This is a genomic window from Cryobacterium arcticum (assembly GCF_001679725.1).
Taxonomy (GTDB): Bacteria; Actinomycetota; Actinomycetes; order Actinomycetales; family Microbacteriaceae; genus Cryobacterium; species Cryobacterium arcticum_A.
This window is the reverse complement of record NZ_CP016283.1, coordinates 57672-113810: the sequence shown is the minus strand read 5'-3', so window position 1 is coordinate 113810 and position 56139 is coordinate 57672. Positions and strand designations below refer to the sequence as shown.

Below are 56139 nucleotides of genomic sequence, written 5' to 3'. Positions count from 1 at the left end.
CGTGCTGGTTGAGGACCGCGCGGCCACTGAATCCGACTTCGAACGCGGACAGGCGGCGGCCGCAGCGGCTGCAGCCGCGGCGGCTGCCGCTGCCGCTGCTGCAGCCTCCGTTGCCGCAGGTTCGGCCGGGCCGAGTCTGGATTCCGGTCAGCTCAGCGGCCAGGGCTGGGCGCGCCCTGTCCCCGGGCGGATTACCGACAACTTTGGGCCGCGACCGTCACAACCCGTGGCCGGGGTTAACCCGTATCACTATGCGGTAGATCTCAGTGCAGGATGCTCAACCCCGATCTACGCGGCGAGCAGCGGCCGGGTCTCCTACGCCGGTTGGATGGGCAGCTACGGTAACTGGCTCCAAATCGATCATGGTTCAGGCGTCCAGACCGGTTACGCGCACACCAGCCAGATTTTGGTCAACAATGGCGACAATGTTCAAGCCGGCCAGGTCGTTGCGTTGGCAGGAACAACGGGGGCATCCACCGGCTGTCATCTCCACTATGAGGTGCGCGTCAATGGCGCTCGTATCGACCCGGAACCGTTTATGGGGGCGCGAGGCGCCCCACTCGGTTGACGACGTGTGCATTTACGACGCGCCAGTTAGACGCGCGACAGAATCGACCCTGAGCATCAGAACGGGAGGTGCCTTGTGATGGTGCGAACTGCAACGCGCGTCACGCGTCGACAGCCGATCGCCTGGATCTTTGCCCCGGCGCTGCTCCTCGTGTTTGCGCTGATCACTGTCGTTGGCGCGACACTGCTCACGCTGCCTACGCAGCCGGAATTACTCATCGCCGAAGGCCCGGTAGTCAGCTACGGGATACCCCTTGCGAAGGTCCTGATGAACCTGTCGAGCGCCGGAACGCTGGGCGCACTCGTGCTGGCATGCTTCGCTCTGACCCCGGTGTCCAGCTTGTACGGCAGAACGCTCGACATCGCGGCCGGGTGCGCTGGCGCGTGGGCCGTGACGTCCGCCGCCGGCGCTGTGTTCACTTTTATGAGTCTCGCGGGGCCGGTGTCCTCGCCCGGAATCTTCATTCAAGCGTTCATGTTATTCCTCACCGATATCGGGCTCGGTCAGGCCTGGCTGGCTACAATGCTGCTGAGCGCCGGGATCACCGTCCTGTGTTTCGCTGTGCGGGGCGTGACAGCGATCGGCGCAGTCACAGCACTGGCAGGCGCAGCATTCGTCCCGCTGGCGCTTCAGGGCCACGCGGCTGGAGCAGGCGGTCACACCGGTGCCACAACGGCAATCTGGCTGCACACCATTGGCGCCGCGACCTGGATCGGTGGGCTGGTGCTCATCGCCGTCCTCCATCGCAAAACGGACCGGAAGACTCTCGTCATCACGCTCCGACGCTACTCGAGCATCGCCCTGATCTGCTTCGTCATCGTCGCCGTGTCCGGCGTGGTGAGCGCTGCGCTCCGTGTCGAACAGCTCAGCCAACTCGTCTCGACCACCTATGGGTTACTCCTCGTGGTCAAGATGCTGGCGCTCATCGCGCTCGGCGCAGTGGGCGCCGGCCACCGCAGGCTCCTGCTCAAACGCCTCGCCGACATCAGCCGGGTGCGTTGGGAGACTCTGTTCTGGCGGCTGGTCGGGGCGGAGGTCCTCCTGATGGGGCTGGCATCCGGTGTCGCGGTGGTCCTGGCCCGCACGCCTCCGCCTATCCTGGACAAAATCGCCGTAACCGCGGCGGAGCGCCTCACCGGCCAATCTTTGCCCGCCCCGTTGAGCTGGCAGACCGTGGTCAGTAGCTGGACAGTGGATCCCGTCTGGCTCCTCGCGGCCGGATTCGGGATATTCCTTTACATCGCCGGCATCCATCGCCTTCGCGCTCGCGGCGAATCTTGGCCAGCCCTGCGCACACTCAGCTGGGTCACCGGACTGGGCGTGCTCCTTTACGCGACCAATGGGGCCCCGAACACGTATGGCAGTTACCTGGTCAGCGCCCACGTTTTCGGCGACCTCAGCCTCGCGTTGGTTGTGCCGGTGTTGCTGGTTCTGGGTGCACCTCTCGCCCTGGGGCTGCGTGCAATCGTGGCCCGAGGCGACGGGAGCCGCGGCGGACGAGAGTGGATTGTCCTCTTCCAACGTTCTTCAGTTTTGCGGGTTTTACTGAACCCCATCGTGGCGGGGGCACTCCTTGGCGGGTCGTTCTTCGCCTTCTACTACACGCCGCTGTTCGCCTGGGCGATCGAAAACCCGGTCGGCCATCAATGGATGATTGCGCATTTCCTCATCGTCGGAACTCTATTCATCCGCGCCCTCGCCGGGGTGGACCCGAATTCTCCCCGCGCCGCTCTCCGCCTCGTGCTTGCGTTGGCGGGTGTGACGAGTGCAGTCGCTCTTCTCGGGCTGAGCTTCATCGGCGCCGCCCAGCCACTTCTTCCCGATTGGTATGGGGTCATCAGTGTTGAGTGGGGTACCGATCCACTCGCCGAACAACACCTTGCAGGTCGGGTGGTGCTGGCCATGGGCATTCCGGCCGTACTCATTGCCGGCCTGGCCTCGATCCGACTTGTGCGCAGCAATGTTCGCTAGTGCGGGTGTTGAGGGGCCCGTGTGGACTCCCAGCCTGCCGCCCAGTATCGACCAATTCCTCGCACCCAACCTGCAACCGATTCCCGTTTTGCCGATCATCGGCCTGATCCTGGCCGGCCTGTATCTTGCAGGTGCCATCCGGCTGTGGGCCCTCGGCCGTCGCTGGTCGGTCATCCGCACCGTCTCCTTCCTCACCGGGTGCGCGCTCCTGCTTGTGGTGACCGGTGCCGGCCTGGAAGGCTACGGCCTCAGGATGTTCTCTGTTTTCGTGTTTCAACAGCTGAGCCTGATGATGATCATTCCGCCGTTACTTGTTCTCGGCTCACCCGGCACGCTCCTCCTGAGGGCGACACCGCACCAGGGTCCAGGCCGTACCGTTCTCCGAGTGGCGCACGCCGGACTCCGGTCACGAGCGGCGCGCGTCGCACTTCACCCGGCATTCGTCGTGCCGCTCGTTCTCTTCAGCTTCGTGGGCCTCTATCTCAGCGGTGCGGCCAGCGCGCTGCTAGCGACCTGGACCGGCCACATCGGTCTCGAAATTGCGTTCCTGGCCGTCGGGATCCTCTCCGCCACGCCCCTGATGTCCGCCGATCCGCTTCCGCGACCGACGTCGTACATAGGGCGCCTCTTTGAGGTCTTTCTGGAGATGCAGATCCATGCTGCTTTCGGCTTGGTCATGATCTTGACCCTGAGCCCAGTTGTTTCGTTCTTCGCAGATGCGCCGACTGCGTGGGAGATTGATCCGGTGCAAGACCAGGCGCTGGCCGGCGCACTGGCGTGGACCTACGGCGAGCTCCCGCTGCTTATCGTTCTGATTGTCACCCTTGCACGCTGGCAGCGCCGGGATACCGTCCGAGCAGCCAGAACCCAGGCGCGCGACGATGCCGACCTTGACGCGTACAACGAGTACCTGAATCGGCTCGGGGAGCGGAGCTGAACCCGCACGATTTAGAGCTCGGCTAAGGAGCGGGGTGCCTCTCGCACGCATTCTGGCCGTCGGATGTGGGCGTTGCCGGGTGCAGCAGGATTGTATGGCCGACGTGCTCCAGTCCGAGCTCGAGCAGAACTCGCACATGGGAATCGGCGATCTCGTAGTAAGCGATACGCCCAATCCGATGGACCTCGACAACTCGATGGGCGCGCAAGAGACGCAGCGCATGAGACACCGCTGATTCGCTCAGATCGATTGCCGCGGCGAGATCGCGCACGCACATGCGGCCATTGAGCAGAGCGATGAGGATTCGCACTCGGCTCGGTTCACCCAGCAGACCAAACACATCCGCCAGATCGGCAACGTCGCTTTCGGCGGGCATGTTCGAACGGGCAGCCAATACCTGCTCCACGTCGACCATGCGCGCCACGGGCGTCACCGTCGACGTTTCAAAGGGAACGGCGCTTCGGCCTTCATTTCGTGCGCTCATGTCTTCAACAGCGTACTCTTTCACCGGTTCCTCCAGCAGTGACTTAGATGGCGTTGGTCGCTTCGGTGTGCTCGGCCGGTTCACACTGGATGGTTGCATGGGAAATCTGGTACTTGTCCTGGAGCAAGTTGAGCACGGAATCAAGGACGTCCTGATACCTGCTGTCGGGGTCGATCGCGACGTGGCCGCTGGCGCTTTCCATCCCGGAAGTGATAGTCCACACGTGTAGATCGTGGACGCCGACCACGCCAGGGATCGCCAGAATCTGCCGATTGATCTCGGCAAGGTCTAGGTGCGGCGGGGCGACTTCCATCAGGATGCGGAGGGCCTGTCGGGTGAGTTTCCAGGTGCGCGGGAGGATGAACAGCCCGATACCCACGCCAATAATCGGATCTGCATACTGCCAACCCGTTGTGTACAAGATCAGCGCAGCCACGATGACGCCGATTGAACCGAGGAGATCTCCCCACACTTCCAGGTAGGCGCCCTTGAGGTTGATGCTCTCTTTGGACCCGGCCAGGAGGAGTCGAAAACTGATCAGGTTGACCACAAGCCCGATACTTGCCACGACGAGGAGTGGCAGGCCGGGCACGTCTGGGGGGTTCCCGAAACGCTGGACGGCTTCAAAGAGGACGTAGCCGGCCACGGCGAAGAGGAGAAGTCCGTTCGCCAGGGCCGCCAGTACTTCAAGGCGGTAGAAACCGTAGGTGCGCTGCGAAGTCGTCGGCCTGGAGGCCAAGGTGATGGCCGTCAGTGCCATGCCGAGTCCCAGGACGTCTGTTCCCATGTGCGCTGCATCCGAAATCAGGGCCAGCGAGTTCACCGAGAAACCGACGACCAATTCGACGACCATGTAGATCGCTGTCAGTGCAAAGGCGATGACGAGCGGTTTACGATGCCGGCCGGCAGCGCTGGCTGCCGAGGCGTGTGTGTGATCAGAACCCATCAAAAAACCTCTCGTGTAGGTAGTCTGGGGGCTCGACGCCGCGACAGCAGGAACGAACGTGCGCACCGCCGGTATTCCCTTAGACTCATGTATGAGCAGTCTTGCATACTTTGGATTGCGTGCAAGACCACGCGTCGTCATCAGCGAGACGGAGATTGAGTGAGTATGAAGAAGTGGTCCTTCACGACCGTTGCCGTTATCGCGTTCGCGCTGAGCGCATCCAGCATCTCCGCACTCATCGTCAATGCGTTGACGGGAATGGAGTTCTCGGGAATTCTCCTGCCGTATGCGATCGTGGCGTTGGTGGCCGGGGGAGCGATGTCGCTACGAGCGCACCTGTTGTGGCTGGGAAACGCGAATAAGTCGTCACCGGGCGCCCAAAAGCGCCCGAAGGGCTGAAGCCTTGGCGCCTAACACTCTTCGAATGACCGGAGACTGAAGCGCAGGAGGGGCCCTGGGTAGGCGGCCCCTCCTATGCATCTCAGCGCGAGCGGCGCATGCGGTAGACGAGAAAAACGGTCACGGCAGCCGTCAGCGCGATCACAGCAGCGCCGATCGTCAACCCCGCACCAAGATCGGCGGCGTCAGCAGCGCTGGCACCAGCTGTTGTTGACGGAGCATCGCTCCCGACAGCGGCCCCGTCGGTAGACGACGCCGTTCCGCAAACCGGGGCAGTGTCCGTGCCCGCCGCGGCCGCCGATCCGGCTGACGGCGCGTAGTCGAAGACGTACGACTCTGAGATAGCGTGCCCGTCGGCCGAGACCACTTGCCACAGCACCTCGTACTCGCCAGCACCGCCGAGGGTAGCTGGGGCCGTGATTGTTGCTCCCGCGAGGGTGACACAGCCGTCGGTGTAGTACCGGTCGTCGGGACCGATGACCTGCACTGCGAATGCATTACTCATCCCGCTGACGTTCAGAAGGTTGTCGCTGAACGTCAGTTCTACTTCGGTCATGCTTGTTGTCGTCTCACCGGCCTCGGGCGATGCGGCCAGAAGTGAGTCGTGCGCGGACACTGGTCCGACGGTGCCGCCGAAGATAAAGATCCCGGCGGCACCCAATACCCCAACGACCCCGCACAACTTGCGCAGTGGTGAGGTCATGCGGAACGCTTCCTACCGAACAGCGACACGGCCCCGAGGATCGTCCCCACGGCGGCGAGGATGAGCGCAGCGATGCTCAGGCCAAGGGGCAGACCTGAATCTGTGGCCCCGGTGGCGGTCGACGTTGTTGCGACTTCGGCGTCGGTCTCCGTCGCCGAGTGATCGGTGGAGGAGGAACCCCCGTGGCCGTCGGCCACGACCTCGTCTTCAACGAACAAGACCGGAGCGGCCTTGAGCGTCTCGTCGGCTTCGAGATCCTCGGCGGTAGCGGTCCAGTTCGCGACATCGCCGTCATCGTAGGTCTGAACGGCAGGGAAGAGAAGGCTTCCCGTTTCGGGGATCGGACCGAGTGAGACAGTCCACTGTTGGAACGAGCCTGGGCGGATGCCGTTGCCCTCATCTGCCGTGAAGACGATGCTCGTCGGAGCATCGGTGATGGTATTGCCGGAAACTTCTACAGGTTCGGGAAGCGTGCTGGTAATGACTTCGGTGGTCCACCCGGGCGTTGCCTGATAGCGCACGCTGACGATCGGGGTGTCCGTGGGCAGCGCTATCTCGACCTTGATGGTGGATGCTGTGGCGGATTCGTTCGCTGCCTGGAAGACGAAGTTCTGGGAGGCGCCGGGGTCTGCTGAGTTCGGGGTGATGCTCACGTGCGCGGAAGCCGCCAGTGGCGCGGCTATCGCGAGAGCGATGCCGGCGCCGACGGCGGTCAGCGAGGTGGCTAGGGTGCGGTTCTTCACTAGAAGGTCTCTATTCGTTGGTCGCGGGCGCGCACGCGGCAGGCCGTCATAACGCGCTCGATAGGTAAGTGGGGGTGCAGTGCGAGGTGGGTTTACGCCCAGACGAACGGCGGGCCCCGATGGCGCATCGCACCGAGCACAACGAGCCGCGCCTGCACCCACCCACACGAGGAAGAAACTGCGGTTGAGCGAGATGGTGCACTGGGCAGGATTTCGGTGACGGCAAACAATGCGGCAGCGACAGTAAGACCAGTGCGGGTGAGCAATACCCAAAACGTAGCCTCCCCGCGGCGCAGGGCGAAGAAGGTGAGAGCGGCAGCGAACAGGTGAGCCAACCACATGCCAGAATCGTCGCCGGTATGATCGGTCGCGGATCCCGCTCCGAGACTGAAAAGTGTCGTCGCAGCGGCATGAGCATGATGGCTCAGCCCCTCGGAATCGGAGGTGATCGCGTCAGCGGTGAAGTTTCCCATGCTCATGGTGACATGGAAAACTGCCTGGCTCGAAGCAACTGAAAACGCCAGTCGGACGCGGGACAAGGTCTTACCCGCCAGTAGCACGCACACCGGAATCGCGAACAGAAGAGCCACGACCACGCCAATGAGGCTCGGCGGACAGCCGTCAGCGACGGAGTGAAAGAAGACCGCCACGAACACCGCACCGAACGCCACGACCAGGCCGCGCACAGTACGAGCACCTCGAGTTCTCATACGCGTCACCTCCTGAATGGCAACCACTCGCGACAAGTCTGGCTAGGCCGCTGATCGCGGGCCTGAGCATGCTGGCCGACGTCAAGCCTCATTCAGAATGAACGAAGCTCCACGGCTTGCGTGGTGCGTACTATGTCTGAACAGTTTCGCATACGACCAAGACACTCGATTGAAACCGGTGCCCGCCGCCTGAGCGCCGGCCACCCGGACGAGATGTGTCTTCACCGTGAAGGGCCGACGAAGGGTGTGACGGTGAACCCACGGGGACCAACACGTGCATTGTTCCGACGAATGCGCTTTGCGGCCCGGACCGACGCTCGATGGCCGCTCACATTTGCTCTTCTGTTGCTGCTACTTACAGGATGTGGGGCGCTCGGGCCGCTTCTGCACGGAACGGCGTGGTGGTGGGCGATGGCGGTCACGGCGGGTGTGGTCCTCGTCGCTGCGGGCGCTCTGCGAAGTCTCGGCATACCCCGATATCTGGTGCCGGCAATGATCGGGGGTGTCCTGCTCCTCACTCTCACCCTTCTCTTCGGGAGAGGGAGTGGAGTGTTGTGGCTGATCCCAACCGGAGACACAGTCAAGCGGTTCCAGACCCTCTTCACCTCCGGGGTCATGTCCATCCAGGAACAAGGCACCCCGGCGGACGCCACCGCCGGCATCGTCTTCCTCCTCGCAACCGGTGCAGGGCTGATCGCGATCCTGATGGATGTTTTAGCCATCACCCTGCGGTGGCCTGCGGCAGCTGGTGTGCCGGTTCTCGTGCCGGTCGTCGCACCTGGGTTTCTGCTTGATGAGGGGGCGGATGTTGCTGCGCTCGTGGTCGCTTCCGCCGCGTTTTTCGTCCTCCTGCGGGTAGCCGCCCGCATCCACGAAAATGGAGCAACCCACCTGGCCGGCCCGGACCAGGACGCAGCACGCCAGCCGCTGCGGTCAGGGCCGGTGTGGGTCTCCGTTGCGATTGCCAGCATCGGGATCGGTGGCGCGCTGACGTTGAGCGCTGTCACTCCGCCGCTGACCGACGGGGGATCTGCGGGTGGTAGCTTGGGCGCCCTGTCCTACGGTTCCGGAATCAACCCGATGATCGACCTCGGAAGGGACCTGAGGCAGCCGAAACCTCGCCCGGCGCTGCACTACGTAACGACGGCCGATCAGCCGCCGTACCTCAAAATCCTCACGCTGGACCGATTCATCGAAACCAATTGGACCGCGCGGCCGGATCCGCCCCGCCAAGAAAATACGCTAGACGACATCCGAAAGCCAGACGGAGTTTCAGCGGATGTCCCGACCAGCGAGATGGTCACGTCGGTCGTCATCGACCGGCTCGACACCAGCTGGCTGCCAGCTCCGACCGCGCCCACGCGTGTTGACGGGCTGTCCGGTAACTGGCGCTGGGGCGATACGGCCCGGACAATATCGAGCCTGGGCTCCAGCACGCGCGGACAGGAGTACACGGTCACGTCCCTGCAACTAAAGCCGACAGTCCAACAGCTACGCAACTCCAGCACCGACTACCCCGCCGAGGCCTTGAACAATCTGGAGCTGCCCACGCCGCGCCCAGAGGTCGTCGACCAAACAGCACGTGTGCTGGCAACAGGAACCACCTCGAACTATGACGCCGCGGTCGCCATTCAGGAATACCTGCGAAGTGACGATTTTCGCTACGACACAGAAGCGCCGGTCGAAGAAGGCTTCGACGGCGGGGGAGTGGACGTCATCGGCAGATTCCTTGAGGTGAAGCGAGGGTATTGCGTACAGTTCGCTTCGGCAATGGCCGTCATGGCGCGTGTGCTGGGCATTCCGGCACGCGTCGCGCTCGGCTACGGTCCCGGAACGCGGGTGCCAGGAACAGGTCAGGAAAAGGCACGCTACGAGATCAGTTCCGACGATCTCCATACGTGGCCAGAACTGTACTTCGTCGACATCGGCTGGCTGCCGTTCGAACCGACCCCAGGCCGCGGAGCTGTCCCCGACTACGCTCGGCCGGACGCCGTATCCTCGGGATCCACACCCCTCTCCGGCCAGCCCACGCGAGGGCCATCGTCCAGTCAAGCGAACCCAACCGACGAACTGGGTGGGCTCGTGGGACCGGAAAGCCAGTTGCAGGACAGCGGCTCTCTGTCTCTCCTTGGACTCATCTCGGCGTTGGTGGCGGTGATTCTGATAACACCCGGCGTTGTTCGGCTATTGGTCCGCGAGCGGCGCAGACACCGCATTCGGTCCGGGCGCGGCGGAGCATCCGCGGCCTGGGCCGAAATCACTGACACCGCGCTGGACCATGGCATTCCGGTACGTGACACGGACACGCCGCGAAAATGGGCCGACTGCCTATCGATATCCGCAACCGCGGAAGCCTCACTGCACCGGCTTGTTGTCGTCGAGGAACGAGACCGCTACGCCCCCGCCGGCAAGGACGCAGGGCCCGGGAATCCGGTTCTTCTCGCGGACGATGTCGACCGGGTCGTCCGGGCGATACGCACTGGCGTCAACCTACGGACCCGAGCCATGGCCGTCGCCATGCCGGCCTCATTATGGCGCGCCATGAAGCGACGCGGGCGTGAAGAGTCGTCGACCTTGCCGGGGTAGACCGCATCTGTTTTCGTCCGCGCTGTCAGGTGTGTGGCTCTTCGTCACGAGTGAGCCGCGACGGGGAGAGTTTTCCAGATTTGCCGCCGGTTCCCTGGGGGGCGCCGATACCTCGGCCAACGATCAGAGCGAGGACGAGACCAGCCAATCCGAGGGCCGAGAGCGTCAATTCGATTCCGGCACCGAGGAGTGCGGCCGGTGTGATTGTCGTGCTCAGTGGAACATCCGCGACCATGGACCCGGGCGTGAATGCGGGTAGGCGATCGATCGTGCTCCCATCGGGGGCGATTACTGCTGATGTGCCCACAGTTGATACGTTCACGACGCTGCGACCGTACTCAATGGCGCGCAGGCGGGCGATGGCCAGTTGCTGGACACTTTCGTCGCTGCGGCCAAAGTCAGCGTTGTTTGAGGGAGCCAGAATGAGCTCGGCCCCACCAGCTACCATCTGGCGGATGAGGTTGTCATCGACGATATCGAAGCAAATTGCAAGGCCCGCCTTCACCTCTTCTAACTCGAAGATATTGTCCCGGGTCCCAATCGTGTAATCGCGGGGAATGAGCGAGAGCAATCCCGGCGCAAGTGGAAACCAGAAATCACGGTCCGGAATGTACTCGGCAAATGGCACCGGATGCATCTTGTCGTACTGATCGACAGCTCCAGAGCCGCGGTTCCACAGCAGCAGGCTATTGAACGTCTTGTCGCCGTCGGACGTGATCGTTCCAGTCACCAACGGAGCGTTCATCCGTTCCGTGACGTCGTCGAGAATATCTGCGGCCTGGCCATTCTTGAGCGGGTTGAGGTCAGCCGCGTTCTCCGGCCAGACGACGACGTCGACGTCCTCTCCATAGAGAGGTTCCGTAGCGGCAACGTGGTCGCCAAGGATCTCCCCGGGCTTGTACTCCCCAAACAGACCTGCATCCGAATCGCCCTGAACCCCGGCGACGCGCATGGTGCCCGCCTCAGCTATAGCAACCGGCGGCACGGCGAGGAACACAGTAATGAGCCCAACAGGGATGACGGCCAGGGCTGCCCGCCTTCGGAAAGTCCGACTACGCAAGACTTGGACGAATAGCGCTCCCACCCAGGCGAGCAGAAAGGAGAGCCCGGATATTCCGACCCATGCCACCAGCTCGCCGAAGGGGCTTTCTGATTGAGAGAAGGCCAGCCGGCCCCACGAAAATCCGCCGTACGGCCAGTTGCTGGTGACAAACTCTCGCAGGGTCCACAGGCAGGCGACGACAATCGGTGTAAAACCGTACCGTCCGAAGACGCCACGGAATGCTCGATCGGTGAATCGCCAAGCCACGGCGATGAGCGCGCAGCCCGCGGCGAAAAAGACCGCTTCAAGGCCTGCGAGGGCGAGCCACGGAACCGGGCCGAGGTAAACGGTGAGCCACAGGATGTGAGTTCCCCAGAAAGCGAACCCCCCGAGGAAACCCACTACGAGGGCACCTCGGACCCGGCGGCCGATAAGAGATCCGAGTATGAGAGGAGTGCCAATGAAGATCAGCGGCCACCAGCCGAGACCTGGAAAGGCCAAGGCATTCACTATCCCGCCGCTCACCGCCAGGACGAGGGCAAGCCAGAACGGTGACTGACCGTTCCTGAGCGAAGGTGTGCGCGGAGGGCGCAGCCGAGTTCCAGCGGTGCCAGTTTCAGTTAGCAACGGTTCCTCAGTGCGGTTTGCGCGCTGAGGCGGTTCTGAACGCTGGCGAAGTGATTGAGCAAAGTTGTCTCCAGAACGGTTCGACAGGGTGCCTGTCGGTCAGGAAATGTTGATGGCAAGGGCAGATATTGAAGCAATCGGATATGCGTGGTTGCCCTTTAGGGGGCTGCCAACGGGGCGGAGCAAGTGCCCAATTGGATGGCGCGCACGAGCGGTGCACGGAGCAGCTGACACACACTTGCCTGCGCTGCTGGGGTTGACCGACAGGGGGTGCGTTGTTGTGAGCCATTCGCGGGTTCTCGCTAATCTCGATGGTTTGGGACCTTGAGCCTCACGCCAACGATGATGAGCGCCAGCGCGGCAAGGAACTGTGCGGACACCCACCCTTGGCCTTGCAACTCGATGACGATGACCGGGTTCCAGAGAACGGCGATCGGCGCCAGTAGGATCAGCCACCACCACGCCTTTGCCTGGATCGTGAAGACACCCACGATTACCGCCAGGATGCTGACGACATAGCGAATGATGAGGTAACTTTCGACATCGAGCAGCGCTAAGCCAGCCAACAGGACGATTGCACCGAGTAGGCCGGGAGCGAGGGCGGAGCGCGTGAACGGAGGATCCACAGGAGTTCCTGTTGGGCGTTTGTCGGTGCGCATTCTCTAACCCTAGCGAGAGCTAACAGGGAATTAGCGGCAGCTTCTTCCCCACCACGGCGGCTCCGTTCGCGGCGTGTTGTCAGTATCGGTCGATATGTTCGTGGCATGGAACCGATCACCGCATGAAGTGCCCTATTGATGACGCCCAGCTTGTCATGACAGAGCGAGCAGGCATCGAGATTGACTATTGCCCGCAATGTCGCGGTGTCTGGTTGGACCGCGGAGAAATTGACAAGATAGTCGAGCGATCCATTGTGAACCAGCCGTTCCAAGCAGAGCCGACTGACTACCGTTCGAACGATAATCGTCCCCGCGAGGGTGGCCACGGCTCCAGTCATGGGCAAGGTCACGGCGGCTATTCCGATGGGCGGAAGCGAAAACGTCAGGGCTGGTTGGGCGAGCTTTTCGACTAAGCGTTGTCGTCGTGCTCTCGTTTGACGAAGCAACCTCGGACGTTCTCACGGTCAGGCGCGACCAGCAATTTGTTGGAACCATCGCTAGGACGCCGGAAGAATACGTCGTCATAGATGCAGCGGATAAGAACCGCGGCGTATATGAAAGCGTGGACGCCGCCCTTGCTGCTCTCTCGGACGACCTCCGGTAGCTGGTTCGTGTGATGGCCGTAAACTTGGCGGATCAGATTGTGGGCGACGTTCCACGTAAACGTTCGCTGTTCTATGCGCACTTAGCGCGGAAGCTCGGGTCTCATAGCCATGTACTACCACCGGGAACGTCTGTGGCCATCGCCCTCTATATTCATCTTCACTGCGCTTGTGATCCCCGCGAGCCTGCTCGTCTTCCTCCCCATCAACCCAACCGTGGGCGTACTGACCGCAGCCGTTCTCTACACCGGCATAATCGCTGTGCTCGTTCTCGCGTCCCCGACAATAGCTGTGACTGATTCGTACCTCATCGCAGGACCAGCGCGACTTCCAATTGAGCACATCGGTACGCCACAGGTCTTCCTAGCCGAGCAAGCCACTCTCGAGCGAGGCCAACGCCTAGACGCACGCGCTTGGCTCTTGCTCCGAGGATGGGTATCACCCGTCATCAAGATCCCCCTCACCGACCCAGAAGACCCCGCTCCCTACTGGCTCCTGTCCACCCGGCACCCGCAGCGAGTCGCCGATGCTCTGCTAAAATCTGCCTCGGCCGCCACAACTCCCGACGTGACGTAGGAAACCAACACGACGGTGCCAACAAGTATCAGCGGACCAACACCGGCGAGGATTCAAGTTGCGGCGGATCAGAAATGTCCGGGCCAGCTTTCCCCACCTGAGCTAGTCCTCGGGCGTTTAGGGCAGTGCTCACGCCGATGCCAAAGACACGAAGCAGGCGATCAAAGCGCTGCGATTGCGACAGGGGCCGCCTGCGGGGGCCAGGGTGTTTTCCGGCGGGGCTACAGGCCGGAGTACGAGTGGAGGCCTGTGAAGAAGACGTTCACAATGCCGAAGTTGAATAGCACGGCGCTGAAGCCGATGATCGAGAGCCACGCCGATCGCGAGCCGCGCCACCCGCGGGTCGCCCTGGCGTGGATGTAGCCTGCGTAGATGACCCAGATGATGAAGGTCCAGACTTCCTTGGTGTCCCAACCCCAGTAGCGACCCCACGCCTGCTCTGCCCAGACCGATCCGGCGATGAGAGTGAATGTCCAGAGGACGAAGCCGATGATGTTGCTTCGGTAAGCGAGGTTCTCCAACGTCGCAGACGAGGGCAGCGTGGCCAGGAACCGTAGCCGTGTCGGCCGATGCTCGGCCACGAGGCGCTCTCGCCTGAACTGAATCAGCTGCACGGCGGACAGGGCGAAGCCGAGCGCAAAGTAGCCGGTACCAAGTGATGCGACGAAGACGTGGATGACCAGCCACACCGATTGCAGCGCCGGTGGTAGCGGGGCAATCTCGACGTAGTACCTGAGAGCGGCGATGCCCAGCAAGATCAGCACCAATCCGGTGACGAAGGTACCGAGGAAGCGCAGGTCCGCTCGAGTGAGCGCGGTCAGAAACACCGTCATGATGAGCAGGGTGCCAATCATCGCGAACTCGTACATGTTTGCCCATGGCACACGTTCTGCGGCGATTCCGCGGAGCACCGTGGCGACCAGGTGTAGCGCCCAGGCGAGCCCGGTGAGCGAGACGCCGACGCGCAAGCTGGCCGAGCGGCCATACGGCATGGCAGCATCGTTTGCGATGCCGGCGCTGATCCGGGTCAGGGTCCTCGTGCCGCCGGATTCAGTCGAGGTAGGGTTGCCGGCCGTGGCAGCGAACTGCGCGGCGGCCGGCGCGGCATCGACAGCCGAAGAGCGCCTGGCTAGGTCAATCGAAAATGCGATGAACGCAAGCATGTACACGCCCATAGCGGAGTACAGGCTCAGTATCGAGAGATCATTGAGATTCATTAGATTGGCCTCCGTAGCTTTTCGGTTTCTCGGTGGACGTGATCGGCAGCGTAAACGCCGCACTGTGGCGGTCGGCGAGGTCTGCCACCGCCGCTTCGAGGGCAGGGTCATCGCCGCGAGCGAGACCCGCGTACTCGAGGCGTATCGACCCGTCAACACGGCGGGCTGCTCTCACCCACACCCGGCGGCGCGGGACGAACAACGAAGTGAGCAGACCCAGCAGCACGAACACGGAGAAGAGGAGCACCCAGCCCTGCGCCGGGTCCCTGTTGATGTCGAAGGAAGCGAACCTCAAGACGGAGCCAGAGAAATCGCCGGATTTGGCGCCCGGGTCGGCGTCCTCGAAAGTAACCGTGCCGAGCCTGTTGGGCAGTTGCTGAGTCTCGCCCGGCTTCAGCTCAAGCGACTTGGACCCCGTGGTGCCGCCGGTTAGCTGAGTCATGTTGTCGGTGGTGAGCGCATAGACGGATGTCGGCACACCCTTGTCAAGCCCGAGGTCGCCCGAGAACACGTTGAGGGTGAGCAGCGGGTACGCAAGGTCAGGGTATGAGGAGAAGTAAGCACCAGACTTGGCCTCGGCCTGGGTGGGGTAGAGGAAACCAATCATGCCCAGTTGCTCTGCGAGACCGTCCGGGACTTTCACCACTCCGAGGGACGTGAGGTTTGAATCCTGGGGCAGGAAGGGAATCGAGTCGGTGAAAACAATTGTGCCGTCCGGATCCTTGACGGTGATCGTGGGTGCGTAGCCGTTGCCCAGCAGGAAAATGTCTGTTCCTCCGGCACGCAACGGGGCGTTAACTTTCACCTCATCGGACTGCGCCGACCGTTCCCGCTCCGTAACTGTGACCCCGGCGATGTAGTCCACCGGCTGGCCGAGGGCGCTGAGGTTCTGCGTCTCGTATTCGACGTCGAAGCTGTCCAGCGTGAGCTTGTACGGGTCAAGGCTCTCATCGTTGAAGAAGCGACCGGGGTTGAACGAGTCATAGGCCAGCAGCGTGTTGACGAAGCTCTGGCCTTCGACGAGCACCCGCTGCCCGCTGAATCCATACCCGCTGCCGAAACCGACGGTGATCAGGATGCCGACCAGGGCCAAGTGGAAGACGAGATTACCGGTTTCGCGGAGGTAACCGCGCTCGGCGGAGACCGAGGGCTCAGGGCCTGCGTCGAAGAGCGCGACACGATAGCCCTTGGATTTTAGGAGGTGTTGTGCAGATTCAACGGCCGCCGCCGCATCCGTGCCGGCAGGGGCGTTGCGCGTGGTGAAGCCGGCCAGACGGCTCAGACGTGCCGGTGTTTTCGGTGGCTTTGCCCGAAGCGCTTGGAGGTGGTGCCGTGTGCGTGGGATCACGCAGCCGATGAGCGAGATAAACAGCAGGAGGTAGATCGAGGAGAACCAAGCTGAGGAGTAAACATCGAAGGCTTGGATGCTGTCGAGGGCAGGAGCGAGTTCGGGGTTGTCGGTGAAGTATTGGGTGACACCGTTTGGGTCGGAGCTGCGTTGGGGTACGAGAGACCCGGGGACTGCCGCGATCGCGAGCAGCAGGAGCAGTAGCAGCGCCGTGCGCATGCTTGTGAGCTGGCGCCAGAACCAGCGCAGCCAGCCTCTGAAGTCAAGTGCCGGTTGGGTGACACCATCGGCGGGCGGCTTGGAGTCGTAGTGGTCGAGCGGGCGCGACACTAAAACTCCTGCGTGGTCATGATCGATCCCTTTACCCGTGCAGCGCAAGTACGCCGCACGTCAGGGACGTTTATGGTCGGATAACCGTCATTGTGTCCTCCGATTTCCGCTCGCTGGGTCGTGTGCGGTGACGGCACCGACGCAACTCTCTGTATGCGTGTTCTGAGCATCGTTGTTCCATCCGTGATCATGCTTTAGAAGCTGAGCAGCCGTCGGGCATGGCTGTACTACGCGGCCCGGTGTGGGCACAAGAGGTAATTTCTCGGTCTAAACCCGAGTCACAGAAAGAACAGTCAGGCTGGGTCGGTATATGTGGAGGGGGGGTGCATACGTGGATTGTAAGAGGCGCCCAACGCCTCCTAACGCACGGCGACATACTGCGGCCGAAAGTACCCGGAGCAGCAGAGACGTGAGAGTGAGCAGAATGCCGCAACTGATGGTGATGAGTGCGCAGTCCAACATCCCGTCTGCAACCCCGGCGACCGAAGCGTCGACGGCTTGCATTGCCGGTGTCGCCGCCGCATCACCGGCAGCCCCGGTCACGACTGCGCTGGTGCCACGTGACTGTTCGGCATGCGCATATGCGCCCGGTAGGGTAGCGCCCATTTCAGGCTCCGCGACGGCCGTGTGAATGGCAAGCAGGCTTAGCAACACTGCGGCCGTGACCAACACGGACACGATCACAGAACGGAAGGCATCCCCAAGGGAGGGGTGATCCGCGATGGGGCTGCCGTTCAAGGCCATTTCACCTTTGGTCGGGATTCCGCATGAAAGAAGTTCACCGAAACGTTCCTCCACAAGGTACCCGATAATCGACTGCCGCCACAGTCAGCAGGCCTACAAAGCCCCTGTGAGGCTGGAGGAAAGGAGTTCGAAAAGTTCGACTATGCGTTTGAATAGAAGAACACCGGTCAAGAAAGGCTCCCTTTCCTCCTGCGGAAGCGCCGAGGCCGGCTTCGCCCGTGACATGCAGGTTCACCACGATCAGGGCGTTGAGCTGGCGATGATTGTTCGCGACCGCACCGACGACCCGGACGTTCGCCTGCTGGCCTAGGACGTTGCAACGACCCAAAGCCAGCAGTCCGGTCAGCTCTGCGGATGGCTCACGGAATGGGGACTGTCCCAGGCAGGCCGCAATAGGTGCATTGCTACTTGACATAATATAGAGTATCGCCCCCGTGCCGAGCGCGATTGCGTCAGGTGAGAATCGCCGAGCAGCAGGAGGTGCACCGCTGCTCGCCCTGGTGGTCACCTGATCTGACCCAGTCGACCGTGCCACTCGTGCTCGGCTCATCGCAGCCCGAATGCACCACCACTAACCAGGATGAAGATGCCCAGACCGATCAGAACGAGCGGGAACAGAATGTGCTCCCAACGTTCTAGAATCTCCGCGATCGGTCGACGAGTTGCGATGAACTTTGCGACAACAACCAGGACCGCAACGAGGGCCAGGAACACAACGCAGTATGCGACGACGGCGGCGGGACCCACGCTGAGAAACACCGGTACATAGACGCCGATGTTGTCACCGCCGTTGGCGAAGGTGACCCCGGCAACGGCCCAGACCGCGACCTTCTTTCCTTCGATCTTGCCCTCGTCGTCATCGTCCTCGTCGCGATTGCGCCACGCCTGCCATGCCGCCCAAAGACCCAAACCCAGGGGGATGAGGCCGAAGTAAGGAATGACTTCAGGAGGGAGGAACGCTCCTGCGCCGAGAGCAACGAGCACGGCTGCGCCGAGGATGCCAGCGAACCCCAAATACTGCCCGAGCAGAATCCGAGTCGTTGTACCTGGTTGGCCCGCACCTCGGGCGAAGAACAGCGAGAGCACGATGATGTCATCGATGTTCGTTACCAGGAACAGACCAACTGCTTGAAGGATGGAGAGGAAGATCATGCGCCGACCTCCCTCGTGCAGCAGTCCGCAACTGTACAGGTGGGGTCGATGCACTCGGCCTCGTGATCCACGGCCAGGGTCGTGTCCAGTAGAGCGGTAAGCGCCGTGGTCAATCGAGGATCTGCGATCTCGTATCGAGTGCGCCGCCCCTCGGGCTCTGCCACGACGATGCCGCAGTCGCGGAGGCACGTGAGGTGGTTGGAGACATTCGAGGGGCTCAGGCCCAGCTCGCGGGCGAGCGCCGCCGGATAGATCGGGCCATCAAGCAGCGACATAAGAATGCGCGATCGCGTCGAGTCAGCCATAGCGCGGCCAAGGCGATTCATCACGTCTAAGCGGGTAGTAATAGTCAGCACTCAATGAATATACACGCTTCGATGTATGATGCCTACAGCGCCGGACCATCCGATTAGGCGCGATCTCGACGCCAAGGAACCCCATCGTGCACACCTCGTTATCCGTGCCGGAGCCCGGCGCACGCCGTACCTACCGCATGAGTGACGCCTGGTGAGGGGGGATCGAGGCCGGAGGTTGGTTGTTGCGCTCCTGGTCGCGTTCAGTATGGCGGTGATCGATCAGGGCTCGAAGGCTCTAGCCCTGGCCCAGCTCAGCAAGCAAGGGCGCATTCCTTTGGTCGGTGACCTGCTGGGCCTCCAGCTTGCATTCAATCCCGGCACAGTCATGTCGCTCGGGTCAAGGAGCACGTGGGTGTTCACCGTGATCGGAGCTGCAGCGACAATCGCGCTGCTCTACGCGGCGTGGCGCTCGAAGTCGATCGCGTGGGCGATCGCTATCGGATTCGTCTGGGGCGGAGCGATAGGGAACCTCATCGACCGTCTCCTTGCCCCACCCGGATTTGGCGTCGGTCACGTGACCGACTTCCTCGCCTACGGCAACCTCTTTATTGGCAACATCGCAGACATCTCCATCGGCATCGGCGTTGGCTTGGGCCTCCTCCAAATCATCCGAAACCCCCACCCTGAGCTTTCGTCACCGCAGCCACCTGCGTGAGGACGTCGATGCAGTACTTACTTGTCCGCGTCGACCACCCGCGCGATCCGGGCACCTGGCCCCCGCCAGGACTCGCCGCCTCGCCGGGGCGGCGGCTCCGAGCCGTCCGCGCCTAGTCATCGGTAGCTTCTTCGCCCTCGTACGCTTATGGGCACACGACGGGCGGGGGAGGCATGGCGGCTGAGCGCCTTATCTACAAACGGGCCGACGGAAAATGGGCATGGAAGCTCACGTCGCAGGGTCACGTCATCGCCACCGACGGGGGACGAGGCTACAGAAACGAAGCGGATTGCCGACGCATCGCCGACGCCGTCACCGGGGGTGCCTTCGCCGACGCTAAGACGAGGGTTCTCGACTAGCTCACATCGGGCAGGCATCCTCGGTACCAGTCAACGAGGGGCGGCCGAGAGCCGCGGCGGAGCGGACCTGCGCGCCCAAGGTGCGCGAAATCTCGTGCGCGCTCTGTCCCATAAGGGTGTGTGCCACGAGTACCACGCGGCGACCCAACGAACGATGACGAACCATAAAGATCGGCTAAGACACCAGTGCGGCCCCCGAGCACACTTCTGACATAATCATTATTATCGGCGATATATCGCAGATATATCGTTGAAAATTGGATAGGAGAAATACTCCTCACTTGCGACGAGCTTTTCTGGCGTAGACGAGATCCCTGTTGCGTTCACATTGAGCAGCCGGCTTGTGAAGCTATTTCGGCCCTCAGGCTGGCTCATCGCTGTGGTTCACGGTCGCCCGGTGTGAATACTCTCGATCTAGCTGTTGGAACGACAGAAGCCGGCCGCGAACGGGCAAGGTCTTGTTCTCAGAGAAATCCGCTTCCGTAAGAGAGGTGACTCCCGGTTCTCGAGGCCTTTGTACCGGGATGGGATCTGAAGCCTTGGCACCCTCGAAACTGACCGCCATGTCCCAAGACATTCCCGTGTATAGCTGAGCGGAACCGTTCGTGGTCTCATCGCCAAGATAGAGAAAATCGACGTGACTGGACGTCCACTCATACCATTCAAATCGGCCTCGCGATGAGATGTCCCTTGGATCCTCGCTGATATCGCCTGGTGTGCCTACGCGGAACGACTCAATTTCTTCGATGGTCAGCTTCCGACCGCTCTTAACGAACCAGCTACTCTTCAGAATGAAATGAGCCTTGTGCCAGATCTCAACTGCGGCAGCTCTGAATAGGTAGGTGGTGAGTCCATAGCCAGAGACGCCAAGGTGGTCAAGGAGCGGTAGATGCTGGGGAACCTGCTTGTCTAGATGACTGCCACCCCACTTATTCGCGTACTCGCTGACAAGATTTGCCCACGACCAGGTTTTGGCATCCTTGCCAATCTGAATATGCGCCACAGGTTCTAACGGCCACTGCTTAATCGATACTTTGCGTCCACCGAGTTCACTTGTTTGACGAAACGACGTGGGTACCGAGCCAAACGCGAGGTACACATCGGGCCCCGTGGACGGCGGCCGGGATAACTCGATCTCCAACGATTCGAGGCCTGCCGACTTGGCTAAACGGCCGAGGACATCGTTACCCCGACCAGGATGGAGGAAGGCACGGAGAACGACTGCTAGGTCATCGACGGCGTATGCCTTTCCTGTGTCGATCCTTTCGATGTGGTCGCGTAGCCGCGCGAGCAAGTGGAGAGTCTGTCCTTTGAGATGCCAGCTCGGCTCATTTGCGTGGCCAGCAGATTGGGACTTTGCAATTCCAAACGCGTCAATACTCATGGGGTCACCTTAGATGTGGCACGGCATAACCTGATCGCGCGCCCTAGATCTGAACGGGGACGACGGTGTTCCATTCAGACTGGATGGCTAAGGACCGTGCGTCAGATTGTGGTTCATCATGAAGTTGAGATAAGCACCCAACTCGTGTGCAGTTTCTGCGTATGCAAGCGCCTCGCCGTCCGTGGGGCTATGTCTCCCGTGCGCAACTGCGTTTCGCAAATTGCGAAGTTCGATGACTGTGTCGATAGCACTCGGATCAATATTGAGAGTCGCGGTTAGTTGCCGGATCTGGTCAATCGGGTTTCGGGCACTCGCCTTTCCACCCACTGTGATAGCCAGGTTCGCAATATGAACGGTGAGGTTCTGCCACGCGCGAAGAATCGTTCCGCTGGGATCTACTGGTACCTGAGAGGGCGGGGTGGCACCAATCGCCCCGCTCGGTAGTCCTGCCGCATCGAGAAGAGCCTCAGTGCTCTCCTCTGCTTCAGCCAGAGATTCGCCAAAATCTGCCTCGACGCCTGGCGCTTTCAGATGGCGGAGCTGCTTCACCGCGCTAACTATCGACCGCCTGAAAACCAACGCAAGGGTGAAGACCAGCACGGGCCAGATAATGGTGTCGACCACCGATGCGACAAACTCTAGCCAGCCCATGCTGCAACTCTGTCAGAGAAGTCCATTCGTCTGAGCCTCACTCCTAGGTTTGGCGGGAGCAGGCACGGCCCTGACAGAAAGCTTGGCTAGGTCAACAGCGGAGAAGGGGGCCTCAAGCGACTTCAATATTATCCCCACGACCTTCACCGTCACGTTATGCAATTCCAGGAGAGTTCCCATAACCGAGTTTTCGGTTCCTGCGAAATGCCAGTCGTTTCGCATGGTCGCTCGGAGATCTCCGGATACGACGCCTAGCAACGTGTAGTAAGTCCGATCCACAGTGACGCCGGGCCATGACCGAGCATCAACGGAGTCTTCTTGAAGAGTGACATTCTCATCAATCTCTTCGAAAGTGAGAGATTGAATGGCCTCATGAAGTTCAAATCCTCTATGGGCATGAGTCCTGTACAAAGGACGTAAAAGAGCCAGTATTTCGAATTCAGGATGGAACGGTTGACACCGTTCGAAGGCAGCGGCGACGTTCGGTTTTACCTCGGCGATACCTCGAAGGTTGCTACGCAAAAGTTTGCTGAATTGGCCCTCAACTGTTGTCAGAGGGAAATACGTGCGGATACCTTCCTCACCGAATGCATGCACGTGCGCTGCGTTGCCAAGTTTGTCTAGCCCGCTGGCGAGCGCTCGAATTATCGTCCCTATCTCGCCGATCGCGAGATTGCTCAACTCTTCGGCGCGGACGCTCTCCTGGTAATCGGGCATCAAACGCCGCATTGCCGCGCCGGACGACTGCAATTCGATGCGAACAGCTCTGATGTAGGTATCGAGTGGCTGAACGGCCATGTGTGCTCCGAATCGTTGGCAACGCGCTTCGGTCAAAGATAGCGATCTATTCGTGGGCCGGAGTTGTCGTGGATCCTACTTTTACGTCACGCAGGGGAACCCCAAGTCGTTCGGCAACCTCGCGGCGAGAGATCCCCAGGTCGAGCATTGAAGAGACTGCCAAGGCTGCGTGCTCCCGAACTGCTGCGCTTTGCTTTGCGGCACGATCGTGCACTGCCGCGATCTCCTTCTGCGCTGCCATCTCGACTTCCTCGAGTGAGTCTTGTGCAACGAAATAATCGGTCGCCAGCTGTTCGAGCTGGTCTTGCTTCGCCCGGAACTCCGCTGCTTTCTCACGAGCGCGAGCCCGTGCGGTGCTTTGCTTCGCGGAGTTGCGTACCTCGGCCATATGTACCTCTTTCGTGGGGTCAAAGAATCCATTATGCGCGAGCCTTCGAGGGGGATTAAACCGCTGCGGAGTGCGGGAGGAAAATCAGGTTTCACGTCCGGTTAGGCACACAACGAACACGCCGACGCCGGCCTGTTCGCAATTGCCCTCGCGGTTGCTCTCTTGTAGCCGTTTCATCACCATTTCCTCGCTTCGGTCTTCCCAGCAGGCCCTCCCCCACCGACCCGGCTGCGCCCACGAGCATCCTCAATCTTCTGACCAAGGCCTTGAGAACTTGTCACACCTCTGGCATTAGCAATCAACGAGGTAAAGTGAGCGTGTGATGACCATGCATATCCTCTCCGCGGGAGACGGGTATGCGTACTACACGAGCGAGACCGTGACCGGTGACGTCAAGCGCGAGAACGGCCGTGATCTGGGCGATTACTACACCGAGGATGGCAACCCGCCCGGTGTCTGGATCGGTGGTGGCTTGACCGCTCTGGGCGTGTCCGGAACGGTTACCGAGGAGCAGATGAAGGCTCTTTACGGTGAAGGCCTGCACCCCGACGCGGAACGGATCATCACCGCCGCACAGGCCCAGGGGAAGACCGCGACGGGGGCGATCGCAGAGGCCAAGTTGGGGCGGTCATACTACGGCTACAGCGCCGGCGGCACCGACTTGAAGGACAAGATCGAGGCCGGCTACGCCGATTTTGAGAAGACAAAACGACGTGAACCCAACGTCGCCGAGCGACGCGTGATCCGGGCCCGCGAGGGCGCCCTGGCGTTCCGTGAGGCCAAGGGGCGGCCGGCCGCTGACAAGGAGGAGCTTGGCCGGTTCATCACCGCGGCGACCCGGCCGACGCAGCAAGCTGTCGCCGGATTCGACCTGGTCTTCTCCCCTGCCAAGAGTGTGTCCGTGCTCTGGGGCTTGGGTGACGAACCCACCCGTCAGGCGATCGAGGCCGCGCAGGCGGTCGCTATCGCCGACACGGTGAAGTACCTCGAGCGTGAGGCGGTCGCCACCCGTGCCGGCACGAACGGGGTCGCCCAGATCGACGTTGAGGGCGGTCTGATCGCGACCCTGTTCCGGCACTACGACTCCCGCAACGGTGACCCGCAGCTGCATGATCACCTGGTCGTCGCGAACAAGGTCAAGGGAATTGACGGGAAGTGGCGCACCCTGGACTCGAAGCTTCTCCACCGGCAGGGTGTCGCCGCATCCGAGTTCTACAACCAGCGCGTAATGGATGAGGTCACCAGTACGCTGGGCTTGACCACGGAGTTGCGCGAGGTGACCCCGGGCAAGCGTCCCGTGGTCGAGATCGCGGGTATCGACGAGCGCCTCACGTCGCAGTTCTCGACCCGGTCTGCAGACATCAAGAAGGCGGTGGGCCAGCTCGAGAAGGACTACCGCGCCAGCCACGGCCGCTCCCCCGACGCGGCCGCCCGCATCAAGCTCGCCCAGCAAGCCACCCTCGACACCCGCCCGCAAAAACTGCACGCTAGGTCCCTCGCAGCGCTTCGCACCGAGTGGGCGGCGAAGGGCACTGAGCGCGTTGGCGCAGCGACCATCCGAAACCTCCTTTCTGACGCCCGCGCCGCGGCCCGTGCGACGGACGAGACGAGAACTGGGCCGCGCGTGGTGGACGTGGACCGTGCTGCTCGGGAGGTCGTTGCGACAGTGTCGGAGCACCACGCGGTTTGGGGTCCGCACATGATCGAAGCCGAAGCCCGCCGCTGGGTCCAGAACGAAACTGGCCGCGGTGCTGTGGCCGCCGGCACCGTCGAGCAGATCACGCGGCGTGCATTGGAGACGGACTCAATCGCGGTCACACCGCCCGCTCCGCACGGGGCCTTCCAGCCGCTGACCCGTCGTGACGGATCGAGCATTTACGAGCACAAGGGCCGCATGCTCTTCACCTCCGCCGGCCTGTTGGCCGCCGAAGACACCCTGCTCGACGCTGCCCGCACCAGATCAATCGCCCCGGTTACCGTGGCCGAGTTCGACCGGACCGCCGCGGCCCACACCGGCCCGCTCGACGCCGGCCAGCGGGCCCTGGCCCGGGAGTTCACGACGTCGGGCACGTTACTTGTCGTCGGTACTGGGCCTGCCGGTGCGGGTAAGACAACAGCTTTAGCGTTGGCTGCCCGCGCTACCGAGCACGCCGGTGGCCGGCTGATCGGGTTGGCGCCATCCGCAACTGCCGCCACCGTGTTCCGTGACGCCGTGGACGTGCCCGCGGCGACGATCCACTCGTTCGTGGGCGCCTACGACACCCACGGCGACGCAACACCAGACAGTCGCCACCCGGACGAGTTGAAGCTGCGTCCGGGCGACATCGTCGTGGTCGACGAGGCCGGCATGGCCGGCACCGTCAACCTGGCCAAAGTCACCCGCATCGCAGAACGCCACGGTGCCCACGTGCGCCTGATCGGCGACGACCGGCAGCTCGCAGCCGTCGAATCTGGTGGAGCGCTGCGCCTACTGGAACGTGAAGTCGGCTCGGTCCAACTCGACCAGATCCACCGATTCTCCTCCCAGGCCGAAGCAGAAGCATCCCGGCAGCTCCGCGATCCGGCCACGGTCGGTGACCCCTTCAGGTGGTACGTCGACAACGATCGGGTCACCGGCGGCGGCATCGACCGGATGACCGACGATGTGTTCGCCGCCTGGCAGCACGACGACGAAGCCAGCAAGAACACGGTCATGCTGGCTCAGCAGAACGTCACCGTCACCGACCTCAACACGAGGGCGCAGGCGTACAGGATGGGTACCGGCCAGGTGTCCGGGCGGACGTCAGCACAGCTGCGCGACGGTCTGGCCGCGTACCAGGGCGACCGGATCGTGACGCGGCTGAACGATGCCACCCTCCGCACTGGCCGTGGCACGGACCGGGTCAAGAACGGTGACGTCTGGACTGTTCGGAAGGTGCACGGCGACGGCGCACTGACCGTCATCCATGCCGGGCACGGCGGCCGCATCACCCTGCCGGCTGAGTACGTGCAGCGGAACGTCGAGCTGGGATACGCGTCCACCATCCACCGCGCTCAGGGTCTGACCGCCGACACCGCGCACGTCCTGGCCGACGCGTCAACGTCTCGGGAGCTCGTGTACGTCGGCCTGACCCGGGGGAAGGAAGCGAACCACCTGTACGTCGAGACCGAAGATGCCCAGCCCGTCAGCGACGTTCTGGAAAGCATCGCCCGCCACAGCGCCGGCTTACTCGCCGCGACGGAAACCATCCGTGCTGAACAAGCCCGAGTCGATGACCTGGTCACTCTCATAGATCAGTACGGCGACGTCGCCGAGCGCGCAAACACGGTCCGCTTCGACCAACTCGTACACCGCACCCTCCCCGGCGAGGAGGCGACGAGCCTCACCGACTCCGAAAGCTGGGGCGCCGTCACCGCCGCCCTCACCCGCGCCGAAGTGCAGGGCCTGGACGCAGCCAGCGTGCTGCGGGAGTCGTGGAACGAACGCGAACGGGGTACGGCCGACGACGTCGGCGCCGTCCTGTCCTACCGGATGGAACGTCGCCTCGAGACAGCCTCTGTCATCGACCAGGCCGCAGAACCGACCCGTCCGGCCGTTCCGGCGTGGATCGCGGACCGGCGTGCACTCGATTCTCCCGGCACCGACCCCGCCTGGCGTGACCACCTCGCCGAACGCTACGAGTACCTGGCTGTGCGGCTTGAAGAACGCGGCACCTCCATCGTGGCCGAGCAGCCCACCTGGGCGCAGCAACTCGGCGACGTCCCCTCCGAAAGTGCGCCGCGCGAAGAATGGGTGCGGCTCGCGGCCGAGGTCGCCGTGTTCCGGGACCGCTACCGGGTCGACCCGGCCCAAGCCGACGCCATCCCCGCGGCCCACCGCGAGCGTGCCGTGGGTGCAGAGCTCGCGGCCCGCGTGGTCGCTCAGCACCAGGCGCAGACCCCGAGCACCCAGCCGGCTGCATCAGGCACTGAACGGCAGAAGCCCCCAACCGCGCTCGAATCGATGCGAGCGGCGAACCGGGCCGCAGCCGACAGGCAGCGTGAGGTGCAGCGGGCCGCAGGCCTCACCATCACGGCACGCCCCACGACCCACGATGACCAAGCGGCCCAGCGACCCGAGGATCCGCGCACTCGGGACGACGGCCGAGAGCGGTAGGACAAGGCGCACGGACCTCCGCAGGTATTGTCCGCTGCTGATGAGGGTTCTACTCTTCGGTGTCCCACCCCAGGGCCGCGGTGAGTTCGTCAGCATCCGGAAGGACCTGCTTCTCAGCAGCAGGAAGCGATTCGTACGTATATGTGGAAACCGCCATGGGCGAACCAGCCCGGCCCAGCGCATATCGGACCGTGTGGTCGTTTCGGTCGCCGCAGATCAGGATTCCCACGGTCGGCGCATGGGCTTCTCGTCGTAGCCTGTCGTCGACGAGGGAGACGTAGAAGCCGAGCTTGCCGGCATATTCAGGTTGGAACTTACCCGTCTTCAACTCGATGACGACGTATCTCAGTTGATCGACGTGGAAGAAGAGCAAGTCCAAATAGAAATCGTCACCGGCCACATCAAAGTGCACCTGACGGCCAACGAAAGCGAAACCGGTACCTAATTCGCGGAGAGTACCGACGATGCGGTCCATGAGAGCCTGTTCCAAATCGCGCTCAGCTACTTCTCCGGACAGCTCCAAGAAATCGAAAACATAGGGATCTTTGGCAATCTGCTGCGCGAGCTCAGAGTCCGGGGCGGCCAGCTCGGCAGCGAAGTTAGATGGGGCAGCTCCGGTGCGTTCGAGCGTGCGGTTCTTGATTTGGTTGAGCAGGACGTTCCGGCTCCACCCGTTCTTGGCCGCTTCGGCGGCGTACCACTGACGAGTTGTTAGGTCGTCCAGTTTGTCTAACAGGACTGTGATGTGGCCCCAGGGCAATTGTCCAACAGCCTGTTGGACAATTGGGGCCTCCCCTGTCCAGGAAGCAGCGAAAGCCCGCATGTAGAACAGATTGCTGCGCGATAGGCCGGTCATTTCGGGAAATTCTGAACGCAGGTCCTGAGCTAGCCGGTTCATGACGCCGGCGCCCCAGCCTTGCTTCTCCTGCTCGGAAAGTATGGCTCGGCCGAGAGACCAGTACAGCTCGATTAGCTGTGTGTTGACGGTCCGTTGCGCCTGTGATCTTGCGTTGGTAACCCGCTGTTTGAGATCGCGGAGGAACTCCGAGTATCCATCAGGAAGAGCAATGCCGTTGCGAGTCATAGCCCATTCTCGCGTGCATAGGTGCCTTGCTTCACGTGATGGGTGGTCGGATGGCCCTCTACGTGGACGGCGGAGCCTGTCTGTTCAAGCCGAAGCGGCGGATCTACCTCCTAATTTTGACCCGGGGACTTTCCGGAAGGTTCATGCCGAGTTCCCGCACGTACTCGTTCAGCTGATTCTGGAGCTTTTGTGAAGCATGGCGATCTTTGGCGCGAGACTGCAGAAGGATCTTGTGGATTAGCTTCACAGCATCGAGATCCCCTGCTTCTCGGGCTAACGCTTCGACCTGGCGAATGGGCCGGATCATGCTCACGTCAGAATTGAGGATGAAAAGCCCGAGGACGCCGATCGCGTACCTGAAGTCATCGCTGCCAACCAGCGGCTTCGAACCCAGACGGCAGCTGGCTCGCAGCTTCAGGAGGCCGATCAATTGCTCCGAGGGAGAGGAATTTACGGAGAGCGTGTCTAGGTGGGTGATGTAAGTCGCGAGTGGCATCTCAAGCCACGGGTCGGTAGCCCCCTGACGTTGCAGATAGATGTCGTCCGGGCTGGCGAGGTCCGCCAACGCCAAGGCCAGGGCTATCTCTGAAACTCCGCCAATGCCACCAATTTCAAACTCCCAAGCTCCTTCTCGCTCATCTGCTCGAACGAGGCCTTCGTCCTTATCAGACAGCCAGAGCACAGCAGATTTGAATCTTGACATGCCGATGTACGCAGCATCGGCGTCCGGCGTAGGCACCTCAATTCCCGCATTGGAGAGCGCGTTCGATAGCGCCCAAGAAGTGGCGGCAAGGGACTCCAGGAAGGTGAAGACAGCGTCAATGACTTCTTCAACCCGCATCGTTTCTCTTGGCGCCTTTAGCTTGAAGACCACCTCACCGTCCATGATCGAGAAGGCGCCGCCGTGCTGTCCCGCGTTGCGCAGGTACGCATCACTTCCCTCGAACCACGGAGCTAGTTCGGACTCCAGAAGAGTCTTGGCGATATTTGTGGCACCGTCCATAACCAGCTTGTCGAAGGGGCGGGTCTTCAGCCCCGCCAGGAGCGAGTACCAAACGAACTGATAGAGGCCCACTCCTTCATAGATCTCGGAGTGAAGTTTGATGATTCGACGAATGAGCGCCGTTTCGTCCTTCTCGTACTGGAGCACAGCCTCGAACGCTGTAATCGCTTCTGCATATGCGCGGTTTCCGTCTACGAGCGCTTGGACGGCTTCTGGAGCGGCTGCGACAACTGGAAGTAGCTCGTTTTCGTGGCAGAACTGGGCTGCCTCGCTGGCAACGCGTCGAAAACGGTCGACATCGAGGTGAACTTCAGCGACTGCGATGAGTGTGAGGTACTGCGCCCCGAGAGCATCCGCGACTGGGACGCCGACGGTCTCAGATGCTTCGGTTGCGCCCATTGAGGCAACTTCAAGTAGAGACAAGCCCGGGCGGTAAATCCGAATTGCCTTGAGCGCACGTTCGGAAAGGTTACCTGCAGCCTGGTCTTCGAAAATGGCTGCGGCCTCGGCACGAGCGTTGTGGTTTCGAATTGATTCACCGGCGTCGTCGAGCAGTGCTTGTGCTGTTGCTGAAAGCTGCTGAGACTCCAGTAACGTGCTCGCTGTCAAGACGGGTTTGTATGCCTCCCAGAGGAGTGCAACCTGAGCAAGTGTTTTGCTGATGGCTCGTGCCAGAGCTAAATCCGGTCTCAGCATCTGAATGGCATCATGCCGGAAGCGGAGACGCTCAATTGTCGCGACCGCATCGACTACTAGCTCTATAGATGCGGGGGAACCATCTGTTTCAGCAAAAATGCCAATGGCGCCGCAGAATGACTCGACGGCCGCTAAAGCCTGCGACGGAAGCGCCTCCTGAGCTCCTGAGTATTGGCTCGGGCGCTTGCCCAATTCTTTGTCAACCTGGGCTACTGACGTCCGTCGGCGGACGACGTTTGCGTTCACCTCGTTGAGAGGTCCTTTGTGCCCACAGTCGGGACAAGCGGCGCCTAGGACTCGTATGGCTGTGCACCGGTCACAAGGAATAGTTTGAAAATGCATGGTGCCGCGTTTTCGCACTAATGGCCCCCGTCGTTGCTTGGATCCTACTGGGGGCCGACGACACGGCCGGGTCCGAGCGTGAAGGCATGGGCCATCGCGAGTAATCGGATTGCTAGCTTTAACGAAGGAACCCCGACCGTCACACTTGCGTGCGCTGCGTCGGGGGCTATGCATCCAGATTAGGTGATTCCTGACCACGGCGCAACGGAGACCAGGTACATGTACAGGCTGAGAGCGACCATACCGTCGCCGCGGATGGCACCTTATGTTAGAGCATGTGCTGGCACGCTCGTCGAGCCAATTGACCTCTATCGCTGGGCTGGGGCGGTTGCCTTGGCAGTGTTCGATGACCTCGCTTCGCTTGAGGTTGCTATGCGATCTGCAATGGGGAGGGAACTCGCGGCGGTTCACGGCCTCGCCTGGTATCAGCGTGTCGACTTACTCGACGATGACACTCTCAAGCTGATTGAAGGGGCGTGGAAGGTTGGACGGTTGGGGAAGTTGACTGCTTCGCCGGACGTGATCCACGGCAAATTGGTCGCTACCTTAATGTTCGGGTTTTGGGTCAAAGTTCTCGGACGAGGCGGTTTCAATACGGGGAGCGGTACGCGGGAAAGGCGTATTTATGACACGCTCCTCTGGAAGTCAGCCCTCCGTAGTGCGTTCCCAAACGCCGGTGACCTTGATCGTGCCCTGGTAGAGACTGCGGCCCGGCAGGTACAGGCATTGCGTAACCGAATCGCCCACCACGAGCACATCGTTTGGGGGGTGCCCCTGCCCGGCGAGATGAGACCTGACAGGACCATCGTTCGGCTCTCCGTAACCGATGCACACGAGACTCTTTTGACGCTTGCGGGTTTCGTCGACACTGGCCTAGAAGAATGGTTGAGGCACTACAGCCAAGTGCCAGCCTTGCTCGCTGCTTGTCCTTTGCCCCAGAAGAGCCGTCTTCTGCTCTGATGCCTCGATCCAGGCACTTCTGTCATCCCATGGGACAAGCCTGAGGGTCAGGTTTTAGGGGGCGGAGCCACTTCCTGTCAATGTCCGCTCTATCAGGCAGCTGGCCGCAACGTATCCGTGTCGGCTATAGCGGCATGTCCTCCGTCGGCAGCGTGATCGGTATGACTCCCGCGAGTTTGTCTTTGCGGCGGTGGAGGTGTCCCTGGTCGGCGTCGCAGTCACGGAACGGCCCATTTGTGCTGTCAAAAATAGTGGCGGCATGGCGGTCCCAGTGATTGATCCACCAGGACGAAACGGCACCGGCGTCGCCGTCCATTACGCTGGCGTCTGCCTGCATGCTCGCCTGCCAGAGCGCTTTGAACCGGGCGACGACCTCCGGGTGTAGCCACCATTGGGTGCACCACGGTGTCGGCTTGGTGCCGATGACCTCGACGGTACTGAGGTGGTTGGTGAGCCAGTCAAGAAACATCTGGCGGACGTCGATCGTTTCCTCGTCACCGACCGGCGAGCCGTGGTCGTCGTATTCAGCCACGAGTTGTCACCTCCGCTGCAACGGCAGGGGCGGGGGCCAGCGCTTCGCCAGGCCTCTTGAAAGACGTGCTGCGGCTAATCGCCGCAGTTAGAGACTTGTCGCGGAACCACGGCACAGTGTTGACCATGACGGGCCGGCTCTTGGAGCTGAACATGACAGCGCGCCACTCAGGCAGGGAGCCGAGTGCAGCGACGTCGAGGGTGTTGACCTTACGGGTATTGGTGGACGTGGACATGTGGCCGTCCTTGCCAGTGGAGCTGCCGTAGGTGATCTCGTCGTGTTCGCCGATGAGCGCGGCAAGCGAGCGGAGGAAATCGTCGTCGCCGGATCCTCCGCCGAAGACGCGGGTGGCGGCGGCGTCCCAGAGGGTTTGCCAGCCGTCTTTCCCGAACGCGTCGATCGCTTGGGCGCGGGATTGGAAGTAGGAGTTCAGAATGATTCCCATGGACCCGTAGAACGAGTACACCGAGGGCAGTTCTGGCCAGCGGACGATGTTGGCGCATTCGTCGAGCTCCATCACCAGCGGTATGGTGAGCCGGCCGCCGTTGCCTTGCGCGGCGTGCTCGGCGGTCTTGCAGATCGCGCGGATGAGGGCGGTGAGGATGGCGCCGCCGGATCCTTCGCCGTCTTTGGAGAGCAGCACGAGGGTGTCGGTGCTGCGGATGAACTCGTCCGGGTTGAATCGGCGGACGCCATCGGCGCTCGTCCAGGCGAGGAGGTCGTCGTCGGCGAGTGCAGAAGCCATCCGCTGCGCGGTGGCGTAGACACTGCCCTTCGTTTTCTCCGGCCAGCTCAGGATGCCCTCGATTGTCGAGGACGGCCCGGTTTTCCCGTGCCGGGCGAGGATCCGTTGCACCTCGTATCCTTCGGCACGGGCGATCCACGCGAACACCTGCGAGAGGGGTTCGTGCTCGAGCGCGGCGGCGAGGAAGAAGTAGGCGAGCATGTCGCGGCCTGCGGTGTCGAACTGGGAGTCTCCGCCTCGGTCCGAGGCTTTCCGGGTGGAGGCTTCAAAGATCGCCGCGAGCTCGCGGGCGTCGGCTGCGCTCTGCACGTAGTCGAGCGGGTTGAAGACGAAGTCGGGGCGGGCGTCACGGCGGTAGATGCGGTTTGGGTCGAAGATGAATGTCTGTCCGTGGCCGGCACGGCCGGCGAGGGTTTCGCGAACGCCGTCGACTTTGTTGGACGTCATGATCGCAGCTCCTGGAGCTTCGATCATGTGGCGGATGACCAGGGCTGAGGTTTTGCCACGCCCAGTGCCGAACACGTACACGCCCAGGTCCCGCCACCCCTGATACACCCACCGGTCCCCGCGGCCGACGAGCCGGCCGACCCGCTCCCCCGCCGGCAGGTTCACCGCGGCCGGGTGCAGCTGCGCGGCCTCCTTCGCCCGGGCTGTTTCGCGCAGCACGGCGGACTGTTTGCGCGTGGCCATGTGCTTGAGGGCGATGTTGTTGCGCTTGGTCGACGCCCACTGTGCTTGCTTGGCCAGGACGAACGCGAACACCGCCACCACGAGTACCAGTGCCACGAGGGACGACCAGGTCGCAGCCGGCGGCCAGGGTGCGTCGCGGAAGAGGAAGTCGCCGGCCAGGGCGGCCGGGTTCCACGGGTACGTCGCACCGGTGGGGGTGAGGGCGGCGCCGGCGTGCACGGCGACGAGTAACCCGAGGATGGTCATGAGGGCGAGGAGGCCGGTCATGATGCGGGCTTTCCAGTCGATCATCGGAGTATCCTTGCCGCCTGTAGCGCGGGCGTTGTGGTGGGTGGCATCAGGTGCCGAGTTTGAGGGGGTCGGTGCTGTACGGGTCGACGGCGATGTGGACGTGGTTGCAGTAGTCCCGGAACTGCGTCATCGACAGATCCAAGGGCACGCCGGCGTCTGCACGGCACTGGGATTGCCCGGTGCCGGAGCCTTCCGGCATGACCGGGCTGAGCGCTTTGAGCAGTTTCAACGCGTTCGGGTCTGCGCCGGTGGTAGGTATTCGGTCGAAGGAGTAGAAGTCGACGGCATGGCCGCCCCCGTTCGCCGAGTGCGGCGACGTCAAGCCGGAGCCGAGGACTTGTCCGGTGCAGGCCCGGTTGATGTCGGAGATCCCGACGCTGCCGAACGTGTTGGTGGCGATGGTGATCACTTGCAGGATCCGGGTGTCGATGCCACAGTTCTCTTTGGTGTCGCCGTCGGCAATCCAGCGGATCTCGCGGAGGTGATCCGGCGACAACCCGGTGACGTTGCCCGCGTCGATCTTGACCACCAGTGCCGCCGCGAGGGCCTGGGCATCCCCGCCGATCCCGGCCGCGCAGGCCGCATCGCCGGTGGTCAGTGCGGTGACGATGGCTTGGGCGCCGGTGTAGTACTTCGTGTAGTGGTTGGGGTCGGCGTTGATCTGCACGGCATGCGCCGCCTGGGTCGGTGTCATCGTTTCCCAGTTCGGCACCCGCAGCAGCCGTTCGTAGAAGAACGATGCCGCCTGGGTGGGGTTCATTCGTTGGGCGAGGGTGCCCCAGGTGTCGCGTTGCTGGAAGAGGCCGCGGGAGTCGGGGCCGGCCAGGTCGCCGTATTCGATGTTGCGTAGCGTGGATTCGCCCATGGCTGTCATCACGGCGATGGTTTGCCCGTGCACGTTGACGCCCAGCGTCGCCCCGGCGTTCATGATCAGGGCCGCGTTCACCAGCTGGTCGCCCTGGTACCCGGCGACAGCGGATCGTTCTGCGGCGCCTTGAGGGTTCGCCGCGACCGCCGCGCACGCGCTGGTGCCGGGGCCACCGCCGGTGATCAGCAGTAGCCCGGTGAAGATGACTACCAGGAGCACGACGGCCCCGGTCCCCCAGATACCTTTCTGCATACCGGTGTCAGGTGGGGGTGTCGCCGGCGGCCATGGCGGAGTCGGTATTGGTGACCTCGATCTCCCAGTCCGAGCGGATGTGGCGGATGTGGGTTTCCGGGTTCGACCCGTACTTGAACACGCAGTTGCCCGGGTTGAGACCCATCAGCGTGGCGGTGGTGTCGGGGGCGAAGTTGAACGTCTCCTGCGCCCACCGGGCGTCTTCGGGGCGGTCCTGCCGGAACGCGTACACCGTCTGTGCTTCTTGCACGACGGTGTACCCGGGGCTGTCGGCGGGGATGTCGGTGCCTTTGTGCATGACGAAGACGTTGGAGATGCCGAGGGAGCGGGAGAGTTTCTGGTTGGATTTCACGAGCTGGGCGGAGGGGCCGCCGATCATGTGCCAGCCCTCTTCGTAGATCACGTTGGTGATGAACCCGCGCTCCTGGTGAAGACGGCCCATCAACCACATGTTCCCGATCGCCATCACCGTCGGAATCGCCGGCCCCGAGTCCGGCAGCTGGGAAATGTCGAACGTCGTCAGCTTGTGGGAGAGGTCCACGTGCCGGCTGGTCTCCCCGTCGAAGACACCGGCGTAGGTTTCCAGCAGGTTCTGCAGGCCGAACCGAATCGACAAGCCAGCCTGGTGAAACCGCTCCGACGCCTCCCCTGACAGTCCCTGATCGGTGGGCACCATGCCCAAGTACGGCATCAGGTCCGTCGTTGTTGCGGCCCGCCGGGTGTCTTGGAACTTGTCGAAGAGCAGCTGCAGGGCGTGCCGGGTGGCTTTTTCTTCCCATTCGGTCGCGGCGGTATCGTCGCGGGCGATGCGGGCGACCGCGTTGATGAGCAGCATCTGACCCTGTAGCCCGGTGCCCTGCGCGATGAGGGGGTCCATCAGGTTGAACCGGGTCCCCGTTCCGTCCGGGTCGAAGCGGAGGGGTTCGGTGCCCATCCGCCGGGTCAGGGCCGCGTATTCGCCTTCGCCGCCCTCGTCCTTCTTGTCGAACACTACCGCCCGATGGTTTTTCAGCAGCAGCGGCCGCATCACCATCACCGTTTTCGTAAAGGAGGACTTCCCCGACCCGACGGTGCCGATGATGAGCACGTTCGGTGACGTCAACTTCCTTGGGGACGCGTTGTACGCGGTCGGGGCGTCATGGCTGATCATGGTCGAGGAGAGGTTGTCGGTGCCGTTGACGACACCTTCAATCCCCGTTGGTGCACCGATGATGCCGGTGTTCAGGATCTCGGCTTGCCGTGTCGTCGTCGGCGCCCCGGCCAGCTTCGGCGCGTACCAACCCCGTGCTGCCGCGCCTGGTGAGGCACGCAGCACGGATCCGGGGCGGGAGAACGGGGGCACGTCTACCGGCCGGGCTGTCGGCCCGACCTGGTCAGCGGCGGCCTCGTCCTCTTCACCGGTGAGGACGGGCGGGATGGCCTCTGTGGGCGAGAGGAAGATTCGCAGGCCCGGCACGGACCCGTACCAAGGCTTCTTCACCGCCGCGTGGGCACGGCCGCCGGCAACGGTCTCGACGCGTGGTGGGGCGGGTTTGTGGGTCATGAGAGTGCTTCTTTCTCGGTGCGGCCGGCGAGCCGGTTGATCGCCCGGGACGTCAATGTCGGGCTCGCGGGGCGAAGGCCGCGCCCGATGGGCCAGGTCGTGCCGGACGCGGCGGACTGGAACGAGTCCTGCCAATCAAGCCGCTCGATACCCAGCCCGGTCGCGCAGGCTTCCTCGAGCTGCCGGGACGCTTGGGCGAGGTCATCGCGGGTGGGCGCCGAGATGGTGATGAACCCGATCCAGTCGACACCATGGTGGTGGGAGCCTGCGGCCAGGTCTGCGGAGCGGCGTTGCGCGGCCGACATCCGTGTGGCTGAGTCGTCGGACACCAGGCGGCCTTTCTGCTGGTCCGCCATGACCCCGGCGAGGTCCCGGACGACGTCCGCACGGGCCTTCGCTTTCGCCTGGCCGGCAGGGACCAAGTGCAGGTGGAAGGACACAGACCGGACGAAGGTGAGTTCCCGGCCGATGAGGAGGTCCAGGCACCACAGTGGACTTCGGCCGGCGACGGCGAGGTTCTGGCCGTGGATCGCGGCCGTCCGATGCCACCAGGTCACCGAGGGTGACACCGGGCCGTCGTCCCCCATGATCAGCGCTGTCGGGTCGACGTCCTCGACGACGTGCGCGGAGAACTCATCATGCGAGCGGAGCCCGGCCTGGAGCGGGTCGACGGTCCGGGTGAGATCGATGGGCAGGTACGGGTTTTGCTGGTGCAGCATCAACGCGGTCGTCTGCTTCGCCGTCAGCGCTCGCACGTCGCCCATCTTCGCGTCGTTCAAACCTCGTTCGGTGGCCAGGATCTGATCGGCCATGAGCGCCCGCCACGCGTCGCGGCCGTGGCCGAACTTGGTGGCGGCGTCGGTGAACTGCTGATCCAGCGGCCACGACACGACAACGTAGTGGCGTTGCACCATCGCATCGGCACTGGATTTGCGGATTACTTCGTCATAGGAGAGCTTCTGCGCCTCAAACGACTCCCGCTGCGCGGCCGTCCAGTTGTCCTGAACGGTCTCCAAGCGGGTCTTCACCCACTGCTGTTGCCTCGCGGAGTCAGGCGGCAATACGCGGGTGAGAGTTTGTACGTCCCGGATTAACGACGACGGTGCCGCCCGGCGGGCCAGGAACTTTCCCCAGGCGTTCGCCGCCCGCGTCAGCGCGGCCGCGGTCTCCATCCCGCGCAACTGCCCTGACACCGAGAACGCCACCGACAGGTACGGTTGCTCACCAATCGGAGCGTGCCAAGCGATGCCGGGCATGTTCGAAGCGTATTGAAGCCACCCCATCCCGTCGGAGCCGTCCGGGTTCGCCCGCATCTTCAGCGCGGTGCGCTCCGCGGCCCGCTTCTCCGTCTTGGTTCCCTGGCTGATGGCTTCTTGCAGCTGGTCCCACGCCCCTACTTCGTAGGGCAGGAACTCGTCGGTGCCGAGCCGGCGGCGAGCCCGGGCGCGGGCCCGCTTCCGGCGGCGCTCGAGCACCGTGCCCCGGTGCGTGCGTGCGGTCGTGAGCATCGTGATGCCCACCCCGGCCACCGCCACGAGCAGGGCCGGCAAGCCCAGGCCCATGACCATGCCGACCATGCCACCGCCGATGAACACGGCCAACAGGACTACGCGGGTCTTGGAGGCGGTGCCGCCAAAAAATCCGCGGTGACCCGTCTCACCGCCCAGATGCCGGACGTAGGACTCCGGATTACTCATGGGTGGAGTCCTTTCCATAGTGCTGCTCGTGGTCTTCCACCGGAGCGACCGCAGCGTCCGTCACTGAATCCGTTACCTTCTTCGTCGTATCGAAACCAGCCTTCGCGCCGGCGGCGATCATCGTGGGGATACCGATCGCCGCCCCGACACCAGTCGCCGACTCCGCCGCCCCTGCTGCCGCCATCCCGGTCTCCGCGGCTGCGGCGCTCCCACCGGCATTGGCAGTCGCTCCGCCTGCAGCGGCGCCGGCGGTCGTCCCGCCAGTCGTGCCGCCGAGTGAGGCCGCTTCCGAGATCGACGACGTCGCCGTGTCGCCCTCGGTTACAGCCGAAGCACCGCCTCCGGAGCTGCTACCGGTGCTGCCGGTGCCGCCGGTGGTGACCGGTGAGTTATCCGACTCGTCGGAGGCCGACGCGCTGTCATCACTCTTGCTGCTCGCCGAACTACTGGGGGTGCTGCCGCCGTACTTCGCGTCGGCCTGCTGCATCGACTGGGAGCCGATCGTCGGGCCCGCAACCGCTGCTCCGCCACCACCGGTGGGGATGACGGGGGCGAACTTCGTCAATGCCAGCGGCGACAGCCCAGCCATGAACAACGCCAGGATCGACACGACCAACGTCACCGTTTTCGCCAGGGTAGGCGACCCGGAGAACACGTCGACCTGCGCGGACATCATGCTGTACGCGATCGCGAGCAGGAAGAACAGCAGCGGATGGGAAGCGAGGATCCCGAACCATAGGTAGGCAATCTTGGACCCAAACTTCCGCTTCTGCGGGTCAACAATCCACACGAACCCCAACGGAAACAACACCCCAGAGAAGTAAAGAGTGATGAGCTGCACGATCAGCATCAGCAGCACAATCAGCAAGCCCAGGATCATGAAAAACATCAGGATCACACCGAGCACGGCACCGCCGGCCAGACCGTCGCTGTTCTCCTCCGAGAGCATCACGGAAAACTTGTCCACGATTGTCTGTGCGTTATTCGTCACACCCCACGAGATCAGCGAATCCGACAAGGCACCGAAGAACGACACTAGGAACGCCCCCAGCGCAGGCCCGAACATGGCCCCGAGAACGAACGCCGGCCCGTACAACGCGAGCGACTCGCCCAACTCGCGGCCTGACTGGTGCCCACGGGCGGTACGCACAATCTGCGGAATCAGCAACGCGACAAACACGAAAATCGCCAGGGCGAACGATACCCGGTAGGCCTGCAGGAACCAATCCGCAGTCAGATCTGGCAGGGTCGCGTGGGTCAGCGCCGGCAGCACATTGTCGGCCAGGCCCTTGGCCCCGTTCTGCATCATCTTGAACGAGTTCCCGGCCGGATCCGACCAGAAGTTGGCCACACCCGCAGCCGTATTCACGGCGTTATTCACGCCACCAACGGCATCTCGAATTCCTCCTGTTGCGCCATCCCATGCACAGGTGGCGATGTTGGTGCAACCGTCTCCAGCTGCCATCAGCAGCCTCCCGTGTAGCGGTTGCCGCCAGCTGAGAGCTTCTCCGCGTCAGGTTGTTCGCCCTCGGCCACATGCCATGCGCCGTCTTCCCAGACCATGACGAATGCCTGAGCTGTGGCCTTGGTTGGGCTTAGTTCCCCGTTCACCACGTAGCCGGCAGCGATGTTCACGGTCACGCGATCAGCAGTCGAGTCCTGACCTACGAGCCAAAGCCCGTTAGTAGTCGAGAGATGGAAGGGCACCCCAGGTTCCACCTCCCCGTTCGTGAGGTCCGCAGTGGAGGCGTAAGTGCCTGCGAGGTCCCGGTACGACTCCGGCGTACCAGCGGACATGATGGCGTCGCTTACAGTGGTCGCATCTGCCGCAGCAGGGTATGGCCCCTGCCATACGAATCGATAGAACGCGGTTGCGACTTCGACTGCGCCGTAGGTGCTGTGTTTGGCCTCTGCTTGAGCGGTGAGGACCATGTTGGCGTTGCGGTCCTGGCCGCCGAGGCAGCCGGTGGGCGCGACGTCGTCTTCGTTGTCGCCGCTGCTGGAGGCTCCTTCGGTGGGTGTTGGTGTTGCTGTGGGCGTGCTCGAGGTGGGTGTCGCGACGGGTTCGGCCGTCGGTTGTGTCGCTGTGTAGGCGATGCCGCCTCCGATAGCAAGGACTAGGAGGCCGCCGCCGATGACGAGAGGCCACCGGCTGCGGCCTGATGCGGTGACCATTCGCATGAGGGGATTCCTTTGGTGAGGGGCGGTTAGCCGGCGAACGAGAGGACTGCGCCGACGATGATCGCCAGGCCAGCGAGGGCGGCGAGGGCGATGCCCGCCCAAACCGCTTTCCGGCGGCCTTGGGCGTGGGCCTGTGGGTTGGGGTTGGTGTCTCCGGATGCTCCGGCCATGGCGACGATTCCGAAGATCAGGAAGCCGATGGAGACGAGGATCCCGATGGCCCAGAGGGCGGCGATGAGTTTTTGCCAGAGGGCTGTGAACTCGGCCCCGCCGAAGGAGAAGTCAGGCAGGATCCCGTCGAGGGGATTGTCGATCGCCGCGCGGAGCATGAGGTCGTGCATGGGTTAGGCCTTCCGGTTCTGTGTGGGGGCGGTGGAGACCGCGGATTGCAGCGCCCGGACCACGCTCGCGGCCGCGGCCACGAATGCGTCCCTGGTCGCAGGCTGGAGCTGGGCGAGAGTGAGTTGGCCGCGCTCGGCGATGTGCGCGTCGTAAGGGATGTCGTGCAGGGCGGTGACGCCGGCTTGGTTGAGGAGGCGTTCGACTTCCTGGCGGACGGCGTCGTTCTCGGGGCGCCCGTCGGTGAGGCGGATCGCGATCGCCCGGTTGGCCAGACCGGCGGAGTCGCCACCGGCGGCGCGGAGCTCCTCGAGCAGCTGAATCGCTTCCAGGACCGAGTCTCCAGCGTTCATGACAGGGATCACGAGGACGTCGGCCACGGACACGGCGCCTTGGAAGGCGGAGGAGGTGGGGACGTTGCCGGAGTCCATGACGCGGATCGCGTAGAACTCGTCTATGACGTTGGACACTGCCACGACGGATTCTCCGGTGAGGCGTTCACGTCGGCCGGTGGATCCGATCACGGAGGCGAATGAGGTTTGCGGGGCGGTGTAGCCGGCAAGCCGGCCAACGGTGCCGACCTGGTCGACGTCTCGGACCAGTTCACCCAAGCCGAGCTGGGGGTTTCCTTCAGCACGGAAGTTCAAGGCGCCGGGATCGTCGGAGACTTCCAAGATCGCGACCGACCCGCCACGAATCGCGGCGAGTACTCCCCCAAGAAGCAAGGCGGTCGGAGTCTTCCCGGTGCCGCCCTTCGGGTTGTTCACTAGCACCGAGACGGCGCGGGTCCACGTTGCTTGGCGGACGGTGGTCTCATGGGCGGTACGCTCCTCGTGCTGACGCCGCTCCCCCATCTCCGCTGTACTTGGCCCAATCGGTAGGCCCAGCTTCGCCAATGTTCCACGGAACCCCGTGGTGGCCTTGGCGGGATTCACCGTTCGCGACCCGGCAACCAGGCCGGCTGCCGATCCGCCAAACAGTACCGAGGTGCTGGCTAGGTTCACAGCGGCCGGCACCTCAAGTGCCGGCTCGGGAGGCGCCATTGTCATGACGGGCTCTTCGCCGATAGCAGCGGGAAGGCGTTCGGGGGTGTCGGTTGCTTCCGCTCGGCGGCGGGGCGTCGGCGGGGCTATGTGGGCCGTGTCGTCCTCGATGTAGTCTCCGGCGCGGTCAGCCGCTCCGAAGACATCGCGGGTGCTGCGGTGACTGGTATCACTCATGGGCGGTATCTCCTCTCGAACTCTTGCTAAGCATCCGAGGGATATAGGACGCCCCCCAAAGGCCCTGACTAGTCTCTACTTTTTCACCCCTAAATGCCACCTGAACGGGGGGTGTGTCCCGCCTGTGTGTCAGCCAAAATTCCCTGAATTGGAGGGACTCCGAACCTGATTGCACAATCGACTCGATTCGAAACCATATGTGCGACTACCGACATTGGGGGCCCGCTTAATTTGTAAACGTAATTAGATGCGTTTGCATTAACCCGAACTGAGTCGTGTTGTGGGCGAAAAAGTGCGGATCCACGCCAGAATTGAGCGCATGGCGCGCGACGACAATCTGATGAAACATGCCCCTGACCGGGTGGCACTGTTCCAAGAGCTCTTCTCCGCGCCCTCCCGCGTCCTCGTGCTCCGCGTGCTGCTCCCCAAGCCCCTGAGCTTCAACGAACTGTTCGACGCGATTGGTGACACGATGAGCCGCCCCGCCGTCCACGCCGCGCTCATCGACCTCCGATCGATGGGCTACGTCGAGGATGACGCCCCCGACGATGTTCTCCGCCGGCCGGCCGGGACCGTTTTCACTGCTCGTCGAGATCTCGTCACCCGCGACTTCGGCCAGGTCCTCGAATATGTTCTGGGATAGGCGCTTGCACTGACGTGCCGACCAGCGCCAAGGTCTAGTCCTAATCGTCTGCGTCACGTCAGCACCTCCAATTAGACTCTAACATTAAGTGTTAGTGTAGACTTGTGAATTGTTCAGCTGCGGCAGAATGAGGGGATGCCACGCTATGCGTCCCCTGAGGAACCTCTGCCGCCATCGGCCGAGAGGGCGACAGTGGTGTTTGGTGCGAACCCCCTTCGAGGTGCGATCATCCGCCTGCTTGCGCTCAACCCAGAAGGGATGACGTCTGGTGCAATCCAGCGAGAGCTCAACACCACCTACCAGACCGTGTTCCGCCACCTCCAGGAAATGGAATCGACAGGCATCGTCACTTCAGACGCCGGTGAGAAGCGGCAAGGCCAGCGAGTCATCTATGTGCTCGATTCCAGCGCCCTCCGGGCGGCGCTCCATGGCTACGAGGCGTACCTGCTCGGCGGTTAATCCGACACGCCCCACCAGGTTCCCTGTTTCTGATTCACCCTGCCACTACCGTCAGACCATGCCCCCTCAACGAACATACGGCGGACGTAAAAGCAAAGGCGATCGCCAATCGATGATCTCCCGAGTTCCGTCGCCAATCGCAGACGCAGTACGCGACCGCGCCGCTGAGCGTGGAATGTCTCTGAGCGACTACATCGCCTCAGTTCTTGCCCGAGATGTTGGCCTTGCCAAACTCGCGCCCCAAGCCGCTATCCGCCACGACGAGGAGCTGCCCATCAGCCAGGTCGCTTAAACGAAAAAGCCCGCCGCTTTCGCGACGGGCTTCTACAAGTTTCGTAGCTCAAACCCTCTGTGCTTGCCGGCCCGAGGTTCGAGCTAATCCAGATCAACAGCCCTCACGGGAGGTTTCTCTATGCCACAGAGCATAGCCGATTTCACGCCAAATGCACCCAAGAAGGTGTTCGGCGTGTCCACGCAGCAGTGGACAGCGTGGGATTTGACGCGCCGGATTAGCCCGCGGGATCAGGTCCGGGTGATGAAACGCGACGCGTATGGCCGGATCGACGAGAACAACTACCCCTCGATTCACCGGGTTGGCCCGGTCGAGCCCACGACGCCGTGGGCGATGAACCTGGCGGATGACACCGGTTTGTTCTGGTTCCTCTGCTTCGACTTTGACGGCAAGATCCGGGGCGCGGTCGACGCTGAGTTGATGGAGCAAGCCGCCGACCAGTGCGATGCTCTGTCTCGCACGCTCGACGAATTGTCGATCGAGCATGTCGTGTGTCAGTCCTCCGGCACTGGCGGCCGCCACCTTTGGATCGCCCTCCAGGACGGCGCAGCCAAGAGCAGCATTGCTCCTGTGGCCCGGGCTGCTCAGGTGACGTATAGCCAGTTGGACTTCGGCATGCTTCTGAACACTGTCACCGGCGCCGCCCGTCCCCCGCTGTCCCCGCATCGGGACGGTAGCCGCTCCACCGTGCTCCGCGGCACCCTGGCCAGCCTGGCGACCCCGTCGACGACGACCGCCGACCTGGCAGCCCTGGCCGGCCTGCTCGAGGAGCGGAAGCCTGCGCTGCGGGCGCAGGAGAGCCGCCCGTCCGGGCCCGTGAATACCCAGCACGTGGGCCACCGGGCGTTGAGCGCTGCGGGGGCCGCGCATATGGCCACCATTGACGGCGGCAGTAACCCGTCTTGGACCGGGTTCATGTGTCTGCTCTCGGCCGCGAACGCCGGCTGGACTCTCCAGGACGTCGAACACGCGGTGAGGAACGCGCCGGGGATGGAGCATTACCGGACGAAGAACACCGGCCGCGGTAGCCGCCGTCCCCGCTCCGCCGGTGAGGCCCGGGCCCGTCTGGAGCGCCAGTGGAACGTCGCCGTGCAGTACGCGGCCCTGCAGCGCCCGCTCCCGGCCGAGAAGACGCCGGAGGACCTCACGGAGCTGGACGCCATCGTCACCGGTGTCGCGGAGCTGCTGGAGCGGTTCCGGGTCAACCCCGGCCGGTGGGGTGCGACTGAGGCGACGTCGAACCAGCAAACGATTCTCCGCGCCCTGGCGTACCTGACGTTGCAGACCGGCAAACGCGTTGTCGCCGCCTCGATCCGGGACCTGGGCCCCATGGCAGGTCTCGGCCGGACCACCGCGGCCACCGCGCTCACAGCCCTGACGGAGGCCGGCTATGTCGAACGAGTCACGGCCAGCGACGAGGGAAACGCAGCGGAATGGCGCCTAGTCTCCACGTTTTCCACAACCCCACGTATAGTCCGGTCACAACCACTAGATAACCCCCGCCCCCCTGCCGCCGATCTGCCTGTCGTTACTCGTAGCGCTGCCGAGCTTTTTAACACCCGTGCCGCTCTGGTGGCCCAGCTCGAGGCGCAACTCACCGATCAACGTCACGACCTCTTCACCCGCCGCGGGTTGGGTCACCTCGCCGGCAAGCTCTACGCCCTCTTGAAACAGCACCCCTCCCTCACCGTCGAGACCGCCGCCCGCCTGCTGGGCGTTACTGCCCGTCACACCGCGACGATCCTGGGCCGCCTCCGGCGCCACAAGCTGCTCGTGGGCCACCGTGACGGGTGGGCCAGGTCCAAGCAAGATCTCCGGGATCAGGCCGCCAAAATCCTCGGTGTGGCCGGGACTTTGTTGGCTCGGGCCGAGCGGTATCGGGTGGAGCGGGAGGTGTGGGCGTGGTGGCAAGCCGAAGTCACCACCATGAATACTCACCCCCGGCACCGGCCGAAGCGCCCGCATGTGTCGAGTCGGCCGTTGTTTGAAGCGAGCAATGCTGGGGAGCGGGTGTGGCCGCGGTATCCGCGGGCCAGCAACAACCTGGCCGACCACCGAAGCGCGCTCGAGCTCGTCGCGGCCGGCAACCTCAACCCGGAAAGCCGGTGGCAGTACCTGGGCGACGCGGCGTAGGTGCGCGGTTCGGCCGCGAGGGGCCGGTTCGAGCTGGGCGGCACGTCATCGAGCATCATCGTCAACCCGCCGGCACTGTTGGCTTGGAGGAGCATCTCGCCAACCCGGATCCGGTTCAAAGCTGGCCGGCGGATAGCGAGGTAGCGAAAGTGCAGGGAAATGCTGGGGTGCAGCCAGATGGTGGTGCGGGATTCATGGGTATTGACGTGCCGGTTCCAGCTGAAGTAAAACGGCTCCTGCGCCACAAATTTGCTCCCCACGACAGCTTCCAGGTTGGCTAAATCGCTGTCGGGGATGGTGACGTGGATCAGTGAGTTGTAAATCAACTGGCCCATCTCAGGCCCGGGCTCGCCCGGGCCTGGCGCACTGTTGCGATGAGCGGGTCGTTGTCAGTTGGTGTGGCTGGCGGTGCTGGTTCATGGTGGTGCCCCCGAGCGTGAACCTGGTGCGGTGGCCGGCGCAATCACGCGGCTCGCTCAGCGGAACCGGTACCCCTATCGGGTCCGTTGATACCGCATCAGAGCCTCACCGTACCAAGACCCGACGCCCCGGCGGCTCCCCCGTTCAGGGGTGCCGGGACAGGTGAAGGCCGTAGGCGGAGCCGCTGCGCCGCCGGTTGTTGATTCAGGCGCATTTTTTCGTCTGTCTGCCCGGTCATCGTAGTTCGCTCCCACGCCTACGCGCCCACACTCTCGGACGCGGTCGCACGCTCCCTTATTTCGCCCGAGACTGCGGGCACTTCGGCGCTCCCGCTCTCAATCGATTCTCTTGCCAGACAGGCAAAAAAATCAGTTGAGCGGAGAGTCTCATGTATTTGTCCCACGTCGTTGTCACCGGGCCTGTACGTAGCAGTGATGACGTTGCGGCCGACCGGAAAGCCGCGAACGCGTTCTTCGCCCGATACGCCACCCCGGGGTGGAAAAAGGCTCGGGATCTGGACCGGTTGGTGGAGTTTTACAGCCACGACTGGAACTTGATTTGCTGCACCATTGAGGCCAAAGCCTGGTCGCTCGAGCATGGCCACGATCTCGCCGCCACCCGGGTCGCAGCCAAAGCGGCTCGGGCTGCGGCGGAGGCGTTGGATGCGATTCCGGCTCGGGATGACTCCAAGCTTCGCCCGTACGTGCACTACACGACCATCCGGCGGATGCCCGCGCCCGGCCTGACCGCAAGCCCGATCGGGGAACGCCTCACCGGACGGCGCGAGGCGGCCCGGTTCTGGGCGTTGTGCGCGAACCCGACCCCGGTGTTCATCGCCAAGGTTCTGCACGCGGGCCACCCCTTCACCCGGTGGGCCCTGCTGAACCCGGGCTACGGCCCCGTGCACGACGCCCCGGACAACTACCAGGGCACCACGCGCACTCCCAAGGAGCTGCGGTTCCGGAAAGGTACCATCCGACCCGGTGGCATGAGCTACGACCGGGCCCTCGAGATCGCGTTGCAGGCACTGCCGGTCAAATGAGTGCGGGCCGCGGCCGCCCCGTGACCGGGGCGGCCGCGGGTGAGGGGGCGACCCGCCCCCTCACACTCCCCCACCCCGGCAAGTTCTCCACAGGACTCCACATCCGTCGGCGGCCGGGCGGCGGCCCGGCTTAGCGTTCGAGGACCCGCTACTGGAAAGGACGCCCTTATGCGTTTCATCAAACTTGCCGTGACCACCTACGAGCACGACCGGACCCGCCCGGTGGTCGGCGTCGACGATGTGTGGATCAACCTCGACCAAGTTGTCTCCATTCAGGAGCAGCTGGATAGCAACACCTTCGCCGATGCCGTCCGGATGGGCATCACCCCAGAAGAGCACTACCCCTGCGTGGAGCTGAGCATGGCCAACGGGACCACTCACCTGGTGTCGCTGGGTGTGTATGGCACGCAGGCGGCGGGGTTTGACGCGATCGCCAGGTTCATGCCCGCCCTCATCGGCGCCGGCGCCACGCAGGAGGACCAGCTTGAGCAGCTCCTCACCGAATTCCCGGCAGTGACACCGCTCTAACCCCAGGCCACAACCCGGCAGGGGTCTGCCGTGGTCGTTGGTGGGCAACGGTAGCCACGCTGTCTGCGGGCCGCTGGGTAGTGGAGCAGGGCGCGTAATATTGATTCAACCCGGCGTCACAGTCCCCCCGCTGTTGCGCCGGGCCCCAGCATCGACACCGACAGCGTTTCGACGTGATTTCGCCGCAATCCCAGCTAGGTCGAGTGCGTGCAGCACCCAAGAACGGCCGGAACCTGCGACGACCAGCCACACGCCCCTGACGGGCCGTGACGGAACGCGGCTGGGCCGCTGTACTCGTCCCCCATTTTGAGCCGCTGCGCGGCCGGGGGTTATCAGAGTGATATCACTCTGAAGCCAGGACGGCGATGCCGTCACAAGTGAATTGGAGCCGCTGCGCGGCACTGTCCAATGGGCCTTTTTGTCCTTTCTGGCGTTTCACCGTAGCTCCCTCCCGTGCCTCCGTCACCCAAATTCTCGGACGCGCCCTGCGGGCTTATTTCGCCCGAGATTTTGTGCACTTCGGCACTCCCGGTCGCTATCGATTTCTCTTGCCAGATAGGGCAAAAAAACAGTTGTTCACAAGGGAGAAACCTATGGCTGAGTCAGATATCGAGTACGAGAACACCTACCCCCGGGAGCGCTACGCCTCCGGGTGCGCCTGCAGTGGTTGCCGGTCCGAAGGTGCCGCAGACACTGCGCCGGGCGAAACCTGCACCGCCACACGTTACGCAGACAGCTTCGCCTAGATCAAGGGAAAAAGACTCATGCTCACCATCACCCACACACACGAAGCCGGAACCATGATCGACGGCACCAGCCGCGGCGACGGAACCGCCGAAGTCCTCAAGTCCACCGGATGGCGCTGGGGCCGCAGCATCAGCGCCTGGTTCGTCCCCCAGTCCCGCGACCGCCTGCCCAAGCTGCACACCATCACCCGCACCAAGACGGCACTTGAAGCCGCCGGGTTCGAGGTCACAACCGAAATCGACAACAGCCACCGTGCTACCGCAGACGTCGAGGCCGGAAAGATCGAGCGCCAGGCCGACCGGGTCGCCGCCCTGTCCGCGAAAGCAGAGCGCAAGACCAGCGCGGAAGATGCTGCCTACGACAAGGCCCGCGCAGCGCTGGACCGGCTGCCCGAGGGAGGCGAGCCGATCAAGGTTGGCCACCACTCCGAAGGCCGCCACCGCAACGCGATCGCCAAAGCAGATATTGCCATGCGTAAATCAGTCGAAGCCAGCGCAGAGGCCACCGTTGCCCAGGCCCGCGCCGACGCGGCCACGCACACCACAGACGCCCGTTACAACCCGGTCACCGTGGCCAACCGCATCGAAACGTTGGGCGCTGAGCTCCGCAAGCTCGAACGCCGCATAACCGCGCAGTGCTACGACGACACACGCGGCTATATCGACGCCACCGCCGAGCAGATCCAGGCCCTCACGACCCGCCTCGCCCCGCACATCGACGAGAAGCGCGACCAGATCGCCTATTGGGAAGCCGTACGCGCGGCCCAGGTCGAAAGCGGCACGGCCACCGGCTACGACCGCTCCACCGTCAAGAAGGGCGACCGGGTGAAGATCCGCGGCCAGTGGCGCGAAGTCGTGCGCGCCAACCTCAAAACAGTCAGCGTCACCACCGGCTACACCTGGACCGACACCGCCCCGTACGCCGAGATTCAGCAGCTCGTGCGGCCCGAGTAATCCCGCCCCAGCGGCCGGCCCACCCCGGGCCGGCCGTGAAGGGGCTACCCCCTCACACTCCCCCACCAGGTCACGCCGGCCCACCCGGCACCCCACCTCGAGCAAGGCACCGCAGCAGGACCAAGGAGAACCGGCCATGATCATCACCTACCAGCGCCCTGACACCCTCGACGCAGACCAGCTCGACCAGGACGCCCCCGACGCAGACCTCAGCCCCACCGGGGCGACGTGCGGCACGTCGACCGTCGACGTGCTCGGGGTCCCGTGGAGCTGCAGCAGAGCACCCCACCCCGGCCAGGACGAACACCGCGCTACGGTCACCGCCGCCGGTGACGGCCCGACCGGCGCCGTGGCCATCGCGTGGACGTACCAATACGCCACCGACGAGCAGCACGGCGACGTCGACCACGCTGTACCCGCCCAGAGCATCACCATCACCCTGTCGTTTCCCGACCGAGCTGCACGCGGTATAAACGCGGCCGCACTGATCCAAAGCATGATCGACGCCGGACTAGGCCACTTCTGGGAAGGCGACCAGGACGACGTGCTCACCAGCTCCACCACGACCGCCTAACCGCAGCGGCCGGCCCACCCCGGGCCGGCCGTGAAGGGGCTACCCCCCTCACACTCCCCCAGGTGGAGCCGGCACGGAGGCCGGATCCACGCGGACCGGCTGCGCCGGCTGACCTGACAGAACTTTTCTTCCCTTGGTGGCCGGTCATCGTAGTTCGCTCCGTGCCTTCGTCACCCACAATCTGGCACGCGGTCGCAAGCTCCCTTATTTCGCACCAGATTGCGTGCACTACGGCACTCCCGCTCTCAATCGATTTCTCTTGCCACCAAGGGCAGAAAAACGGTGGACGACTACACAACCACTGCCCACGAGAGCCCGGGATCCCGCGTATCTCACCATCCTTGGAGAGGGAACACCATGACCAACACCACCATCCGCAGCGTCAAGATCAACCCGACCGAAACCATCACCACGCTCGACCTGGACAGCGCGAAAGGTGGCAACGACATAGCGGCCGCCATCGACTGCCGTATGTTCGCCGTCGTCGACCTGGCCGACAGCATCGACCTTTTCGTGGACGATGAGGGACTCATCAACGGGTCGACCCTGAACCTGCCCGCAACCGTGCTGGCCCACCTGCTCGGCAACCCGACCGTGATCTTTGGAACCGCTATCGCAGTCGGCACCAACCATGAGGGCCAAACCGTCGGGCTCAGCGATAGCCAGTTCGCGCGGGTCCAGAAGGCTTTCGCCCAGAAGCCCGACCCGGGAACTGTCGACACGCTCATTGAGAGCCTGTCGCCGTTCCCCACCATCGTCAGCATGCTCCGCAACATCTAGCGAACGGGAGGAAGAGAAATGGCCACCATGAGCATCCAGACAATCGAGACGCGCGTCACCAAGGTCGACAACGAAGGCCAGGCCCGCAGTCGTCAGCTCGCCAACCGCAGCGAGAACCTGAGCAGCCACGCACACGTCAGATACGTACTCAGCCACACCGCGACAATCGACGGTGCTGAATACGTGACCTTCGTCGACACTCTCACCCGCGTCAACGACTAACCATCCGGAGGGGCGGCCACGGCCGCCCCTCCCCCAGCCGGAAGGCAGCATCATGACCGAACGCTTCTCCCCCTGCTCCGACCACCAGAGCTTGCACCGCATGGACGACTTTGCGCGAGCGCTGTCAATCGCCAAGGGCTGCCCCCAGTGCCTGGTCGAGGCGAACTAGCCAGGGCCAACTCCCGGCTGGCCCTCGCGGGCCAGCCGGTGAGGGGCGGCCCCCTCACGCTCCCCCGTAAGCGCGATAACGAAGTGTTGCCCGTTCTTCAAGTCGATTAATTAATGCATGAAAGACAGAAAGACAGAAAGAATGCAGGAATGATTGACAGAAGGAATGCAAGCAGGAATGATTGAAAGCATGCAAACATTAATGGTCTACAGCGAATCGGGCGGCGTCTCGAAAACGACTACCGCCGTATCGATCGCAATGACGGCCGCCGAGCAAGGCCGGCGGACGGTCCTAGTTGATCTTGACCCCCGTGCAGCAGCGACCAAATGGCTCGACGTCGAACCCTCCGGTGAAGGCCTCCACGTCGGCGCGATTCTCGGAGACGAAGACCCGCAAGGATGGGGCGAGGATCTGGCCGTGCAGTCCACCTGGTCAAAGAATCTCCGCGTGATTCCTTCCGCTCGCAACGTCTCCAACCGTGAGGCTGATCGAGCAGACCACGCCGAATTGAGACTACGAACGGCACTTGTCGGCATCTCTGCCGACCTGGTGGTTATCGACTGCCCCAACAGGCAGGGCGGGCCGCTCATCCTGTCGGCCTTGAATGCTGCCGACTCGATTGTCTATGCCGCCACGGCCTCCAGTGACGGCGTGGATGGTGTTGCAGGCGCACGGCGCACTGTCGAACAGTTCCGCCTCAGCAGAACGCGCATCGCCGCACCCATCACGCTCTCAGAGGCCGGGATCGTCCTCGGCAGGGTCCAAGAAACAATCCCCTCCCGCCCAGCCGTAGCCAGCACGGACGAGCTGCGCGCTACCGGAATGCTTCTCATGCCCCTAGTGCCCGAAAGGGCCATCATTCAAGAAGTCCGCCTCACGGGGGAGTGGTACGGCAACTACAGAAAGGGCGCACCCGTCGTGGCCGCCTACGCCAAGATCGTGAACCAGGTGATTCGATGAGCGAGCAGCAGCAAGACCGCCCAGACCTCAGCCGCCGCCGCAAGCCGCAGGCGGCACCCGACGAGCGCGTAGACCCAGTGGACTACCGCCAGAGTGAGCCAGCCCCGCAGGCTGCCTCTGTGGCCGCACAGCCCCCCGCAGCCACGGCTAGCGCCGCACCGCGGCGCGGCCGGCCGCGCCGCGAGGCCACGGTGCCGTTCAGTACCCGGCTGGCACCAGATGTTCTCGAACTCATCGACGCGGCTTCGGCCGCGGAGGATGGGGCAACGATTCGTAGTGTGGTCGAGGCCGCCATACGCGAGAAGTACCAAACAAAATAACCATGCACGACGGTCACCGGCACGGAGGCCGGCACCCAGGGGAGCCGCTGCGCGGCACTGTAGAGCCTGTGATGCTTGCACCTGTCTGGTCGTTCACCGTAGTTCGCTCCGCGCCTTCCGTTCCAGGCTTTCGCGGCATATCCTCGCTCGCTGCTCTCGCTCCGGTATTCCACGACCCTGCACTACGGCACTCCCGCTCTCAATCGATTCCCTTTGCCAGACAGGCACAAAGAATTGTTGGTGGGGAAGGGACAAGGACATGAGTGAGTCAGTGGTCGTCTATACGTTGCCAGAGTGCCAGCCGTGTCGAATGACGAAGATGAAGCTTGACCAAGAGGGCATCAGCTACGCGGTCGTCGACCTGTCCAAGGACGAAGCCGCGCTCGAGCACATACGGGCGCTAGGACACCTGCAGGCCCCCGTCGTCGAGACGTCATCCACCAGCTGGTCCGGATTCCAACCCGAACTCATCACCGCACTAGCCGAATAGCTCGAACCCCTACCTAACCGCACAACCAATCGAAGGAGCAGAACCCATGTCAACTCAGCGCACGATCACCGGGAACCTCGCCGCCGACGTCGACGTAGTGAAGGCAGGCAGTCTCAACATCACGAAATTTCGAGTCATCGAGAACACGGGGGAGTACCGCGCCGGAAGGTACATGGAACACGTCGATGCAACGACTCACTTCGTTGAAGCCAAGTTCGAGTTGGGCGAGAACGCAGCGGCCACCCTCCACAAGGGAGATGCCGTGATCGTCGTCGGACGAGAGCACACCAACAGCTGGGGCCCCGAAGGATCCAAGACGTACGGCCGCGTCATCGACGCCGACTACATCGGCGCCGACCTCAGCCGCGCCGTGGCGCAGATCCGCCGCAACAGCAAGCCCGACGACCAGGCCTAACACCCGCTGGCCGCCAGCCGGCGGCCGCGCTAACGCGATCGACAGGAGCACCAGACATGACCAGCGACGACGAACGTCCCCCGGCGGTCCAGCATGCCGACGACGCGGCCGAGTCCATCCGGGCGCTCGTCGACGTAACGCATGCGGCCAACTTGCCGGCACCGCTCGTCTATGACGTCCTGGGAAACCTCAAATGGGTTGGCCACCGCCTCCCGGAAGCTCTGCAGCACCTCGCCAGCGGCCTCGGCCGCTCACTCGACCAGTACGACGTCAAGGAAGACGACGGAAGGGATCCCGTCCAGAGCATCGCCACGGCGACTGACCACCTCACCCGAGCTGCGCAGCTGGCCGACCAGCTCGCGGACGAGCTGGACAAGGCCCAAGGCGCGATCAGGGGACAGGGCTACCGCCCCGCTCCCACCGAATAACCGATCCTCGATTCGACCAGGTTCCACCAGGTCACGAGCCCACAAGCACGCCCCCGGCCGCCCTCTCTCCCGGCCGGGGGCGTTTCTCTGCCCGCGCCGGCTATGGCCGCGCGGCGCGGTTGTGCACGAGCACCACGAGCTGCAGCAGGATCCCGACAGTCAGGAACACGAACGCCTCGCCGCACGCCTGCAGCAGGTAAGGCGCCCAGCCATCGCGCACCAGGTGCACGAGTACCAGGCCGGTGATCACGACGCCGGCCAGGAGGGCGACGACGCGCAGGAACGCAGCGGCCCGGTAGGCGAACTCACCCCAGGAGGACGCCCACGGGCTATGTGCGCGACGTTGCGACTCCATCGGGCCATTGTGAGCCGACTCGCTGGCATCCGCCAGGAGTCCGGCTCATTTTCAGCCGAAAGTGATTCTGCCGATAGTGATCTAGGTCCGGGTGGCCACACCCGATCCCCAGCCGGCTGCGACGCCGAGGCATAGGGACGGTGTGGGTGCCGCCGTGGCACTCCGCCATACCGAGGGAACCTGATGAAAAAAAAGAAGAAGAACCAGCCGGACCGCCGGCGGGTTGAATGGACGCTGGTCTTAGTCGCATTCGTGAAGATACTGCCTCAAATCGTCGCGGTTATCGCCGTTGTCCTGGGGCTCTGAGGTCAAGGCAACTCGTGGTCAGGTTCACCCGACAGGGTGAGGGCGTCGATCGCCTCCGCCCAGGCGTAAGCCTCGATGGCTTCTTGAAAGGTCGGAGCTGCAACACGCTCGACCAGAACCTTCTTCGCGGTCAGGTCAAACAGCTGGACAACGCACGTATTGGTGGTCGGGTCGGCCGATAACTCCAGACGCACATGGTGTTGGTCGATGGACCCGAACACGACCACGCCGAAGGGGCCCGCAGGCCGCTCCGTCGAGGTCACGAACTCGGCCCCGCTCCGGGCCAGGCGGGCCTTGACCAGCTCGACCAGTGGCTCTGCGGAGCGCACACTCAGCATGTCCACCGATGGCCGCGGGGGAGCGGTGGGCGGGGCCGGCGCTGCTCGCTCAACGGCCGGCGCCCACACCCAGACGCGGTGAGTGCCGCTGTCCTCCCACTCCACATACACGGCGCGCGGAGTCCACGCCAGGGCCAGGGCTTGGACGTGGCGAGCTATTGCTGGGTATCTCACCCAGGCACGAACGGACGTAGGTTCGCTGGCCAGGGTGGCCGGCAGCCCGCCCAGCTCGGCGGGGGTCAGGCTGAACGGGCGAGGCACGAACTCGGCCGCGTATGACGGCTCGATCTGTTCGAGGGTGTCCGCCCGCACCGAGCGCTGCACGTGCGGGGTGTCGGGATGCTTAGTATCCGAACCCATAGACCCATTAGAACATAGGTTCGAATCTTTCGGAATGTGCTCCGAGCGCGCCTAGCGGCTGATGTGCCGGCGCACGTAGAGCACCAGGTGATCGGCCGGGATCACAGCGCGCAGCTGCTCGACTGCCGCCCAGCTGTCCGGAGCCTCGACCGTGGCCGGCGTTGATTCGCTCGCGTCCCGTGAACGGTGTGCCAAGTCCCAATGCATAACCCCCATTATCCGACACTGGACGCGGCGGCCAGAGGTCAGGCGAGGCGCACCAGGTTACAGGTCGGACAGCGCCAGAAGGGTGCGCTCGTTGACCCGTCGATCAGCATGGGCGCTAGGCACCGCTCGCAGTTCGGGGGAGCACCTAGAGAGTCCGATCGCATACTGGGGAACCTATCCGTGCCGCAGTGTGCACGCGAGCTGTGGACGTGTGAATGGTCAAGTCTTTGTGACGTGACCGTCGAGTCCTTCATAGAGGTCGAAGTTGCGTTCCCCGATGAGAGCTACCAGCGTGTCGAAGGCCTCAGTCAAACTGACCTCGGTAGCGAGGTCATTTGCCTCGAATGCTCGGATCGACGGAAGTGTGTCGTTGAGGTCGGCGAGGAGCACGTAAAACTTCTCGTATTGCTCGTCCCGTCCTGCGGGATCCTGCCTACCGGTGAAGAGCCTCAAGCGTGGGCCCGCGTTTAAAAATGTGGACTTCCGTCTTCCGGTGCCATCGGTTTCGGCACCGACATCGAAGATGAGTAGTGCGGCGAGCACCGCATATGGAAAGCGGCGGTGCAGCGTGACTGCCTCATTGAGCAGATCAGCACGTCGGTTGGTGAGGTTCTTTTGGAAGTTCTGCGTCTTCCCGTCGCGGAACAGGATTGTTTTTACACTGACAGCGAGGATGAGTCCGGATTCTTCCGTCGCCCAGGTGACGTCAACCTTTTTGGCCCCGATGCCGCCTGCCAGGCGCCGCTCCGCGCCGCTGGCTCCCGCCTCGCCGGGCCCAGTCGGTCGTGAGCCGTCCATGCCGCGTGCGCGGAGTTCGGAGGAGACCGCCAGTGCAACGGCCGCCGACAATTTCTCGTTGTAGTTTTTCTTCGTCGCCTGAGGGGCATCGTTCCCCGGCTTTGATCCACAAGAACGAATTGCGGCGACGAGTCGTTCGTCAACTGTTGGCACGTCGGCTCCTAGATTCTCGGCGTCCCGCGAGGGCAGCGCGGGCCGCGCGAATTTCGGCGACCTCGGGTCGGCGCATTCCAAGCGCTCGGACGAGGAGAACGTCATCGACGAGTTTCGCCGCCTCAAGCACGTTGCCGTTGCGAAGCTTCCCGGCGACCTGTGGCCGGATCGCGAGCAGTTCTTCGCGCGCTGCTGCGACGACGGCCGGGGAAGGGAGAGCCCAGAGGTCAGCCTCGCCAGGCTCGATCTTCAACATGCCGCCGCCATATGCGCGGCCCGTGAATTCGGCCCCGAGCATGGTGACAGAGTTCAGGGCCGCGACGGGCAACAGCTCGCGCCCGACTTTTCTGTGTTCGGGTGTGAGGTAGATCCCGTGAACAGAATTGAGGTGTAACGCGCCAGCGCTGTTGGTGGTGAGCCGTGGAGTGTCTGCGTTCATGTACGTCAGCAGCATGTCGGCCTTGGCGACTAGGGGGACGCGCCACCAGTCTTTCCGCACACGGCACTTGTAGGCGGTCTGCACCGAATCGACCT

At 63.2% G+C, this 56139-nt stretch carries 56 protein-coding genes (2 of these 56 running past the window's edge); 25 read left to right on the top strand and 31 right to left on the bottom strand.

The window, feature by feature from the left end; translation table 11 throughout:
- From PA27867_RS19745 to PA27867_RS19735, 3 genes are all read left to right on the top strand, one after another.
- Window positions 1-568: the 3' end of a M23 family metallopeptidase gene (locus PA27867_RS19745; protein ID WP_066600626.1), read on the top strand. 695 nt of this gene lie to the left of the window's left edge; only the last 568 of its 1263 coding nucleotides appear in the window; its start codon lies off the left edge, out of view; the stop codon is at window positions 566-568.
- A 78-nt stretch (window positions 569-646) separates the two neighbouring features.
- Window positions 647-2539, top strand: coding sequence for a cytochrome c oxidase assembly protein (locus tag PA27867_RS19740; protein ID WP_066600624.1), 1893 nt, complete (start codon window positions 647-649; stop codon window positions 2537-2539).
- Window positions 2540-2558: 19 nt separating this feature from the next.
- The gene (locus PA27867_RS19735) at window positions 2559-3476 is read left to right on the top strand and encodes a cytochrome c oxidase assembly protein (protein ID WP_236900940.1); all 918 of its coding nucleotides are present in this window, start codon (window positions 2559-2561) and stop codon (window positions 3474-3476) included.
- A 22-nt stretch (window positions 3477-3498) separates the two neighbouring features.
- On the opposite strand, the gene PA27867_RS20445 is transcribed toward PA27867_RS19735, so the two are convergent.
- Together PA27867_RS20445 and PA27867_RS19730 are read right to left on the bottom strand one after the other, a co-directional pair.
- Complete coding sequence (locus tag PA27867_RS20445; protein WP_308287696.1) at window positions 3499-3984, bottom strand: metalloregulator ArsR/SmtB family transcription factor; 486 nt, start codon at window positions 3982-3984, stop codon at window positions 3499-3501.
- 19 nt (window positions 3985-4003) lie between these two features.
- A complete protein-coding gene (locus tag PA27867_RS19730; protein WP_066600615.1) occupies window positions 4004-4906 on the bottom strand; it encodes a cation diffusion facilitator family transporter in 903 nt (300 codons plus the stop codon).
- Between the two features lie 165 nt (window positions 4907-5071).
- On the opposite strand from PA27867_RS19730, the gene PA27867_RS19725 reads away from it, so the two are divergent.
- Window positions 5072-5305 (top strand): hypothetical protein, encoded by a 234-nt coding sequence (locus PA27867_RS19725; protein ID WP_066600611.1) that lies wholly within the window; start codon window positions 5072-5074, stop codon window positions 5303-5305.
- A gap of 82 nt (window positions 5306-5387) precedes the next feature.
- Here PA27867_RS19725 and PA27867_RS19720 read toward each other — a convergent pair whose 3' ends face one another.
- From PA27867_RS19720 to PA27867_RS21005, 3 genes are all read right to left on the bottom strand, one after another.
- Window positions 5388-6008, bottom strand: a complete 621-nt coding sequence (locus tag PA27867_RS19720; protein WP_066600608.1) for a copper resistance CopC family protein — start codon at window positions 6006-6008, stop codon at window positions 5388-5390.
- On the bottom strand, window positions 6005-6751 hold the full coding sequence (locus PA27867_RS19715; RefSeq protein WP_066600605.1) for a YcnI family protein: 747 nt from the start codon (window positions 6749-6751) through the stop codon (window positions 6005-6007). The genes PA27867_RS19720 and PA27867_RS19715 overlap by 4 nt, the downstream gene beginning before the upstream one ends.
- A gap of 92 nt (window positions 6752-6843) precedes the next feature.
- Window positions 6844-7437: a hypothetical protein gene (locus PA27867_RS21005; protein WP_066600603.1), complete on the bottom strand. Its 594-nt coding sequence runs from the start codon at window positions 7435-7437 to the stop codon at window positions 6844-6846.
- A 156-nt stretch (window positions 7438-7593) separates the two neighbouring features.
- Here PA27867_RS21005 and PA27867_RS19705 point away from each other — a divergent pair, with 156 nt between their 5' ends.
- A complete protein-coding gene (locus tag PA27867_RS19705) occupies window positions 7594-10047 on the top strand; it encodes a transglutaminaseTgpA domain-containing protein (protein ID WP_084021482.1) in 2454 nt (817 codons plus the stop codon).
- Between the two features lie 25 nt (window positions 10048-10072).
- Here the strand turns inward: PA27867_RS19705 and lnt are convergent, their stop codons facing one another.
- Both lnt and PA27867_RS19695 read right to left on the bottom strand, forming a co-directional pair.
- The gene (gene lnt / locus PA27867_RS19700; RefSeq protein ID WP_236900947.1) at window positions 10073-11614 is read right to left on the bottom strand and encodes an apolipoprotein N-acyltransferase; all 1542 of its coding nucleotides are present in this window, start codon (window positions 11612-11614) and stop codon (window positions 10073-10075) included.
- Between the two features lie 404 nt (window positions 11615-12018).
- Entirely contained in the window at window positions 12019-12375 is a 357-nt protein-coding gene (locus PA27867_RS19695; RefSeq protein ID WP_066600600.1) for a DUF6804 family protein, read from the bottom strand.
- 122 nt (window positions 12376-12497) lie between these two features.
- On the opposite strand from PA27867_RS19695, the gene PA27867_RS20440 reads away from it, so the two are divergent.
- The 3 genes from PA27867_RS20440 to PA27867_RS20435 all read left to right on the top strand — a co-directional run bounded on the left by PA27867_RS20440 (window position 12498) and on the right by PA27867_RS20435 (window position 13553).
- Complete coding sequence (locus PA27867_RS20440) at window positions 12498-12788, top strand: zf-TFIIB domain-containing protein (protein ID WP_084021481.1); 291 nt, start codon at window positions 12498-12500, stop codon at window positions 12786-12788.
- Between the two features lie 11 nt (window positions 12789-12799).
- On the top strand, window positions 12800-12979 hold the full coding sequence (locus PA27867_RS20860) for a hypothetical protein (RefSeq protein WP_157109401.1): 180 nt from the start codon (window positions 12800-12802) through the stop codon (window positions 12977-12979).
- Between the two features lie 109 nt (window positions 12980-13088).
- Entirely contained in the window at window positions 13089-13553 is a 465-nt protein-coding gene (locus PA27867_RS20435) for a DUF3093 domain-containing protein (RefSeq protein WP_084021480.1), read from the top strand.
- 221 nt (window positions 13554-13774) lie between these two features.
- Here the strand turns inward: PA27867_RS20435 and ccsB are convergent, their stop codons facing one another.
- Together ccsB and resB are read right to left on the bottom strand one after the other, a co-directional pair.
- Complete coding sequence (gene ccsB, locus PA27867_RS19690; RefSeq protein WP_066600598.1) at window positions 13775-14770, bottom strand: c-type cytochrome biogenesis protein CcsB; 996 nt, start codon at window positions 14768-14770, stop codon at window positions 13775-13777.
- Complete coding sequence (resB, locus tag PA27867_RS19685; protein ID WP_066600594.1) at window positions 14757-16448, bottom strand: cytochrome c biogenesis protein ResB; 1692 nt, start codon at window positions 16446-16448, stop codon at window positions 14757-14759. The genes ccsB and resB overlap by 14 nt, the downstream gene beginning before the upstream one ends.
- A gap of 886 nt (window positions 16449-17334) precedes the next feature.
- On the opposite strand from resB, the gene PA27867_RS20855 reads away from it, so the two are divergent.
- Window positions 17335-17502 (top strand): DUF305 domain-containing protein, encoded by a 168-nt coding sequence (locus PA27867_RS20855; RefSeq protein ID WP_157109400.1) that lies wholly within the window; start codon window positions 17335-17337, stop codon window positions 17500-17502.
- Window positions 17503-17738: 236 nt separating this feature from the next.
- Here the strand turns inward: PA27867_RS20855 and PA27867_RS19680 are convergent, their stop codons facing one another.
- Window positions 17739-18344 carry a cadmium resistance transporter gene (locus PA27867_RS19680; RefSeq protein WP_066600591.1) on the bottom strand — a complete coding sequence of 202 codons (606 nt, stop codon included), beginning with the start codon at window positions 18342-18344 and terminating at the stop codon, window positions 17739-17741.
- Entirely contained in the window at window positions 18341-18700 is a 360-nt protein-coding gene (gene cmtR, locus PA27867_RS19675; RefSeq protein ID WP_066600587.1) for a Cd(II)/Pb(II)-sensing metalloregulatory transcriptional regulator CmtR, read from the bottom strand. Before cmtR ends, PA27867_RS19680 begins: the two co-directional genes overlap by 4 nt.
- 205 nt (window positions 18701-18905) lie before the next feature.
- Between cmtR and PA27867_RS19670 the strand changes: the two genes are divergently transcribed.
- Window positions 18906-19355 (top strand): signal peptidase II, encoded by a 450-nt coding sequence (locus PA27867_RS19670; protein ID WP_084021488.1) that lies wholly within the window; start codon window positions 18906-18908, stop codon window positions 19353-19355.
- 720 nt (window positions 19356-20075) lie between these two features.
- On the opposite strand, the gene PA27867_RS20850 is transcribed toward PA27867_RS19670, so the two are convergent.
- The 4 genes from PA27867_RS20850 to PA27867_RS19660 all read right to left on the bottom strand — a co-directional run bounded on the left by PA27867_RS20850 (window position 20076) and on the right by PA27867_RS19660 (window position 22935).
- Window positions 20076-21098 carry a hypothetical protein gene (locus PA27867_RS20850; RefSeq protein WP_157109399.1) on the bottom strand — a complete coding sequence of 341 codons (1023 nt, stop codon included), beginning with the start codon at window positions 21096-21098 and terminating at the stop codon, window positions 20076-20078.
- Between the two features lie 87 nt (window positions 21099-21185).
- Window positions 21186-21749, bottom strand: a complete 564-nt coding sequence (locus tag PA27867_RS20845) for a hypothetical protein (protein ID WP_157109398.1) — start codon at window positions 21747-21749, stop codon at window positions 21186-21188.
- Window positions 21750-21761: 12 nt separating this feature from the next.
- Entirely contained in the window at window positions 21762-22547 is a 786-nt protein-coding gene (locus tag PA27867_RS20840) for a hypothetical protein (RefSeq protein ID WP_157109397.1), read from the bottom strand.
- 46 nt (window positions 22548-22593) lie between these two features.
- A complete protein-coding gene (locus PA27867_RS19660; protein WP_066600576.1) occupies window positions 22594-22935 on the bottom strand; it encodes a hypothetical protein in 342 nt (113 codons plus the stop codon).
- A gap of 322 nt (window positions 22936-23257) precedes the next feature.
- On the opposite strand from PA27867_RS19660, the gene mobF reads away from it, so the two are divergent.
- Entirely contained in the window at window positions 23258-27070 is a 3813-nt protein-coding gene (mobF, locus tag PA27867_RS19655; RefSeq protein WP_066600574.1) for a MobF family relaxase, read from the top strand.
- Window positions 27071-27119: 49 nt separating this feature from the next.
- On the opposite strand, the gene PA27867_RS19650 is transcribed toward mobF, so the two are convergent.
- Window positions 27120-28154: a PDDEXK nuclease domain-containing protein gene (locus tag PA27867_RS19650; RefSeq protein WP_066600569.1), complete on the bottom strand. Its 1035-nt coding sequence runs from the start codon at window positions 28152-28154 to the stop codon at window positions 27120-27122.
- Window positions 28155-28257: 103 nt separating this feature from the next.
- On the bottom strand, window positions 28258-30099 hold the full coding sequence (locus tag PA27867_RS20835; RefSeq protein ID WP_157109396.1) for a hypothetical protein: 1842 nt from the start codon (window positions 30097-30099) through the stop codon (window positions 28258-28260).
- A 315-nt stretch (window positions 30100-30414) separates the two neighbouring features.
- Here PA27867_RS20835 and PA27867_RS19640 point away from each other — a divergent pair, with 315 nt between their 5' ends.
- Window positions 30415-31155: a hypothetical protein gene (locus tag PA27867_RS19640; RefSeq protein WP_157109395.1), complete on the top strand. Its 741-nt coding sequence runs from the start codon at window positions 30415-30417 to the stop codon at window positions 31153-31155.
- A 124-nt stretch (window positions 31156-31279) separates the two neighbouring features.
- Here PA27867_RS19640 and PA27867_RS19635 read toward each other — a convergent pair whose 3' ends face one another.
- The 9 genes from PA27867_RS19635 to PA27867_RS19595 are packed head-to-tail and all read right to left on the bottom strand — an operon-like array spanning window position 31280 to window position 41513.
- Window positions 31280-31687: a DUF4913 domain-containing protein gene (locus tag PA27867_RS19635; protein WP_066600562.1), complete on the bottom strand. Its 408-nt coding sequence runs from the start codon at window positions 31685-31687 to the stop codon at window positions 31280-31282.
- Entirely contained in the window at window positions 31680-33413 is a 1734-nt protein-coding gene (locus PA27867_RS19630) for a type IV secretory system conjugative DNA transfer family protein (RefSeq protein ID WP_066600559.1), read from the bottom strand. Before PA27867_RS19630 ends, PA27867_RS19635 begins: the two co-directional genes overlap by 8 nt.
- A 46-nt stretch (window positions 33414-33459) precedes the next feature.
- Window positions 33460-34533: a hypothetical protein gene (locus tag PA27867_RS19625; protein WP_066600554.1), complete on the bottom strand. Its 1074-nt coding sequence runs from the start codon at window positions 34531-34533 to the stop codon at window positions 33460-33462.
- 7 nt (window positions 34534-34540) lie between these two features.
- Window positions 34541-36076: an ATP/GTP-binding protein gene (locus PA27867_RS19620; RefSeq protein ID WP_157109394.1), complete on the bottom strand. Its 1536-nt coding sequence runs from the start codon at window positions 36074-36076 to the stop codon at window positions 34541-34543.
- Window positions 36073-37773: a hypothetical protein gene (locus PA27867_RS19615; RefSeq protein WP_066600550.1), complete on the bottom strand. Its 1701-nt coding sequence runs from the start codon at window positions 37771-37773 to the stop codon at window positions 36073-36075. Before PA27867_RS19615 ends, PA27867_RS19620 begins: the two co-directional genes overlap by 4 nt.
- On the bottom strand, window positions 37766-39238 hold the full coding sequence (locus PA27867_RS19610) for a hypothetical protein (RefSeq protein ID WP_157109393.1): 1473 nt from the start codon (window positions 39236-39238) through the stop codon (window positions 37766-37768). The genes PA27867_RS19615 and PA27867_RS19610 overlap by 8 nt, the downstream gene beginning before the upstream one ends.
- Window positions 39238-39954, bottom strand: a complete 717-nt coding sequence (locus PA27867_RS19605; RefSeq protein WP_066600546.1) for a hypothetical protein — start codon at window positions 39952-39954, stop codon at window positions 39238-39240. The genes PA27867_RS19610 and PA27867_RS19605 overlap by 1 nt, the downstream gene beginning before the upstream one ends.
- A gap of 26 nt (window positions 39955-39980) precedes the next feature.
- Window positions 39981-40295 carry a hypothetical protein gene (locus tag PA27867_RS19600; RefSeq protein ID WP_236900939.1) on the bottom strand — a complete coding sequence of 105 codons (315 nt, stop codon included), beginning with the start codon at window positions 40293-40295 and terminating at the stop codon, window positions 39981-39983.
- 3 nt (window positions 40296-40298) lie between these two features.
- The gene (locus PA27867_RS19595; protein ID WP_066600543.1) at window positions 40299-41513 is read right to left on the bottom strand and encodes a MinD/ParA family ATP-binding protein; all 1215 of its coding nucleotides are present in this window, start codon (window positions 41511-41513) and stop codon (window positions 40299-40301) included.
- A gap of 319 nt (window positions 41514-41832) precedes the next feature.
- Here PA27867_RS19595 and PA27867_RS19590 point away from each other — a divergent pair, with 319 nt between their 5' ends.
- From PA27867_RS19590 to PA27867_RS19530, 13 genes are all read left to right on the top strand, one after another.
- A complete protein-coding gene (locus PA27867_RS19590; protein ID WP_066600540.1) occupies window positions 41833-42156 on the top strand; it encodes a hypothetical protein in 324 nt (107 codons plus the stop codon).
- Window positions 42157-42291: 135 nt separating this feature from the next.
- Window positions 42292-42615, top strand: coding sequence for an ArsR/SmtB family transcription factor (locus tag PA27867_RS20830; RefSeq protein ID WP_157109392.1), 324 nt, complete (start codon window positions 42292-42294; stop codon window positions 42613-42615).
- 412 nt (window positions 42616-43027) lie between these two features.
- Window positions 43028-45040 (top strand): hypothetical protein, encoded by a 2013-nt coding sequence (locus PA27867_RS19580; protein WP_084021479.1) that lies wholly within the window; start codon window positions 43028-43030, stop codon window positions 45038-45040.
- 808 nt (window positions 45041-45848) lie between these two features.
- Window positions 45849-46502 (top strand): hypothetical protein, encoded by a 654-nt coding sequence (locus tag PA27867_RS19575; RefSeq protein ID WP_157109391.1) that lies wholly within the window; start codon window positions 45849-45851, stop codon window positions 46500-46502.
- A 168-nt stretch (window positions 46503-46670) separates the two neighbouring features.
- A complete protein-coding gene (locus PA27867_RS19570; protein ID WP_066600521.1) occupies window positions 46671-47030 on the top strand; it encodes a hypothetical protein in 360 nt (119 codons plus the stop codon).
- 764 nt (window positions 47031-47794) lie between these two features.
- Window positions 47795-48730 (top strand): DUF3560 domain-containing protein, encoded by a 936-nt coding sequence (locus PA27867_RS19565; RefSeq protein WP_066600519.1) that lies wholly within the window; start codon window positions 47795-47797, stop codon window positions 48728-48730.
- A gap of 136 nt (window positions 48731-48866) precedes the next feature.
- Window positions 48867-49304, top strand: a complete 438-nt coding sequence (locus PA27867_RS19560) for a hypothetical protein (RefSeq protein WP_066600517.1) — start codon at window positions 48867-48869, stop codon at window positions 49302-49304.
- Window positions 49305-49661: 357 nt separating this feature from the next.
- Window positions 49662-50084, top strand: a complete 423-nt coding sequence (locus PA27867_RS19555) for a DUF3846 domain-containing protein (RefSeq protein ID WP_066600511.1) — start codon at window positions 49662-49664, stop codon at window positions 50082-50084.
- 27 nt (window positions 50085-50111) lie between these two features.
- A complete protein-coding gene (locus PA27867_RS19550) occupies window positions 50112-50306 on the top strand; it encodes a hypothetical protein (protein ID WP_157109390.1) in 195 nt (64 codons plus the stop codon).
- Window positions 50307-50652: 346 nt separating this feature from the next.
- Window positions 50653-51435, top strand: coding sequence for a ParA family protein (locus tag PA27867_RS19545; protein ID WP_236900938.1), 783 nt, complete (start codon window positions 50653-50655; stop codon window positions 51433-51435).
- A 639-nt stretch (window positions 51436-52074) separates the two neighbouring features.
- Window positions 52075-52245 carry a hypothetical protein gene (locus PA27867_RS19540; protein WP_420480703.1) on the top strand — a complete coding sequence of 57 codons (171 nt, stop codon included), beginning with the start codon at window positions 52075-52077 and terminating at the stop codon, window positions 52243-52245.
- Window positions 52246-52291: 46 nt separating this feature from the next.
- Window positions 52292-52660 carry a single-stranded DNA-binding protein gene (locus tag PA27867_RS19535; RefSeq protein WP_066600502.1) on the top strand — a complete coding sequence of 123 codons (369 nt, stop codon included), beginning with the start codon at window positions 52292-52294 and terminating at the stop codon, window positions 52658-52660.
- A gap of 56 nt (window positions 52661-52716) precedes the next feature.
- Window positions 52717-53088 carry a hypothetical protein gene (locus tag PA27867_RS19530; protein WP_066600499.1) on the top strand — a complete coding sequence of 124 codons (372 nt, stop codon included), beginning with the start codon at window positions 52717-52719 and terminating at the stop codon, window positions 53086-53088.
- Window positions 53089-53188: 100 nt separating this feature from the next.
- Here the strand turns inward: PA27867_RS19530 and PA27867_RS19525 are convergent, their stop codons facing one another.
- The 5 genes from PA27867_RS19525 to PA27867_RS19510 form a co-directional block, all read right to left on the bottom strand.
- Window positions 53189-53443, bottom strand: a complete 255-nt coding sequence (locus tag PA27867_RS19525; RefSeq protein ID WP_066600498.1) for a hypothetical protein — start codon at window positions 53441-53443, stop codon at window positions 53189-53191.
- Between the two features lie 308 nt (window positions 53444-53751).
- Window positions 53752-54447 carry a hypothetical protein gene (locus tag PA27867_RS19520; RefSeq protein ID WP_066600497.1) on the bottom strand — a complete coding sequence of 232 codons (696 nt, stop codon included), beginning with the start codon at window positions 54445-54447 and terminating at the stop codon, window positions 53752-53754.
- Between the two features lie 51 nt (window positions 54448-54498).
- Entirely contained in the window at window positions 54499-54654 is a 156-nt protein-coding gene (locus PA27867_RS21000) for a hypothetical protein (protein ID WP_167550884.1), read from the bottom strand.
- Window positions 54655-54873: 219 nt separating this feature from the next.
- Window positions 54874-55605 carry a hypothetical protein gene (locus PA27867_RS19515; protein WP_236900946.1) on the bottom strand — a complete coding sequence of 244 codons (732 nt, stop codon included), beginning with the start codon at window positions 55603-55605 and terminating at the stop codon, window positions 54874-54876.
- Window positions 55592-56139, bottom strand: the final stretch of a protein-coding gene (locus tag PA27867_RS19510) for an N-6 DNA methylase (RefSeq protein WP_066600494.1). Its footprint extends 1111 nt past the window's final position; 548 of the gene's 1659 nt are visible here — the last part of the coding sequence; the start codon falls outside the window, past its right edge — the gene reads right to left on this strand; it ends in the stop codon at window positions 55592-55594. The genes PA27867_RS19515 and PA27867_RS19510 overlap by 14 nt, the downstream gene beginning before the upstream one ends.

What these genes read in the sequence shown, in the direction of transcription:
- PA27867_RS19740 (WP_066600624.1), top strand. Translation starts at nt 647, where the DNA reads ATGGTGCGAACTGCAACGCGCGTCACGCGTCGACAGCCGATCGCCTGG.
- PA27867_RS19730 (WP_066600615.1), bottom strand. Translation starts at nt 4,906, where the DNA reads ATGGGTTCTGATCACACACACGCCTCGGCAGCCAGCGCTGCCGGCCGG.
- PA27867_RS19725 (WP_066600611.1), top strand. Translation starts at nt 5,072, where the DNA reads ATGAAGAAGTGGTCCTTCACGACCGTTGCCGTTATCGCGTTCGCGCTG.
- PA27867_RS19720 (WP_066600608.1), bottom strand. Translation starts at nt 6,008, where the DNA reads ATGACCTCACCACTGCGCAAGTTGTGCGGGGTCGTTGGGGTATTGGGT.
- PA27867_RS19705 (WP_084021482.1), top strand. Translation starts at nt 7,594, where the DNA reads ATGTCTGAACAGTTTCGCATACGACCAAGACACTCGATTGAAACCGGT.
- PA27867_RS19695 (WP_066600600.1), bottom strand. Translation starts at nt 12,375, where the DNA reads ATGCGCACCGACAAACGCCCAACAGGAACTCCTGTGGATCCTCCGTTC.
- PA27867_RS20440 (WP_084021481.1), top strand. Translation starts at nt 12,498, where the DNA reads ATGAAGTGCCCTATTGATGACGCCCAGCTTGTCATGACAGAGCGAGCA.
- PA27867_RS20435 (WP_084021480.1), top strand. Translation starts at nt 13,089, where the DNA reads ATGTACTACCACCGGGAACGTCTGTGGCCATCGCCCTCTATATTCATC.
- ccsB (WP_066600598.1), bottom strand. Translation starts at nt 14,770, where the DNA reads ATGAATCTCAATGATCTCTCGATACTGAGCCTGTACTCCGCTATGGGC.
- PA27867_RS20855 (WP_157109400.1), top strand. Translation starts at nt 17,335, where the DNA reads ATGCGTTTGAATAGAAGAACACCGGTCAAGAAAGGCTCCCTTTCCTCC.
- PA27867_RS19680 (WP_066600591.1), bottom strand. Translation starts at nt 18,344, where the DNA reads ATGATCTTCCTCTCCATCCTTCAAGCAGTTGGTCTGTTCCTGGTAACG.
- PA27867_RS19670 (WP_084021488.1), top strand. Translation starts at nt 18,906, where the DNA reads ATGGCGGTGATCGATCAGGGCTCGAAGGCTCTAGCCCTGGCCCAGCTC.
- PA27867_RS20850 (WP_157109399.1), bottom strand. Translation starts at nt 21,098, where the DNA reads ATGAGTATTGACGCGTTTGGAATTGCAAAGTCCCAATCTGCTGGCCAC.
- PA27867_RS20845 (WP_157109398.1), bottom strand. Translation starts at nt 21,749, where the DNA reads ATGGGCTGGCTAGAGTTTGTCGCATCGGTGGTCGACACCATTATCTGG.
- PA27867_RS20840 (WP_157109397.1), bottom strand. Translation starts at nt 22,547, where the DNA reads ATGGCCGTTCAGCCACTCGATACCTACATCAGAGCTGTTCGCATCGAA.
- PA27867_RS19660 (WP_066600576.1), bottom strand. Translation starts at nt 22,935, where the DNA reads ATGGCCGAGGTACGCAACTCCGCGAAGCAAAGCACCGCACGGGCTCGC.
- mobF (WP_066600574.1), top strand. Translation starts at nt 23,258, where the DNA reads ATGACCATGCATATCCTCTCCGCGGGAGACGGGTATGCGTACTACACG.
- PA27867_RS19650 (WP_066600569.1), bottom strand. Translation starts at nt 28,154, where the DNA reads ATGACTCGCAACGGCATTGCTCTTCCTGATGGATACTCGGAGTTCCTC.
- PA27867_RS19640 (WP_157109395.1), top strand. Translation starts at nt 30,415, where the DNA reads ATGTACAGGCTGAGAGCGACCATACCGTCGCCGCGGATGGCACCTTAT.
- PA27867_RS19630 (WP_066600559.1), bottom strand. Translation starts at nt 33,413, where the DNA reads ATGATCGACTGGAAAGCCCGCATCATGACCGGCCTCCTCGCCCTCATG.
- PA27867_RS19625 (WP_066600554.1), bottom strand. Translation starts at nt 34,533, where the DNA reads ATGCAGAAAGGTATCTGGGGGACCGGGGCCGTCGTGCTCCTGGTAGTC.
- PA27867_RS19620 (WP_157109394.1), bottom strand. Translation starts at nt 36,076, where the DNA reads ATGACCCACAAACCCGCCCCACCACGCGTCGAGACCGTTGCCGGCGGC.
- PA27867_RS19615 (WP_066600550.1), bottom strand. Translation starts at nt 37,773, where the DNA reads ATGAGTAATCCGGAGTCCTACGTCCGGCATCTGGGCGGTGAGACGGGT.
- PA27867_RS19610 (WP_157109393.1), bottom strand. Translation starts at nt 39,238, where the DNA reads ATGGCAGCTGGAGACGGTTGCACCAACATCGCCACCTGTGCATGGGAT.
- PA27867_RS19605 (WP_066600546.1), bottom strand. Translation starts at nt 39,954, where the DNA reads ATGCGAATGGTCACCGCATCAGGCCGCAGCCGGTGGCCTCTCGTCATC.
- PA27867_RS19600 (WP_236900939.1), bottom strand. Translation starts at nt 40,295, where the DNA reads ATGCACGACCTCATGCTCCGCGCGGCGATCGACAATCCCCTCGACGGG.
- PA27867_RS19595 (WP_066600543.1), bottom strand. Translation starts at nt 41,513, where the DNA reads ATGAGTGATACCAGTCACCGCAGCACCCGCGATGTCTTCGGAGCGGCT.
- PA27867_RS19590 (WP_066600540.1), top strand. Translation starts at nt 41,833, where the DNA reads ATGGCGCGCGACGACAATCTGATGAAACATGCCCCTGACCGGGTGGCA.
- PA27867_RS20830 (WP_157109392.1), top strand. Translation starts at nt 42,292, where the DNA reads ATGCCACGCTATGCGTCCCCTGAGGAACCTCTGCCGCCATCGGCCGAG.
- PA27867_RS19580 (WP_084021479.1), top strand. Translation starts at nt 43,028, where the DNA reads ATGCCACAGAGCATAGCCGATTTCACGCCAAATGCACCCAAGAAGGTG.
- PA27867_RS19575 (WP_157109391.1), top strand. Translation starts at nt 45,849, where the DNA reads ATGTATTTGTCCCACGTCGTTGTCACCGGGCCTGTACGTAGCAGTGAT.
- PA27867_RS19570 (WP_066600521.1), top strand. Translation starts at nt 46,671, where the DNA reads ATGCGTTTCATCAAACTTGCCGTGACCACCTACGAGCACGACCGGACC.
- PA27867_RS19565 (WP_066600519.1), top strand. Translation starts at nt 47,795, where the DNA reads ATGCTCACCATCACCCACACACACGAAGCCGGAACCATGATCGACGGC.
- PA27867_RS19560 (WP_066600517.1), top strand. Translation starts at nt 48,867, where the DNA reads ATGATCATCACCTACCAGCGCCCTGACACCCTCGACGCAGACCAGCTC.
- PA27867_RS19555 (WP_066600511.1), top strand. Translation starts at nt 49,662, where the DNA reads ATGACCAACACCACCATCCGCAGCGTCAAGATCAACCCGACCGAAACC.
- PA27867_RS19550 (WP_157109390.1), top strand. Translation starts at nt 50,112, where the DNA reads ATGAGCATCCAGACAATCGAGACGCGCGTCACCAAGGTCGACAACGAA.
- PA27867_RS19545 (WP_236900938.1), top strand. Translation starts at nt 50,653, where the DNA reads ATGATTGAAAGCATGCAAACATTAATGGTCTACAGCGAATCGGGCGGC.
- PA27867_RS19540 (WP_420480703.1), top strand. Translation starts at nt 52,075, where the DNA reads ATGAAGCTTGACCAAGAGGGCATCAGCTACGCGGTCGTCGACCTGTCC.
- PA27867_RS19535 (WP_066600502.1), top strand. Translation starts at nt 52,292, where the DNA reads ATGTCAACTCAGCGCACGATCACCGGGAACCTCGCCGCCGACGTCGAC.
- PA27867_RS19530 (WP_066600499.1), top strand. Translation starts at nt 52,717, where the DNA reads ATGACCAGCGACGACGAACGTCCCCCGGCGGTCCAGCATGCCGACGAC.
- PA27867_RS19525 (WP_066600498.1), bottom strand. Translation starts at nt 53,443, where the DNA reads ATGGAGTCGCAACGTCGCGCACATAGCCCGTGGGCGTCCTCCTGGGGT.
- PA27867_RS19520 (WP_066600497.1), bottom strand. Translation starts at nt 54,447, where the DNA reads ATGGGTTCGGATACTAAGCATCCCGACACCCCGCACGTGCAGCGCTCG.
- PA27867_RS21000 (WP_167550884.1), bottom strand. Translation starts at nt 54,654, where the DNA reads ATGCATTGGGACTTGGCACACCGTTCACGGGACGCGAGCGAATCAACG.